At 70.3% G+C, this 45,016-nt stretch carries 47 protein-coding genes and 1 pseudogene; 23 read left to right on the top strand and 25 right to left on the bottom strand.

Annotated elements, in window-relative coordinates:
• Positions 1-1,049, bottom strand: a 1,049-nt coding sequence (locus U4E84_RS07755) for an adenylosuccinate synthetase (RefSeq protein WP_322531527.1), incomplete at its 3' end; no start/stop codon positions are given.
• Between the two features lie 340 nt (positions 1,050-1,389).
• On the opposite strand from U4E84_RS07755, the gene U4E84_RS07750 reads away from it, so the two are divergent.
• Entirely contained in the window at positions 1,390-1,695 is a 306-nt protein-coding gene (locus tag U4E84_RS07750) for a hypothetical protein (protein WP_322531526.1), read from the top strand.
• 171 nt (positions 1,696-1,866) lie between these two features.
• Here U4E84_RS07750 and U4E84_RS07745 read toward each other — a convergent pair whose 3' ends face one another.
• From U4E84_RS07745 to U4E84_RS07735, 3 genes are all read right to left on the bottom strand, one after another.
• On the bottom strand, positions 1,867-4,053 hold the full coding sequence (locus tag U4E84_RS07745; protein WP_322531525.1) for a hypothetical protein: 2,187 nt from the start codon (positions 4,051-4,053) through the stop codon (positions 1,867-1,869).
• 89 nt (positions 4,054-4,142) lie between these two features.
• Complete coding sequence (locus U4E84_RS07740) at positions 4,143-4,616, bottom strand: NUDIX domain-containing protein (RefSeq protein ID WP_322531524.1); 474 nt, start codon at positions 4,614-4,616, stop codon at positions 4,143-4,145.
• Positions 4,617-4,728: 112 nt separating this feature from the next.
• Entirely contained in the window at positions 4,729-5,700 is a 972-nt protein-coding gene (locus U4E84_RS07735; RefSeq protein WP_322531523.1) for a transcription initiation factor IIB, read from the bottom strand.
• Between the two features lie 307 nt (positions 5,701-6,007).
• Here U4E84_RS07735 and U4E84_RS07730 point away from each other — a divergent pair, with 307 nt between their 5' ends.
• Together U4E84_RS07730 and U4E84_RS07725 are read left to right on the top strand one after the other, a co-directional pair.
• A complete protein-coding gene (locus tag U4E84_RS07730) occupies positions 6,008-7,180 on the top strand; it encodes a Xaa-Pro peptidase family protein (protein WP_322531522.1) in 1,173 nt (390 codons plus the stop codon).
• Positions 7,181-7,288: 108 nt separating this feature from the next.
• The gene (locus U4E84_RS07725) at positions 7,289-8,473 is read left to right on the top strand and encodes an MFS transporter (protein ID WP_322531521.1); all 1,185 of its coding nucleotides are present in this window, start codon (positions 7,289-7,291) and stop codon (positions 8,471-8,473) included.
• A 32-nt stretch (positions 8,474-8,505) separates the two neighbouring features.
• Here U4E84_RS07725 and U4E84_RS07720 read toward each other — a convergent pair whose 3' ends face one another.
• From U4E84_RS07720 to U4E84_RS07700, 5 genes are all read right to left on the bottom strand, one after another.
• Positions 8,506-8,742 carry a hypothetical protein gene (locus U4E84_RS07720; protein WP_322531520.1) on the bottom strand — a complete coding sequence of 79 codons (237 nt, stop codon included), beginning with the start codon at positions 8,740-8,742 and terminating at the stop codon, positions 8,506-8,508.
• A gap of 69 nt (positions 8,743-8,811) precedes the next feature.
• Positions 8,812-9,414 carry a CDP-alcohol phosphatidyltransferase family protein gene (locus tag U4E84_RS07715; protein WP_322531519.1) on the bottom strand — a complete coding sequence of 201 codons (603 nt, stop codon included), beginning with the start codon at positions 9,412-9,414 and terminating at the stop codon, positions 8,812-8,814.
• Entirely contained in the window at positions 9,411-10,046 is a 636-nt protein-coding gene (locus tag U4E84_RS07710; protein WP_322531518.1) for an adenylate kinase family protein, read from the bottom strand. The genes U4E84_RS07715 and U4E84_RS07710 overlap by 4 nt, the downstream gene beginning before the upstream one ends.
• Positions 10,043-11,137: a histidinol-phosphate transaminase gene (gene hisC / locus U4E84_RS07705; RefSeq protein ID WP_322531517.1), complete on the bottom strand. Its 1,095-nt coding sequence runs from the start codon at positions 11,135-11,137 to the stop codon at positions 10,043-10,045. The genes U4E84_RS07710 and hisC overlap by 4 nt, the downstream gene beginning before the upstream one ends.
• 173 nt (positions 11,138-11,310) lie before the next feature.
• Positions 11,311-12,054, bottom strand: coding sequence for a fumarylacetoacetate hydrolase family protein (locus tag U4E84_RS07700; RefSeq protein ID WP_322531516.1), 744 nt, complete (start codon positions 12,052-12,054; stop codon positions 11,311-11,313).
• A 170-nt stretch (positions 12,055-12,224) separates the two neighbouring features.
• Here U4E84_RS07700 and U4E84_RS07695 point away from each other — a divergent pair, with 170 nt between their 5' ends.
• Entirely contained in the window at positions 12,225-12,950 is a 726-nt protein-coding gene (locus tag U4E84_RS07695) for a metal-dependent hydrolase (RefSeq protein ID WP_322531515.1), read from the top strand.
• A 100-nt stretch (positions 12,951-13,050) separates the two neighbouring features.
• Positions 13,051-13,449: an OsmC family protein gene (locus U4E84_RS07690; protein WP_322531514.1), complete on the top strand. Its 399-nt coding sequence runs from the start codon at positions 13,051-13,053 to the stop codon at positions 13,447-13,449.
• Positions 13,450-13,580: 131 nt separating this feature from the next.
• Here U4E84_RS07690 and U4E84_RS07685 read toward each other — a convergent pair whose 3' ends face one another.
• Positions 13,581-13,766: a hypothetical protein gene (locus U4E84_RS07685; RefSeq protein WP_322531513.1), complete on the bottom strand. Its 186-nt coding sequence runs from the start codon at positions 13,764-13,766 to the stop codon at positions 13,581-13,583.
• A gap of 391 nt (positions 13,767-14,157) precedes the next feature.
• Here U4E84_RS07685 and U4E84_RS07680 point away from each other — a divergent pair, with 391 nt between their 5' ends.
• The 5 genes from U4E84_RS07680 to U4E84_RS07660 all read left to right on the top strand — a co-directional run bounded on the left by U4E84_RS07680 (position 14,158) and on the right by U4E84_RS07660 (position 16,809).
• Entirely contained in the window at positions 14,158-14,466 is a 309-nt protein-coding gene (locus tag U4E84_RS07680; RefSeq protein WP_322531512.1) for a hypothetical protein, read from the top strand.
• Positions 14,467-14,567: 101 nt separating this feature from the next.
• Positions 14,568-15,128, top strand: a complete 561-nt coding sequence (locus tag U4E84_RS07675; RefSeq protein WP_322531511.1) for a thioredoxin family protein — start codon at positions 14,568-14,570, stop codon at positions 15,126-15,128.
• Positions 15,129-15,287: 159 nt separating this feature from the next.
• Positions 15,288-15,980: a hypothetical protein gene (locus tag U4E84_RS07670; protein ID WP_322531529.1), complete on the top strand. Its 693-nt coding sequence runs from the start codon at positions 15,288-15,290 to the stop codon at positions 15,978-15,980.
• Positions 15,981-15,983: 3 nt separating this feature from the next.
• Positions 15,984-16,400, top strand: a complete 417-nt coding sequence (locus U4E84_RS07665; protein WP_322531510.1) for a hypothetical protein — start codon at positions 15,984-15,986, stop codon at positions 16,398-16,400.
• A gap of 82 nt (positions 16,401-16,482) precedes the next feature.
• A complete protein-coding gene (locus U4E84_RS07660; protein ID WP_322531509.1) occupies positions 16,483-16,809 on the top strand; it encodes a hypothetical protein in 327 nt (108 codons plus the stop codon).
• 5 nt (positions 16,810-16,814) lie between these two features.
• Here the strand turns inward: U4E84_RS07660 and U4E84_RS07655 are convergent, their stop codons facing one another.
• The 3 genes from U4E84_RS07655 to U4E84_RS07645 form a co-directional block, all read right to left on the bottom strand.
• Positions 16,815-17,117 (bottom strand): PRC-barrel domain-containing protein, encoded by a 303-nt coding sequence (locus U4E84_RS07655; protein ID WP_322531508.1) that lies wholly within the window; start codon positions 17,115-17,117, stop codon positions 16,815-16,817.
• Positions 17,118-17,220: 103 nt separating this feature from the next.
• Positions 17,221-19,455, bottom strand: coding sequence for an LUD domain-containing protein (locus tag U4E84_RS07650; RefSeq protein WP_322531507.1), 2,235 nt, complete (start codon positions 19,453-19,455; stop codon positions 17,221-17,223).
• Positions 19,448-20,038 carry an LUD domain-containing protein gene (locus tag U4E84_RS07645; protein ID WP_322531506.1) on the bottom strand — a complete coding sequence of 197 codons (591 nt, stop codon included), beginning with the start codon at positions 20,036-20,038 and terminating at the stop codon, positions 19,448-19,450. Before U4E84_RS07645 ends, U4E84_RS07650 begins: the two co-directional genes overlap by 8 nt.
• Before the next feature lie 160 nt (positions 20,039-20,198).
• Between U4E84_RS07645 and U4E84_RS07640 the strand changes: the two genes are divergently transcribed.
• Complete coding sequence (locus U4E84_RS07640) at positions 20,199-23,270, top strand: FAD-linked oxidase C-terminal domain-containing protein (RefSeq protein ID WP_322531505.1); 3,072 nt, start codon at positions 20,199-20,201, stop codon at positions 23,268-23,270.
• A gap of 21 nt (positions 23,271-23,291) precedes the next feature.
• Here the strand turns inward: U4E84_RS07640 and U4E84_RS07635 are convergent, their stop codons facing one another.
• Entirely contained in the window at positions 23,292-24,308 is a 1,017-nt protein-coding gene (locus U4E84_RS07635; protein ID WP_322531504.1) for a DUF5787 family protein, read from the bottom strand.
• A gap of 124 nt (positions 24,309-24,432) precedes the next feature.
• Complete coding sequence (locus tag U4E84_RS07630) at positions 24,433-24,879, bottom strand: bis(5'-nucleosyl)-tetraphosphatase (protein WP_322531503.1); 447 nt, start codon at positions 24,877-24,879, stop codon at positions 24,433-24,435.
• Positions 24,880-25,041: 162 nt separating this feature from the next.
• Here U4E84_RS07630 and U4E84_RS07625 point away from each other — a divergent pair, with 162 nt between their 5' ends.
• From U4E84_RS07625 to U4E84_RS07610, 4 genes are all read left to right on the top strand, one after another.
• Positions 25,042-25,374, top strand: coding sequence for an uS10/mL48 family ribosomal protein (locus U4E84_RS07625; RefSeq protein ID WP_322531502.1), 333 nt, complete (start codon positions 25,042-25,044; stop codon positions 25,372-25,374).
• A 75-nt stretch (positions 25,375-25,449) separates the two neighbouring features.
• Entirely contained in the window at positions 25,450-26,727 is a 1,278-nt protein-coding gene (locus U4E84_RS07620; RefSeq protein WP_322531501.1) for an amidohydrolase, read from the top strand.
• A gap of 101 nt (positions 26,728-26,828) precedes the next feature.
• The gene (locus tag U4E84_RS07615) at positions 26,829-27,107 is read left to right on the top strand and encodes a winged helix-turn-helix domain-containing protein (RefSeq protein WP_322531500.1); all 279 of its coding nucleotides are present in this window, start codon (positions 26,829-26,831) and stop codon (positions 27,105-27,107) included.
• A 25-nt stretch (positions 27,108-27,132) separates the two neighbouring features.
• Entirely contained in the window at positions 27,133-27,438 is a 306-nt protein-coding gene (locus U4E84_RS07610; RefSeq protein WP_345785502.1) for a hypothetical protein, read from the top strand.
• A 38-nt stretch (positions 27,439-27,476) separates the two neighbouring features.
• Here the strand turns inward: U4E84_RS07610 and U4E84_RS07605 are convergent, their stop codons facing one another.
• The 6 genes from U4E84_RS07605 to U4E84_RS07580 all read right to left on the bottom strand — a co-directional run bounded on the left by U4E84_RS07605 (position 27,477) and on the right by U4E84_RS07580 (position 36,042).
• Positions 27,477-28,847, bottom strand: coding sequence for a geranylgeranyl reductase family protein (locus U4E84_RS07605; protein ID WP_322531498.1), 1,371 nt, complete (start codon positions 28,845-28,847; stop codon positions 27,477-27,479).
• Positions 28,848-28,999: 152 nt separating this feature from the next.
• A complete protein-coding gene (locus U4E84_RS07600) occupies positions 29,000-30,052 on the bottom strand; it encodes an ABC transporter permease (protein ID WP_322531497.1) in 1,053 nt (350 codons plus the stop codon).
• Positions 30,045-31,385, bottom strand: a complete 1,341-nt coding sequence (locus U4E84_RS07595; protein ID WP_322531496.1) for an ABC transporter permease — start codon at positions 31,383-31,385, stop codon at positions 30,045-30,047. The genes U4E84_RS07600 and U4E84_RS07595 overlap by 8 nt, the downstream gene beginning before the upstream one ends.
• The gene (locus U4E84_RS07590) at positions 31,382-32,986 is read right to left on the bottom strand and encodes an ABC transporter ATP-binding protein (protein ID WP_322531495.1); all 1,605 of its coding nucleotides are present in this window, start codon (positions 32,984-32,986) and stop codon (positions 31,382-31,384) included. Before U4E84_RS07590 ends, U4E84_RS07595 begins: the two co-directional genes overlap by 4 nt.
• Positions 32,987-33,157: 171 nt before the next feature.
• Entirely contained in the window at positions 33,158-34,330 is a 1,173-nt protein-coding gene (locus tag U4E84_RS07585; RefSeq protein ID WP_322531494.1) for a BMP family protein, read from the bottom strand.
• Positions 34,331-34,536: 206 nt separating this feature from the next.
• Complete coding sequence (locus U4E84_RS07580; RefSeq protein ID WP_322531493.1) at positions 34,537-36,042, bottom strand: phosphomannomutase; 1,506 nt, start codon at positions 36,040-36,042, stop codon at positions 34,537-34,539.
• A 112-nt stretch (positions 36,043-36,154) separates the two neighbouring features.
• Here U4E84_RS07580 and U4E84_RS07575 point away from each other — a divergent pair, with 112 nt between their 5' ends.
• Positions 36,155-36,433 (top strand): acylphosphatase, encoded by a 279-nt coding sequence (locus U4E84_RS07575; RefSeq protein WP_322531492.1) that lies wholly within the window; start codon positions 36,155-36,157, stop codon positions 36,431-36,433.
• Here the strand turns inward: U4E84_RS07575 and U4E84_RS07570 are convergent.
• Complete coding sequence (locus U4E84_RS07570; protein ID WP_322531528.1) at positions 36,423-36,884, bottom strand: hypothetical protein; 462 nt, start codon at positions 36,882-36,884, stop codon at positions 36,423-36,425. The two genes, U4E84_RS07575 and U4E84_RS07570, sit on opposite strands and share 11 nt — an antisense overlap.
• A gap of 355 nt (positions 36,885-37,239) precedes the next feature.
• Complete coding sequence (locus U4E84_RS07565; protein ID WP_322531491.1) at positions 37,240-38,409, bottom strand: hypothetical protein; 1,170 nt, start codon at positions 38,407-38,409, stop codon at positions 37,240-37,242.
• 66 nt (positions 38,410-38,475) lie between these two features.
• Between U4E84_RS07565 and U4E84_RS07560 the strand changes: the two genes are divergently transcribed.
• Complete coding sequence (locus U4E84_RS07560; RefSeq protein WP_322531490.1) at positions 38,476-38,712, top strand: hypothetical protein; 237 nt, start codon at positions 38,476-38,478, stop codon at positions 38,710-38,712.
• Between the two features lie 37 nt (positions 38,713-38,749).
• Here the strand turns inward: U4E84_RS07560 and U4E84_RS07555 are convergent, their stop codons facing one another.
• A complete protein-coding gene (locus U4E84_RS07555; protein ID WP_322531489.1) occupies positions 38,750-39,157 on the bottom strand; it encodes a helix-turn-helix domain-containing protein in 408 nt (135 codons plus the stop codon).
• Positions 39,158-39,226: 69 nt separating this feature from the next.
• On the opposite strand from U4E84_RS07555, the gene U4E84_RS07550 reads away from it, so the two are divergent.
• Positions 39,227-39,676 carry a DoxX family protein gene (locus U4E84_RS07550; RefSeq protein ID WP_322531488.1) on the top strand — a complete coding sequence of 150 codons (450 nt, stop codon included), beginning with the start codon at positions 39,227-39,229 and terminating at the stop codon, positions 39,674-39,676.
• A gap of 113 nt (positions 39,677-39,789) precedes the next feature.
• On the top strand, positions 39,790-40,272 hold the full coding sequence (locus U4E84_RS07545; RefSeq protein WP_322531487.1) for a VOC family protein: 483 nt from the start codon (positions 39,790-39,792) through the stop codon (positions 40,270-40,272).
• Positions 40,273-40,299: 27 nt separating this feature from the next.
• Here the strand turns inward: U4E84_RS07545 and U4E84_RS07540 are convergent, their stop codons facing one another.
• Positions 40,300-40,803, bottom strand: a complete 504-nt coding sequence (locus tag U4E84_RS07540) for a hypothetical protein (protein ID WP_322531486.1) — start codon at positions 40,801-40,803, stop codon at positions 40,300-40,302.
• Between the two features lie 379 nt (positions 40,804-41,182).
• On the opposite strand from U4E84_RS07540, the gene U4E84_RS07535 reads away from it, so the two are divergent.
• The 4 genes and pseudogenes from U4E84_RS07535 to U4E84_RS07520 all read left to right on the top strand — a co-directional run.
• Positions 41,183-41,698, top strand: a complete 516-nt coding sequence (locus tag U4E84_RS07535; protein ID WP_322531485.1) for a DUF21 domain-containing protein — start codon at positions 41,183-41,185, stop codon at positions 41,696-41,698.
• A 103-nt stretch (positions 41,699-41,801) separates the two neighbouring features.
• Positions 41,802-42,902 carry a succinylglutamate desuccinylase/aspartoacylase family protein gene (locus U4E84_RS07530; protein ID WP_322531484.1) on the top strand — a complete coding sequence of 367 codons (1,101 nt, stop codon included), beginning with the start codon at positions 41,802-41,804 and terminating at the stop codon, positions 42,900-42,902.
• A 114-nt stretch (positions 42,903-43,016) separates the two neighbouring features.
• Positions 43,017-44,048, top strand: a complete 1,032-nt coding sequence (locus U4E84_RS07525) for an ABC transporter ATP-binding protein (protein ID WP_322531483.1) — start codon at positions 43,017-43,019, stop codon at positions 44,046-44,048.
• A pseudogene (locus tag U4E84_RS07520) lies at positions 44,045-45,016 on the top strand (PrsW family intramembrane metalloprotease); the annotation flags it as partial. The gene U4E84_RS07525 and the pseudogene U4E84_RS07520, both read left to right, overlap by 4 nt.

The following is a 45,016-nucleotide window of genomic DNA, read 5'->3' as shown; positions in this document are numbered from 1 at the left end:
ACGTGGTTGACCGCGACGCCCGTGAAGCCGGAGACGCGCGCGGCGTGCCGGAGCATCGGGAGGTCGAGCCAGCCGATCCGGCGCGGGCGACCGGTGACCGTGCCGAACTCGCCGCCCTTCTCGCGGATCGCGTCGGCGAGCGCCTCCTCGTCGGCGTCGCCGTCGAGCTCGGTCGGGAGCGGGCCCTCCCCGACGCGCGAGAGGTACGCCTTCACGATGCCGACGACCTCGCCGTCACCGACGGTCGTGACGCCGAGCCCGGACCCGACGGCCGCGCCGCCCGCGGTCGGGTTCGAGGAGGTGACGAACGGGTAGTTCCCGTGGTCGACGTCGATGTGCGTCCCCTGCGCGCCCTCGAAGAGTATCTCGTCGCCCGCCTCGTGACGGCGGTGGAGGTAATCGGAGCAGTTGACGGTCATCCCCTCGTCGGCGAGGCGCTCGCCGATCGCGGCGAACTCCTCGTGGAGCGCGTCGACGTCGAACGCCGCGGCGCGCTCGTCGTCGCTATCGATATCGAGCCCGTACACGTCCTCGACGAGCGCGCGCTTCTGCGGGACGACGTACGCCAGCTTCTCGCGGAGCACCTCGGAGTCGAGCAGGTCGGCGACCCGGATCCCGCGGCGGCCCGCCTTGTCCTCGTACGTCGGGCCGATCCCGCGGCCGGTCGTGCCGACCTCGTCGCCGGCGTCGTCGTCTGCCTTGACCTCCTCTTCGATCCCGTCCAGCACGCGGTGGTACGGCATGATGACGTGCGCGCGACGGGCGACCCGCACGTCGGGGTCGAGCCCGCGCTCGCGCAGGTCGTCGATCTCGGTGAACAGCGTGCGCGGGTTGACGACGCAGCCGTTCCCGAGAATCCCGACCGTGCCCCGGACTGCGCCGCTCGGGACCAGCGACAGCTTGTACTCCGTGCCGCCCTCGACGACGGTGTGGCCGGCGTTGTCGCCGCCCTGATAACGGACTACGACGTCCGCGTCCCCTCCCCACCGGTCGACGAGCGCGCCCTTGCCCTCGTCACCCAGCTGGGAGCCGACGATGGTGAGTGTCATACGGCCCGGAGGTTCCCGCCCGGGGGTAAAACCGATTACGGTCCGCGGACGCGATACCCGCACGAACGTGTATCAGACGGAATCTCTGTTCGGTAAACTGTGCCCGTACGTGCTATTTCGTCGCCACGACCGACGGTTCTCGTCGGCCGTCCTCACCTGACTGCCCGAGACGGGCTACCCACCGCCGTGGATCGGTCGGTCCGGACGAGCCGTCACCCCCGGTCGGATCGCCGCGATCGAACACGTTAACTACTGGCACGTCAAAGCGCCGGATCGAGCGACGCGGGGGCGGCTCCGGACAGCAACTTTTAAACAGGGGCACGACGAGTTAACATGTGCCATGATAGATCGACTAGAGAAGGAGGTAGACATGCTGGAACGACACCTCCAGGTCCTGCGGATGGTCATCGAAAACGAGCCGATCGGCATCGTGAAGATGTCGAACGAGACCGGCTACCCCCACCACAAGGTCCGCTACTCGCTGCGCGTGCTCGAGGAGGAGAACCTCATCGAGCCGTCCAGCCAGGGCGCCATCACCACCGACCGGACCCACGAGTTCGTCGACGAACTGGACGAGAAGCTCGACGAGACGGTCCAGAAGCTCGGCTCCATGCGGATCGACGACGCCGCCGAACTCGAGAACTGACCGTCCACGTTCGTACGCACCACCGGCCGAGGGTCCGCGCTTTGATCTCGGGTCGCCGTAGCCGTTCGTGTTGCCCGTCACGAGCACAGCTTCCGCCGCCCACTCGTCTCTCTCACCGTCCGACTCGTCCCCGTGACCGCTCGCTCGACTCCGGTCAGCAACGGAGCCGCGCTACAGATCGGGGACCGTCATGTGGAAGCCGCCGTCGCGGGCCTCGACCAGACACAGGTGATACCCCCGCTTGCGCGAGAGCTTCACGAAGCTCGCGCGCTTCGACCGGCTGAACAGCCCGCCGCCGACGGCGTCGCTCGCGGTCTCCAACGCGCCGGGCTCGAAGAAGCTCTCCGTCACCGCGAACGCCGCCGCGAACGAGTCGTTGGACTCGGCGATGTCGCGGCCGTTTCCGACCAGCGACTCCAGCGTCCCCTCCTGCGTCGGGTCCCGGCTGTCGTTGAGGTCGGCGACGAAGAGCGGGTTCCCCATCCGATCGCGCAACACGAGGTCGAACGTGCGCTGCTCGCGGGTCTCCCCGCCGTTCTCGCGGATCGCGATCGACACCGACCCGCCGATCTCCGCGCGGTCGACCTCGGGGATCGCGTCGTACAGGTCACTGAGGACGCTCTCGTTTCCGGTCCCGCTCACCTCGAACGGGAGGTCCTCGACGAGCCATCGCGTGAACCCGTACTCGATCGTGTCCCTCAGAAACTCCTCGAAGGGCCGGCCGTCGACGGTGAGGCCGTCCGTCTCGAAGCTCGTGTGGTGTTCGATCCGGAGGTTCTCGCGAAGCTCGTCTCGGCCGACCGTCCCCTCGTGGGCGTCTTCCAGCGTCGCGCCGCCCTTGGAGTCGTACCTGACGAAGAGGTTCGTTCCGCTCCGGGCCTCTGCGGGCGAGATCGCTCGATCGCTCTCCGGGAGCCGCTCGCGGGCGGCGGAGAGCTCGTCGCGGAGCCGGTCGCGCTCCTCGCGGAGCGTCGCCGCCTCCGACTCGATCCGATCGATCTCGGCTTCCAACTGCTCGCGTTCCTCGGCGATCGCGTCTCGCTCCGCCGCCAGCGAGTCGCGCTCTTCCTCCGCCGTCTCCAACGCGCTCTCGAGCCGTCGGACCTGTTCTCCGCGCCCGCCGCCCTCGTGCGCGCTCGACGTCCGCTGTGAGCGCGATGACACCGCGGACCGGTTGGCCCCGGCGTCACCGGTCGATCGAGGGGCCGGCGATTCGTCGGTCGGCGTCGATGCCGACGACCGGTCGCGGGCCTCCGCGGCCCGCCCGGCGTCGTTCTCGCCCCGCGAGCGTCGGGCGCTCCGAGCGGAGTTCGAACCGGCACCGTCGTTCTCCGCGGGCGGGGCGCTCGCTTCGGAGGGGTCGAGCGCCGGGATCGACTTCTGCTCGCGCCACTGCTCCTCCTCGGAGAACACGTCGTCCGACGGCGCCTTTCCGGGCCCGTCGTCGCGGGGGGAAGTCGCCTCCGCCGAGGCGGCGGACCCGTCGCCCGTCGCGCGCTGTCCGCGCGGTTCCTCGGGGTCCGAACCCGGAGACGCGTCGTCCTCCGGAACGGCGGCTCCGATCGGTTCGGAGGCATCGCGCCCCGTGGTATCGGGTTCGGTCGTCGCCGCTCCGTCCCCGTCGCGGCCACCCGCGTCGTCCGTGACGTCGTCGCGGCCGATCTCGTCGCGGCCGGTCGCACCGTCCGTCGCGTCGTCGTCCGTTGCGTCGTCAGCCTCGACCCCGCTGCCGCCCGCCTCGGTACCGCCCGTCTCCTCGTCGTCAGTCGGGTCGTCCGTCGCGGCGGCCGCCGGCGAGCCGTCGGCACCGTCGCCGTCCCCCGACGGGATCTCGCGAACGGTCAGGTCGACCTCGTACACGGTGTAGATACCGACCTCGTCGTCGGCGAGCGCGAAGGCCTTCTCGCCGGTCTCCAACCTCCTGGAGTTACCGACCCACGCCGCCGACATCGACTCGCCGGCGGCGTACGCGACGTAGTAGTCGCCCGAGAGCACGTTCTCGGACAGCTCGACGTAGCCGGTGAATCCGCCCCGCGAGAGCTTGCGATCGGCCTCGGAGAGCGGCGTGTCGTTCGTGTAGTACTGCGCCCGCGGCTCTCCCCCCTGCTCCTGCATGGCGAACAAGAGCGGGAGGACGCCGCCGGGAGCCTCGTACGCCGTTCCCGACGCGTCCGCGAAGTCGTCGAGATCGGCGTCGGTCGCGCCCACCACGCGCCCCTCGAACACGAACAACCACCCGGCGCCGTCGGTCACCGCGCCGGAGTAGCCCCGATCGACGATCCGACCGAGTCCGGCGAACCCGTCCGAGAACTCCCGGGCGTCCCACCCGGTGATCTCCGATCGTCGCTGTGCGTCCATTCTTGGTCCATGTCGCCTGCAACGACCCAAATACCTTCCGGACCGTCAGACGCCGATCGACGGCCGGATTCTGGCCGTCGATCGGCTCCCTACGCTCCGTCGACGACCGCGATCGCCTCGCGGCCGAGGTCGATCACGTCCGGCCGGAGGTCGCTCTCGGCCAGGTCGGTCGGCGTGTACCAGCGCCAGCCGTCGGGGTCGACCTCGTCGTCGCCGCGCGGCGAGATCTCGCGGCAGTCGACGCGGGCGTAGTAGAGGTGGTCGACGTGTTGGTGGCCCACCGAGCCGTCCTCGTGGACGTTGATGTCGTGCAGCATGAGGTGCGCCGGCTCGGGGAGCCCGCGGGTGTCGGGACCGACGACCGACGACCGGGTCGCGACCAGCTCGGCGCTCAGGCCGGTCTCCTCGCGCACCTCGCGGAGGGCGGCCTCGTGGGGCAGTTCGTCGCGGTCGACGTGGCCCCCCGGCGGGAGGTGGATCCCGAGTCGGTCGTGGGCGTGAAGCGCGGTCGCGCCGTCGTTGACGACGTACGTCGTCGCGGTGAAGTGACGGGTGGTCTCCATACGGCCGACTCGGCGCCCGGGGGCTTGGACGTTCGGAAAGGCGCGTTCGGAAACGGACGTTCGGAACCGAGCGGTGGAATTGAGCGGCGAAGAGGCGACGGCGCGGCGGCGGTTAGCGCAGTGCGACGCCGTCTTCGGCCTCTAACAGCTCGTGGTAGCGGTTCCGGATCGTGACCTCGCTGATGTTCGCCACCTCGCTGACCTCGCTCTGGGTCACCTTCTCGTTGACCAGCAGGGCGGCGGCGTAGACGGCCGCGGCGGCGAGTCCGACCGGCGACTTCCCCGAGTGGAGCCCCTGCGACTTCGCGGTGTCGAGCAGCGCCCGGGCGCGGCGCTCGGCCTCGTCCGAGAGCCCGAGGTCCGAGGCGAATCGCGGGACGTAGCTCTCGGGGTCCGCCGGCTGGATCTCCAGCTTCAGTTCGCGCGCGACGTACCGGTACGTCCGGGCGATCTCGTCCTTCTCCACGCGGGAGACGGCGGCGATCTCGTCTAAGCTCCGGGGGTTCCCCGCCTGCCGAGCGGCCGCGTACAGCGACGCGGTCGAGACGCCCTCGATGGAGCGGCCGGGGAGGAGGTCCTCGTCGAGCGCGCGGCGGTAGATGACGGAGGCGGTCTCGCGGACGTTGTCCGGGAGCCCGAGCGCCGAGGCCATGCGGTCGATCTCGCCGAGCGCCTGCTTGAGGTTGCGCTCTTTGGAGTCGCGCGTGCGGAACCGCTCGTTCCAGGTGCGGAGCCGCTGCATCTTCTCGCGCTGCCGACTGGAGAGGGACTTGCCGTAGGCGTCTTTGTCCTGCCAGCCGATGTTCGTCGAGAGCCCCTTGTCGTGCATCATGTTCGTCGTCGGGGCGCCGACGCGCGACTTGCTGTCCTTCTCTGCGGAGTCGAACGCGCGCCACTCCGGTCCGCGGTCGATCTCGTCCTCCTCGACGACGAGCCCGCAGTCGACGCAGACCGTCTCGCCGTGTTCCGTGTCCGTCGCGAGCTGGCCGCTGCACTCGGGACACCGCAGTTCCTCGTCGGCCGACGCGGTCTCCTCCTCGTCGGCGACGTGCTCCGCCGTGTACGTTCGAACGTTTTCGGTCATTGGTGGTTCAAATGGAGGGAACGAAGGGACCGAGAGACGCGTCTCGGTTGGTTGCCTCACGAACGGGTAAGGTCCGAACACAAATAAATCCTTGTTTTGATATCGGTGTTGAAAACATCCGTGAGAGACCATGTTAGACCTCGTGACGGCGATGATTGCCGCGAATCGATCGCGGTTCGTCGGCGGGTGAGAACGCGCTCTCCCCCGATCGCTACTATATAGATATTTCGTGACAGATAGGGCGTCCGCCGCAGCCGTGCGGTTCCGCGAGGGCAACCGATTTGGGCCCGGCCCGAGCAACTCGTGTATGAATCGGACACGTCTCGACGAGACGCTCGCCGACCTCGACGCCGACGGCTACCTCCTCGACGCCTCGCAGGACGACGCGAACCAGCTGTATCTCTCCGGATTCACGGGACCTGACCCCTTCCTGACGCTGTACGCCGACGGCGATATCCACGTGCTCGTCTCCGGGCTGGAGTACGGCCGCGCGAAAAGCGAGGCGGCGGCCGACACCGTCGAGCGCCACGCCGACTACGACTACGAGTACGGCGGCCGCGAGGAGCGGTACGACATGTACGCCGAGTTCGTCCGCGAGAAGGGTGTGGAGTCGGTGTCGATGCCCCCGCGCGGCCCGGTCGGGACCGCCGACGCCATGCGAGAGCGCGGGATCGACGTCGGCGTCGACGGCGACGACCTGCTCCGGGAGGTCCGCGCCGTGAAGACCGACGAGGAGATCGACGCGATCCGCGAGGCCCAGCGGGCGAACGAGGCCGCGATGCGGGCCGCCGAGGAGCTGCTCGCGAGCGCGGACGTCGCCGGCGAGAGCGACGACGTCGAGACGGGGACCCTGCTGGCGGACGGCGAGCCGCTCACCAGCGAGCGCGTCGCGGAGGAGATCGAGGTGACGCTGCTGCGACACGGCTGCGCGCTCGACGAGACGATCGTCGCCGGCGGCGCGCAGGCCGCGGACCCCCACGACCGGGGCTCCGGGCCGCTCAGGGCGAACGAGGCGGTCATCGTCGACATCTTCCCGCGGTCGAAGGCGACGAAGTACAACGCCGACATGACCCGGACGTTCTGCGTCGGCGAACCCCCCGCGGCGCTCCGCGAGTGGTACGAGCTCACCGAGCGCGCGCTCGCCGCCGCGCTCGACGCGGTCGAGCCGGGCGCGACGGGAGGCGACGTCCACGCCGCGGCCTGCGAGGTGTACGAGGACGCGGGCGAACCGACGTTCCGCACCGATCCCGAGACGGAGACGGGGTTCATCCACTCCACGGGCCACGGGATCGGCCTCGACGTCCACGAGTCCCCCCGGCTCGCGAGCGGCGGGGGCGAGCTGGAGCCCGGCCACGTGATCACCGTCGAGCCGGGGCTGTACGACCCCGCGGTCGGCGGGGTCCGGATCGAAGACCTCGTGGTCGTCACCGATGACGGCTACGAGAACCTCACGGAGTACCCGGTGGCGTTCGAGGTCTGAGCGGCACAGCGGTCGATTCCACCGCCGCTCGGTGGCCGATCCCACACCACACCCGGCTCGGCTGGCCGCGACCGGAACCCGCTTTGACCCGCGTCGAGAACGGCGCCCGTGAACTGGCGGTATCGGCACACGGCGTTGACCCTCTGTACGCTCGCGTTCACCGCGACGATGGTCGCGCGGCTGGTCATCAGCCCGCTGGTCCCGCAGATCACGGCGCGGTTCGGCGTCACGAACGCGACTGTCGGGCTGGCGCTCTCGGGGATGTGGCTGGCGTACGCGCTGGCGCAGTTCCCCTCCGGCGTGCTCGGCGACCGGTACGGGGAGCGCGCCGTCATCCTGACCGCGGTCGGCGCCACCGCGGTCGCCTCCCTGTTGATCGCCGGCTCCCCGTCGATCGCCGTCTTCATGGTGTTCACGGTGGCGCTCGGCGCGGGCGCCGGCCTCCACTACTCGGTGGCGACGACGTTCCTCGCGAAGCAGTTCGACGACATCGGCCGGGCCATCGGCGTCCACGTCGCGGGCGGGCCGATCGCCGGGCTCGCCGCGCCGCCCCTCGCCGCGCTCGTCGGCTCGCGGTACGGCTGGCGGACGGGGATCCTGCTCGGCGTCGCGGTCGCGGTGCCCGTCTTCGTCCTGTTCGCGTGGCGGGTGCGGCCCACCGAGCCGGTCCGTCCCGACCAAGCGGTTCGCGAGCGGTTCGCGCTCGCGCCGCTCCTCGAGGTGCTCTCGCGGCCGCCGATCCTCTACACGACCGCGCTGGCGACGATGGGGGCGTTCACCTGGCAGGCGACCGCCTCCTTTCTCCCGGCGTTTCTGGAGGTCGGCTCCGGGCTCTCGACGGCGCTGGCGGCGCTGCTGTTCTCGCTGTACTTCCTCGTCCACGGCGGGGCTCAGCCCGTCACCGGCGGCCTCTCCGACCGGTTCGGCCGCGACGCGACCGCCATGGGCACGATGAGCGCCGGCGTGCTCGGCTACGGGCTCCTCGTCGCGACGGCCCAGTTCGACCTCGGGCTCGGCGCGACCCTCCCCGCCGTCTGTCTCGTCGGCGTCGCGATGTCGTGGGGCGCGCCGGTACAGTCGCGGTTCATGGACCTGCTCTCGGACGCGGAGCGGGGCGCCGGGTTCGGGCTCGTCCGAACCGCCTACATGGTGCTTGGCGCGTCCGGCAGCGTCGTCATCGGGACCGTCTCCGACGTCGCGGGGTGGACGTCCGCGTTCGGCCTACTCGCGGGCGTGATGGCGCTGGGACTGGCGACGCTGCTGGCGAACAGACTGCTGCGGCTGGGGTACTGACGGGACGGCTCGGAAAATGAACGGGAGGCCGGCTACAGCCGGTCGTCTTCGAGGCTGCCGGGGTCCTGTGCGGTGTCGAACATGTTGTTCTCCGCGCCGTCGAGCATCTCGTCTCGGGGCTCGTCGTCGACGACGGAGACGTTGTACGCCTCGATGCCGGAGGCGATGAGGTCCTCCGCGGCCTGTTCCTCGGAGACGAACTCCTGTTCGGCGAGCTGCTGAAACTCCGCGTAGACGTCGTCCGAGAGGTTCAGTTCGAAGGTGGGCATACCCCCCCGTTCCGGCCGGACACTTTTAAGCGTTCCCTCGCCGGCGACCGTGACTCCCGAGACGGCCGCTCACAGGTCCGACCACGCGCCGAGGAACCGCTGGACTGCGGTCAGGTGACCGACGGCGGCGAACAGCGCGAGGAGGAGACCGACGACGTTCAGCCCGGCGACGACCGGCGCCGAGTAGACGGCGGCGACGAGTCCGACGATCCCCATCAGCGCGAGCCGGTCCGCGCGACCGAGCAGCCCGCCGTACTCGCGGCCGATGCCGACCGCCTGGATCTGGGTGCCCATGTACGACGTCATCAGGACGCCCGTCACCGCGAGGAAGCCGAGCGCGTACGCCTCGATGCCGACCGTGAAGCCAGCGATGACCGCGATGTCGGCGTAGCGGTCGAGCACGTGATCGAGCAGGTCGCCGCCGTCGGAGGCGACCCCCAGGTGGCGCGCGAGTGCGCCGTCGACGATGTCGAGCCAGCCGTTGAGCAGGACGAGCGCCGCTCCTGCGGCGTAAAAGAGGGGATCGCCGACCGCGAACGCGCCGGCGGCGGCGACCGCGGCGCCGAACGCGAGGACGCTCACCTGGTCCGGCGAGAGGCCGAGCCGAGCCGCGGCGCGCACCCACGGGCCGAGGAGGCGATCCGCCACCGACCGGTACTGATCGAGCGTCATCTCTCGCCTCCTTCGTCGCGGCCGTCCGATATATACTCCATGAAGTCGACGGAGCCGGCGCTCGGCTCGCGCTCGCCCTCGATCGCGGCGCGGATCGCGTCGGCCACGGCGGCGGGGTCGCGGTCCGTGGTGTCGACCTCGTAGACGTTCTCGACGCCGTGTTCCGCGACCGCCTCCGAGAGGATCACGTCGAGCGCCTCGCTCTCCGCATTCTCGCGAGCCTTGCGAGCGAGAGCTCGAGACGGTTCACCCGGCTCGGCGTTTTCCTCGGCCGTCGCGTCCGACTCCCCGCGCTCGCGGAGCCGCGTCTCGATCGTCTCGGGGCGACAGCGCAGGACCACGACGCGGTCGACGTCGAACCGGTGGGCGAGGTGGGAGTCGAGCACGCCCGACCAGTCGCCGAGGTGGTCGCGCACCGCGTCGAGGTCGGCGACGAGGGTGTCGCGGTCGGCGTCGCGCTCGGACCAGAGGGCGTCGTTCCCCTTGATCCGGTCGTTGAGGTGGATCACGTCGTACTCCCCCTCGAGCAGCGCCGTCGCGGTCGACTTCCCGGTCCCGGGGGTGCCGGTGACGGCGACGCGGGCGGGGATGGGAGCGTCACCGTCGGTGTCCTCCGTCGGGCCCCCGCTCACGCTCGAACACCGAGCCCGAGGTCGGCGAGCGTCTCGTTGAGCCGTTCGACCGCCTCGCGCGTCTCCTCGCGGGTGCCCGTAGAGATCCGGACGTGGCTCGGGAGGCCGAAGGAGGTGCAGTCGCGGACGATGACTCCGCGCTCCTGGGCCGCCTCGGCGACCCGCTCCGCGTCACCCACCTCGGCGAGCACGAAGTTGCCGGCCGACTCGACCGCGGGCGCGTCGAGCTCGTCCGCGATGTACTCGCGCGCCCACCGCGCCGTCTCGACCGACTCCGAGACGTGGTCCTCGTCGTCGAGGGCCGCGAGCGCGGCTCGGCACGCCAGTTCGTTCGCCGCGAACGGGGTGTTCACCCGGGCGTACGCCGCGCCCCACGCCTCCGGGACGACGCTGTACCCGATCCGGAGCCCCGCGAGCCCGTACGCCTTCGAGAACGTGCGGAGCACCGCCACGTCGTCGCGCTCGTCGACGAGGGGGATCGCGCTGTCGACCGCGGCGAACTCGCCGTACGCCTCGTCGACGACGACGAGCGTCTCCTCGGCGGTCGCGTCCGCGATCGCCTCGATCTCGCCGAGCGGCATCGTCGACCCCGAAGGGTTGTGCGGGGAGGTGACGTAGACGATCCGCTCGCCGCCGTAGGCGCCCAGGACCGTCTCGGCGTCCTGCGCGAAGCCGTTCGCCGCTTCGAGCTCGTACTCGGCCACCTCGCCGTGGTGGTACCGGGCGGACATCCCGTAGTAGGCGAAGCCGGGGCTCGGCACCAGGACCTCGTCGCCCGGCTCCAGCGCGGCCCGCGAGAGGTAGTCGATCGAGCCGTCGGCGCCGGGCGAGACCCACACCTGCTCCGTGGACACGTCCCACTTCTCCGCGAGCTTCGCGGTGAGGTCGGTGTGCGAGGACTTCGGGTACTGGTGGACCCGGTCGGCGTGCTCCCGGATCGCCTCGACGGCCGCCGGGCTCGGGCCGTGCGGGTTCTCGTTCGAGGAGAGCTTGATGAGGCCGTCGGGGTCGATCCCGCGCTCGCGGGCGACCTCCTCGACGCCCCGGCCCGGCACGTACGGCGAGTGGTCCGAGAGATCGCGTGGTTCCATGCCGGACCGTCGGGGGCGGCCGGTCTTAAGAGTGGCCGAACGGCGGCGAACGCGGCCAGCGGTCGGCGATGAACCCGGACGACGGGCGGTCGGGGCGACGACGCCGGGGCAGTCGCCGCCGGGCGCACGCCCGTCACCCGGGTTCACCGGAAACGCGGTGTCGATCGGGCGGGTCAGGGCACCCGAACGTCGTGTTCGAGCGTGCCGACGCCCTCCACCTCCACCTCGACCGTGTCGCCGTCCGAGAGCGGGCCCACGCCCTCGGGCGTGCCGGTCGGGATCACGTCGCCCGCCTCCAGCGTGAGGTACGTCGTGATCTCCTCGATCAGCGTCGGCACGTCGAAGATGAGGTGCTCGCGGTCGCTCGACTGCTTCGTCTCGCCGTTCACGCGGAGCTCGACGCTCGCGTCCGCGGGGACTTCGTCCGGCGTCGCGAGGACGGGACCGAGCGGCGCGGCGTTGTCGAACGCCTTCCCGCGCACCCAGTTCTGCTCGCGGTTCTGGTCGTCGCGGTTCGAGACGTCGTTCATGCAGGTGAAGCCGGCGACGACGTCCGTCGCGTCGGCGGCGTCGACGTGCTTACACTGCTCGCCTATCACGACCGCCAGCTCGGCCTCCCAGTCGATCCGGTCTTTCCCCGCGGGGACCGTCACGGTGTCGCCGTGGCTCGCCAGCGCGTTTGGCGGCTTCAAGAAGAGGAGCGGCCGGTCCGGTACGTCGTTGCCGAGCTCGGCGGCGTGCTCGGCGTAGTTGCGTCCGATACAGACGATCTTCGAGGGGTCGGTCGGCGGGAGCACGTCGATGTCGGTGTCGTCGAGCGCGTACTCGTCGCCGCCGAAGGCGACGGTGTCGCTCTCGGGATCGTACGTTCCCTCGCGGATCGAGCCGGCCGGGTCGCGGAATCGTGCGCGGTGCATGTCTCGACGATCGAGGGGGCGACCGAAAAGCGTTCCCGGAGAGGCAAACGGGGCGCAGGCCGGTTGCCTCGATCGCGCCGCCTCCGCGTCCGCGCTCGCTTCGCGGACGACGGATCACCCTCTTCGGCGTCGAGTTTTATTACGGTTCGCCGAGACGTACGAACCAGACCATGGAACTCACCTGGCACGGCCACTCCACGTGGCACGTCGTCGTCGACGACACGGAGCTGCTGATCGATCCGTACTTCGACAACCCGAAGACCGACGTCGACCCGGAGGAGCTCGACCCCGACTACCTCCTCCTCACGCACGGCCACACCGATCACATCGCCGACGCGGACCGCTACGAGGGCGCCACCGTGGTCGCCACTCCCGAGCTCACGAGCTACGTCCAGGACACCTTCGGCCACGAGGACGCCGTCGGCGGGATGGGAATGAACATCGGCGGCACGGTCGAGTGCGGCGACGCGTGGGTGACGATGGTCCGCGCGGACCACTCGAACGGGATCGACACCGGCTACGGCACGTCCGCCGGGATGCCCGCCGGCTTCGTGATCGGCGACAAGAAGCCGACCCAGGAGTCCGACCCGGACTGCACCAGCTTCTACCACGCCGGCGACACGGGTCTGATGTCGGAGATGGTCGACGTGATCGCGCCGTACCTCGAGCCCGACGCCGCCGCGCTCCCGGTTGGCGATCACTTCACGATGGGGCCCGCTGGCGCGGGGATCGCCGCCGACTGGGTGGGCGCCGACGTCGTGTTCCCGATGCACTACGACTCGTTCCCTCCGATCGAGATCGACACGCGCGAGTTCGTCAACGAGGTGAAGGCGGCCGGCGCCGCGGCCGAGCCGATCGTCCTCGAGGGCGACGAGACGTACACGCTGGAGCCGTAGCAGGCGAGCAGCCGGTCGCCGCTCCCGGACCCCTCGACGCGTCGCTCCGGGGATCCGTGATGGCAACCTTTAGGCCGCGGCGAGCCGTTTGTCAACGCGTATGTCTGACATCGAGACGTCCACCGTGTCCGAGGAGGGATACGCCTGCACGAGCCAGGTCGGCGACTTCGACCTGCAGATCGACGCGACCGACGAGACGGGACCGAACCCGAACGCCGCGCTCGTCGCGACGTACGCCTCCTGTTACCTCCCCGCGTTCCGAGTCGGCGGGAGCCAGCGCGGCGAGGAGGACCTCGGGAAGGTCCAGATCGACGCGAGCGCCGACCTCGACGACGACGACGACCTCGAGTCGATCGCCTTCGACGTCCACGTCGAGGCCGACCTCGACGACGAGACCGCCTCCGACATCGCCGAGCGCGCCGAGGGGATCTGCCACGTCCACAGCGCGCTCCGCGAGGGGCTCCACGCCGACGTGAGCGTCCACCCCGGCGCGTTCTGAGGCGCTCTCCGACTTCCCGAACGCTTCGTTTTCCCGCGCCCGACGGCGACTTCGGCACCCTCGGGTCCGCGGACTCCGGCCAGTCGCTCGGGATCGCGGTCGACCCCCGACGCGTCGACCGCTCCGGTTCTTCACCCGCCCGCGTACTCGACGACGACGCTCGAGGCGACGTATCCGATCGCCCCCACGACGACGCCGGCGACGAGCGCGACCGCGAACTCCCGTCCAACCGCGTACGCGAGCAGGAACCCGACCATCCCCGCCCCGTTCGCGCACAACAGTCGCAGCGTCCGGTAGGACGGCTCGCGGGGCGTCATACCACCGCCGACGCGAGGGTCCCACAAAAAGCCACGAGTCGGCGGCGCGCGGATCGGCCGCGGGTTTAGGGCGGATGACGCGGCCACCCACGCCATGCGACCGATCGAGGAACGCCCCCGCGGTCCCGCCGACCCCGGTGGACCGCCGGTTGGAGGACACCGACCGGGGTCACGGGCGCGCGGACAGCGGGATAACCGGGCGGAGCCGACCGGACGACCTCGGAGCGATCCGACCGGACGACCTCGGAGCGATCCGACCGGACGACCCCGGGACGATCGGAGTCGCCGACCGACGGAGCCGACGACGAGCGGAGCGTCGACGGCGAGGGGTCCGCCGCCGCCCACCCGACGGTCCCGCCCCCGGCGCGGCGTTCGCGACCGGTGGAGGGGGGTGATCGCCGTCGCTGGACCGGTCCTGACCGTCACGGCCCTGGCGGCCCTCGGGGGCTGGATCGTCGGGAGGCTCCGCCGGGTGGCGGCCCGGTCGATCGCGTCGTTGTCGGCGTCCGATCCGGTCGCGTCGGGAGGCGGGACGACTGGCGCAGCCGCGTTTCGGACCCTCGCGGCCGCGCTCGGCGATTGGTCGTCGGTCGACGGGGCGCTCGGCCCGCTCGTCGGAGCGCTCCTCGCGCTCGCCGGGTGTTGGGCAGTCGCGCTCGGGGCGGCCCACGTCACGGCGCGTCTCCTCGCGCGGCGGTGACTCGGACGGGGTCGCGGCCGACGAAATCGCGACGGGACGCGGGCGACGTCACCGACCGTGCTCGCGGAACGATTTTACTCCCGCCGACGGTAGCGTGAGACATGGTGATGAAGGAGTCCGACTCGGCGCTCGACCGCGGCGACGCGGCCCCCGACTTCGACCTCCCCGGCGTCGACGGCGAGACGCGCAGGCTCGACTCGTTCGACGCCGACGCGCTGCTCGTCGTCTTCACGTGTAACCACTGTCCGTACGCCCAGGCGAAGTTCGACCTGCTGAACGGGCTCGCGGCCGAGTACGACGACCTGGCCGTCGTGGGCATCAACGCCAACGACGCCGACGAGTACCCCGAGGACTCCTTCGAGGCGATGCGCGAGCGCGTCGCGGACGGGACGGTCGCCTACGACGCGTACCTCCGCGACGAGACGGCCGCGGTCGCCGAGGCGTACGGCGCCGTCTGCACGCCCGACCCCTTCCTGTTCGCCCGCGACGGGGACGAGTGGCGGCTCGCGTACCACGGCCGGCTCGACGACGCGCTCAACCCCGACGACGAGCCGACCGAGTGCTACGTTCGCGAGGCCGTGGAGGCCGTGCTCGCGGGGGAGTCCGTCGAGGTCCCCGACCGGCCCTCCCGCGGCTGTTCGATCAAGTGGCCGGACGACTGACCCGCAGCGGTCCGCACCGCGGTCGTCGCGTCGACGAGACGGCGCGCCGGTGGTCCCCGGAACGCCGCGCCGCCGCCCCGCGGAGCCCGCCGCCGGCCCGCGGAGCCCGCCGCCGGAGACGGGTTGAAAGGGGTGCGTACCGAACGAGCGCACATGCCGATGAAAGCAGACGGCGAGGCAGACCTCCACGAGATAGACCGGTTCGACGGCGGCGTCGGCTGGATCGCCTACCCCGAGGAGACGATGGAGCGCGCGAGCCACGCGGTCGCGGTGCCGAACGAGGAGACCGAGACGGCGGACGTCTGGGTGTTCGACCCCGTCGACGCTCCCGGGCTCGACGACCTGCTGGCGGACCTCGGCACGGTGGCGGGCGTCGTCGTCGGGCTCGACCGTCACGTGCGCGACAGCGCCGCGGTCGCGACCCGGCACGACGTCTCGGTGTGGGTCCCGGACTGGATGACCGGGGTCGCGGAGGACGTCGACGCGCCGGTCGAGCGGTTCGGCGACCGGCTGGCCGACACGGGGTTCGAGGTGTTCCGGATCCGCGACTCCTCGCTGCCGCCGTGGCAGGAAGTCGGCTTCTTCGACGGCGAGACCCTGATCGTGCCCGAGTCGCTCGGCACCTCGTCGTACTTCCGGGGGCGCCGAGAGCGGCTCGGCGTTCACCCGATGCTCCGGCTGTTCCCGCCGACGGCGGCGCTCTCCGGACGGGACCCGGACCGCGTGCTGGTCGGGCACGGCGTCGGCGTGCTCGAGGACGCCGCGATCGCGGTCGAGGACGCGCTCTCGAACTCGCGGGGGAAGGCGCCGGCGCTCTACGCGAAGACGCTCCGTGACGCGATCGGGATCTGAGCCGTGATCCACGTGACGCGGGACCTGTTGACCGTGCTGCTCGAACGCGCCGCCGAGCGGGACCCCGAGGAGACGAACCTCCGCCTCTCGGCGACGCCGGCCGGGGACTTCGAGACCGACACGGGGCTCGACCCGGCGACGCCCGTGCTGACCCACTTCACGCCCACCGGGGTCGGCGGGTCGGTGAACGCCGTGTTCGGCGTCGACCTCGGCACGCCGGCCGGCCACGGCGGGGCGCGGTTCCTCTCGCACCCCGACGGGTTCCTCGGCGTGTCGAAGACGGACGACCTCGCCGCGGTCGTGATCGTCGCCGTCCCGCCGTACGACGACGAGAGCGTCGCCGCGTTCGACCGCGGCGGCGACGGCGTCGAGCTCGGCGTCGTCGACGCGGCTCCCCCGGAGGAGTCGCTCCCGGAGTGATCCGGGCGGGCGGGTCCCGGCAGCAGAACCGGTTCTCCGGCGGGCACGAGGTTAAAAACCCCGGAGCGTGTACGTGGGGGCGATGGCAGCACGCCCACCCGGCGGCGGCGGTTCCGCTGAGCCCGACGCGATCGAGTTCGGCATCGCCGTGCTCGACGAGCGGATCGAGGAGGCCGGCGTCTCGTTTCCCGCGACGGGCGAGGAGATCGTCGACGCGCTCGACGACGGTGCGATCCCCTACGACGCGAGGGGGCGGACGGTCCGCCTCTCCGAGGCGCTAACCGAGGTTCCACAGACCGAGTTCGAGAACGAGACCGAGTTCCTCGACGCGCTGTACCCCGTGTTCGACCGCAAGCGACAGGAGGGCGGCGGCTTCCTGTCCAGCCTCCGCGACGCGCTTCCCTTCTGAGAGGACTACGCGGACTGGCCGACTTCCGCCTCGTTCTCCTCGCTCCCCGTGTCGAGCCGCTCGATCACGTCGTTGATGAGCACGACGTCGCCGACGGCGCGGACCCAGCGGTACGGGACGATGACGCCGGTGTTCCCCTCGACGCGCCCGGCGAACAGCTCGTGGTTGAGCTCCGCGAGCGCGAGCCCGGTCACGGCCTGCGCGTCCAGATCGAGGCGGACGTCTTCGATCTCTCCGACGAAGACGCCGTTGTTCGAGTACACCTCACGACCGACGAGCGACGTGATCTCCTGTGGAGCCGCGTTCATAGGGAGACGGTCACGAGCGCGCCTATTAAGCGTTCGTTGTCGAACGACGCTCGTCAGACGTATCGCGGCGTCGGCGCGGAGCGCCTCGCTCGTTCCGGACCGGTCACTCGCGTGGCGCCACCAGCTCCACGGGATGCATCGGCGCGTCTCCGAGGAGCGCGCCGATCTGTTCGGTACAGGAGGTGCCGGCGGCGACGACGGTGCGGTCGGTGTCGCCGAACTGCTCCCGTATCGGCTCGCCGACGTCCATGCTCAGCTCGTAGTAGTCGCGCTTGTAGCCGAACGAGCCGGCCATCCCGCAGCACTCCGTGTCGGAGACACGCACGTCGTAGCCGAGCGCCTCCATCACGGCGGTCGCGTGTTCTCCGACGCCGATCGTCCGCGCCTGGCAGTGCGGGTGGTAGGCGACGCGCGTCCCGGACGCCACCGGACCGGTCCCCGCCGCCGGCGCGCGCAGCGCGGCCGGGTCCCCGCCGTTCTCCAGCAGGCCGAAGAGGTACTCCATCACGTCGTAGCTGGCCTCGGCGAGCCGCTCGTGGGAGGTATCGGGGAGGAACTTCTCGTACTCGCTCCGGAACATCGCGAGGTCGCTCGGCTCGATCACGACCACGTCGCGGCCGGCGTCGACGTGGGTCGCGAGCGCGGCGTAGACGTCCTCGGCGGCCGACTCCGCCGTCGCGATCATCCCCTGCGAGAGCGGGGGTCGACCGCTCCCCGGAAGGTCCGGGACCCGGACGCGGACGTCGAGCGCCTCCAGCGCTCGCACGGCGGCCTTCCCGCGGTCGACGTCGACATAGTTCGTCGCGGTGTCGGGGTAGAGCACGGCCTCGCGGGCGGCCTCGTCCGCGGACACCCGGGCGCCGCCGCGGGCCTCGAACCAGTCGACGAGGGACTGGCTCGCGAACTCGGGCAGGTCGCGCCGGCGGTCGATCCCGGCGACCCGCTCTGCGAGCGCGCGGAGCGGTCCCGCGTCCGCCAGGCGGTTCGCGATCGGCGCGGTCCGGCTCCCCCACTTCGCCATCGTCTCGTAGTTGCCGACGACTCGCCTGCCGAGGTCGAGTCCGGCGGGCTCCTCGTCCGGGACCAGCTCCTCGAAGATCCAGTCCGTCTGGCCGGCGTCGACGTCGCCGCGGTTGATCCGGTCGCGGACGACCGTGTTGATCCACGGGATGTCGATCTCCACCGGACACGCCGGGACGCACCGCGAGCAGCCGGTACAGAGGTCGTTGAACTCGGCGGCGACGTCGAGCCCCTCGATGCCCGCCTCCCAACCGGTGGCGATGCCGCCGGAGTACGTCTCGCCGCCGAAGGCGTGGCCGCCGACGCTCTGGAAGTTGCCGCAGGCGTTCGAGCAGGCGGAACACCTGATGCAGTACAGCGTCTCTCTCAGCTGTTCGTCCTCCCGCATCGCCAGCCGGCCGTTGTCGATGAGGACCAGGTGGAAGTCGCGGTCGTCGCCCGAGCCGTCGGCGAGCGGCTCCCCGTCGTCCCGGAAGTCCGGCACCGGCGAGTCGACGGGCGGCGTCAAGGTGGAGATATACGAGGTCACGTCCTGTCCCGTCCCGGAGCGGCCGATCAGCTCGACGAACGGCGCGAACTCCTCGACGCTCGGGACGATCTTCTCGACGCCCGCGACCGCGACGTGGGTGTCCGTCGCGGTCACCGTCTTCCGGGCGTTGCCCTCGCTGGTGACCAACAGCATGGTGCCGGAGTCCGCGGCGATGAAGTTCGCCCCCGTCATCCCCACGTCGGCGTCCTCGATGAGCTCGCCGAGCCGCTCGCGGGCGAACATGGTGAGCTCCTCGGCCGTCTCCGGCGGGTCGTCGAGGTCGAACCGCTCCGCGAACAGCTTCGAGATGCCCTCCCGGGACTTGTGGATCGCCGGCGCGACGATGTGCGAGGGCGCCTCGTCGGCGAGCTGGAGCACCCACTCGCCCAGGTCGGTCTCTATCACCTCGACGCCCGCCTCCTCCAGCGCCTCGTTCACCTCGAGCTCCTCGGAGGTCATCGACTTCGACTTGATCAGCCGGTCGGCGTCGCGCTCGCCCGCGGTCAGGTCGGTGACGTATTCGTTCGCGTCCGCGGCGTCGTCGGCGACGTAGACGGTGCCGCCGTTCGCCTCCACCGCCTCGGTCACCTCCTCGATCAGCTCCGGGAGTCTGGCGATCGCGTCCTCTTTGATCTCGCGGGCCTTGGCCTTCAGCTCCTCGTAGTCGTCGAGCCGCCCGGTCGACTCGATTCGGCCGCGGTTGAACCCGCGGGTGTTCTCGGCGACCGCGTCCCCCTCGGTCGCCATCAGCTCGCGGATGCGGTCGGCCTTCGGGGCGTCGCTACTCATCGGCGTCACCTCGGGTTCCCTCGGCGTCGTCCGCCGTCGCCTCGCTCGGGTCGGCCTCGTCCCCCCGCAACAGCACCACGTGGACCTCCTTCGGTCCGTGGGCGCCGTGGACGAGTCCGCCCATGTCGGCGGTCGCGCTCGGCCCGGTCGCGAACACCACGTCGACCGACTCCTCGCGCGCCCTCGGGCCGAGCCACTCGAACGCGTCCGGCATGTCCGGGACGAGGTCCGCCTCGTGGAGGACGACGACGTGACGGTCGACGAAGAGGCTGATCGGCTCCGTGCCGGCGGAGTCGGCCTCGATCGCGACGCTCCCGTACTCGGCGACGCCGAGCGACGCGCGCGTCACGCCGGTGTGCGCCGCGCGGAGGTCGGCGGTAGTCGGATCGGTCTCGACGCGATCCGGGAGCGAGACGGTCGAATCGTCGGCCTCGTCGCCCTCGCCGGCGAGGGCGACGCCGACCGCCGGATCGCCGGCGGCCTCGTCGATCAGGGCAACACACGCGCGCTCGGGACCCTCGGAGACGGTCACCCCCAGGGCGTCGAGCCGGCGCTTGAACGTCGAGCGGTCGGCGACTGACATACGTCACCATTCAATGGAACACATATGGGTGTTGTGCCGGTTCCCGCCGACCGGTCTCGCCTCCAGCGATCCGACGCCACGTCCGCGCGTGGTCACGCCGCATTCTCACCCGCTCGTCGACGTCAGGGGGTTTTTGACGGTTCGACCGTGAAGGATCCTCATGGCAACTGACGCGACGGGGGCGGATCCGCGGGACGGGGGGGACTTCGACTACACCGGAGGCGGGGTCGAGCGGCCGGACCTCGTGGACGCGCTCGACGCCCGAGTGGAGGGAGACGTGCGGTTCGACGAGTACTCGAAGCGGCTGTACGCGACCGACGCCTCGGCGTACGAGGCCACGCCCATCGGCGTGGTGATCCCCGAGTCGACCGCGGACGTCGCGGCGGTACAGGAGTACTGCTTCGCGGAGGGGATCCCCGTACTCCCGCGGGGCGGCGGGACGTCGCTCGCCGGCCAGACGGTGAACGAGGCGGTCGTCCTCGATCTCACGGGGTCGATGAACGACGTGCTCTCGACGGACCCGGACGCGGCGACAGCGCGGGTCCAGGCGGGCGCGTACGTCGGCGACCTCAACGCGGCGGTCGAGGACCACGGGCTGAAGTTCGCGCCCGACCCGGCGTGGCGCGACAAGTCCGCGGTCGGCGGCGCGATCGGCAACAACTCCACCGGCGCGCACTCCCTGAAGTACGGCAAGACGGACCACTACGTGGAGGAGGCGGAGGTCGTGCTCGCGGACGGGACGGTGACCACGTTCGGCGAGGTCGACGTCGACGACCTGCGCGAGTCGGCGGACCCCGACGCCGACGGGCTCCTTCCGCGAATTCACGCCGAGGTCGTCCGGATCCTCGACGAGGAGGCCGACGAGATCGACGCGCGGTTCCCGGCGATGAAACGGAACGTCTCGGGCTACAACTTCGACCGGCTGCTCGCCGAGTACCGCGGCGAGTACGGCGAGGAAGGGGTCGTCAACCTCGCCCGGCTCATGGCCGGCAGCGAGGGGACGCTCGCGACGGTCACGGAGGCGACCGTCTCGCTCGTGGATATCCCCGACACGAAGGCGGTCGCGCTGCTCACCTACGACGACCTCCTCGACGCGATGGAGGACGTGGCACCGATCCTCGAGCACGACCCCGCCGCCGTCGAGGTGATGGACGACGTCCTCCTCGGCCTCGCGGCCGAGACGCCCGAGTTCGAGGACGTGGTCGGCATGCTCCCCGACGGAACCGACTCCGTCCTCCTCGTGGAGTTCTACGCCGAGAGCGACGCGGAAGGGAAGCAGAAGGTGGCAGACCTCGTCGCGGACCGGGTGGGTGCGACCGACGAGCACCACCGTCCGGAGACCGAGACGGACCCGAGCGAGGGCGCCGCCGACGTGACGAGTCAGCCGCGCCGCGCGGTGCACGCGATGGAGGCGCACGACCCCGCGGAGCGCGACCGGTTCTGGAAGATGCGGAAGTCCGGCCTCCCGATCCTCCTGTCGCGGACCACGGACGAGAAGCACATCTCCTTCATCGAGGACTGTGCCATCCCCCCGGAGCACCTCCCCGAGTACACTCGCGAGTTCCAAGACATCTTAGCGGACAACGACACGTTCGCGACGTTCTACGCGCACGCCGGTCCCGGGGTGCTCCACATCCGACCGCTGATCAACACGAAGGAGGTCGACGACGTCGAGGCGATGCTCGACATCGCGGACCGGGTGACGGACGCTGTGGTCCGGCTCGGCGGGTCGGTCTCCGGCGAGCACGGCGACGGCCGCGCCCGGACCCAGTGGAACCGGAAGCTGTACGGCGACGAGCTCTGGGAGTCGTTCCGCGAGCTCAAGACCGCCTTCGACCCCGACTGGCTGCTCAACCCCGGGAACGTCTGCGGCGACTTCGACATGAGCGAGCACCTCCGGTTCGACTCGGAGTACGAGTACGACGCCGGCTTCGACCCCGCGCTCGAGTGGGCGATCGACAACGGGATGCAGGGGATGGTCGAGCTCTGTCACGGCTGCGGCGGCTGTCGGGGGCCGCAGGAGACGACCGGCGGCGTGATGTGCCCGACCTACCGCGCCGCCGAAGAGGAGATCCAGGCGACCCGCGGCCGCGCGAACTTGCTCCGCGGGGCCATCTCGGGCGAGCTGCCGGACGACCCCACTGACGACGAGTTCGTCACCGAGGTGATGGACCTGTGCGTCGGCTGTAAGGGGTGTAAGGTGGACTGCCCCAGCGGCGTCGACATGGCGAAGCTCAAAGCCGAGGTGGAGCACGCCCACCACGAGGAACACGGGATCGACCTGCGCACGCGGCTGCTCGGGAACTTCGAGCGGCTCGCGCCGCTCGGCTCGAAGCTGGCTCCGCTCTCGAATCTCCCCGGGAAGCTCCCCGGCGCCGGCCTCGTCATGGAGAAGACCCTCGGGATCGCCAGCGAACGCGATCTCCCGGAGTTTCGCTCTGAGACCCTCGTCGACTGGTTCGAGGCCCGCGGCGGCGCCGGCGTCCCCCGCGACGATGCCGACCGCGACGTCCTCCTCTTCCCCGACGTGTACACCACCTACACGAACCCCGGCCCGGGGAAGGCCGCGGTCCGGGTGCTGGAGGCCGCGAACTGTCACGTCCGGATTCCGGACGTCTCGGGGAGCGGGCGCCCGCCCCACTCGAAGGGGATGATCGACGCGTCGCGCGCGGCGGCGAGAGACGCCGTGGAGACGCTCGCCCCGGACGTCGCCGACGGCTGGGACGTGGTCGTCGTCGAGCCCACGGACGCGGTCATGCTCCAGAGCGACTACCACGACCTGCTCGACGGCGACGCCAGCGACGTGCCGGACGCCGACGTGGCGGCCGTCTCCGAGAACACCTACGGCGTCATGGAGTACGTCGACGTCGGTCGGCTCGACGAGGCGATCGCGTTCGACGCGCCGACGGAGTCGCTCACGTATCACGGCCACTGCCACCAGAAGGCGACGAAGAAGGACCACCACGCGGTCGGCGTGCTCCGCCGCGCCGGCTACGGCGTCGACCCGCTCGACTCCTCCTGTTGCGGGATGGCCGGCTCGTTCGGCTACGAGGCCGAGCACTACTCGATGAGCCAGGCCATCGGGGAGACCCTCTTCGACCAGGTCGACGGGAGCGACGGCGACGAGGTCGTCGCCCCCGGCGCCTCCTGCCGCACCCAGCTGAAGGAGCGCGACGACGGCGCGCCGGAGCCGCCGCACCCGGTGGAGAAGCTCGCGGCCGCGCTGGCGTAGGCGGTCAGTTCTTCGAGAGGGTCAGTCGTCGCGGTCGGAGCCGACGCGGTCGCCCTCGATCCGCCCGCGCTCCCGCTCTCTCCGCCGCCGCAACACGCGCTCGAGCCCCTTTCCGGGACCGCCCTCGATCGGCCACCCCATCGTGCGCCAGCCCGGGGGCTCGGGAGAGAACGACGGACACGAGCCGGAACACTCCCGCGAGGTGGGGACCGTCTCCTTCGTCGCGCAGTGCGGGACGAGGGCTCGCCCCTCGCGCCGGAGCTCGAAGTGGCGACAGTCGGGGCGCATCGTGTCGTGGAAGGAGCGCCACCCCCTCCCGTAGGCGCGCTCGGCGATCTCCAGCCGTCGGGTCTCCGTCTCGGGGTCGCGGCGCTCGTGTTCCGGCGGCGAGAGGTCGCTCGGGTGCCACGCCACGTCGGCGGCGTCGGCGTGGACTCCCTCGGAGAAGTCGGTCGCGAGGATCCCGGCCTCGACGGGCAGCTTCCGGAGGAGCGCCGGCTCGACGCGCTCGCCCGTGGTCTCGGTCGCGAGCCACGCCTCGTCGGCGAGGGCGGTCTCGACGTCGTGTTCCAGCTGGTCGGCGAGCCGGTCGGCGGCGGAGCGGTCGAGGTCCGGCTTGTTCTCGACCGCGACGATCCGCGAGACCCAGTCCGGGTACGGTCGCCGCCGGCGGAGCTGGATCCGGTTGTTCCGGCGGCGCGTCTCGATCAGGTCCCGGCCCGCGGCGCGGTGGACCGCCTTCCGGACGTGCCGCCAGGGGTAGCCGGGATGCGGGAGCGCGTCGCGGTACCACGCCCACTCGGCGGGCGCGTGGCGGACGACGTGGAGGAGGTCGGAGTCGAGCGCTCGGTCGCCGAAGGCGCGCCGGGCGGTGAACGCCGCCGGGTCGACCTCGATCACGACCGTGTCCCAGCGGCGCTGCCTCGTCCCGAGCTGGCGGGCGACGATCGCCGGCCGGGCGCCGTCGCTCGGGGACCACGCCAGCTCCGCGTAGCGGCAGACGAGGAGTTCGTAGCCGAACTCGGCGTCCGGAGTCACGGCTGCGATAGCGCGCGGGCGGATAAAAACGACCCGCCCGACCGTCGAGACGGTCCGGACGGTCAGAATACCCCGGATACCCCGGATACTCCGGATACCCCGGACACCCCGGACGCGGTCGAGCCTAGACGTACTCGCCCGTCTCCTCGTCTTTCCGCTCGTCGAGGTACTCGTGGGCCTCTTCGAGGATGTCGCGGGGCCCGTCCTGGGTTATCGTGTTGAGCGCCTGGTCGTAGTCGCGCCACTGCAGGTCGCGGTGCTCGTTCGATATCTCGGCGCTCGCCTCGAACGAACGCGCGATGAACAAGTGGACCGTCTTGTGGATGGTGTTGCCGTTCGCCTCGAACACGTAGTCGTACTCCTCGCGGAAGCCGTCGATCAGCCGGAAATCCTCGATTCCGGCCTCCTCCGACACCTCCCGTATCGCCGTCTGCTGGAGCTCCTCGTCCCCCTCGATCCCGCCCTTGGGGAACTCCCAGTCCCCCGGTCGGCTCTTCAGGAGCAAGTACTCCCGTTCGCCGCGGGTGTCGCGGAAGAGGATGGCTCCGGCGCTGATCGCTTCGACCGTCATTAGCGTCAGGTAAGCAACCACCCTTAAAGAGCGTGTCGGACTTCCGAACGCCACGGCGGTCGGCAGAACCGCCGTTCGGGTCGAGCGGCCGCCGATCGCGGGGACTCCCGGGTAGATGCGTTTTTAGCCCTCGGGCGACCATGCACGGACGACCCCCCAGCCATGACCTTCGTCACCAAGCTCTCTTTCGCCTCCGGCGACCACGACGTGCTCGCCGGGACGGTCCAGGAGCTCAAGTCGACGCTCGAACGCAAGGGCGCGGAGTGTAAGGGCCCGCACGCCACGCCGGCCGAGACGGTCCGCGTGCCCCTCTACAAGCGGCTCCGCGCCGGCGACGAGTTCTCCCCGTGGAGCTACTCCGTGTACAGGCGCTCGATGGAGATACACGGCTCCGACGACATCGCCCGCGGGGTCGTCGCCCGCGACTTCCCAGACTCGATCCACGTCGAGGTCGAGGTCGACCAGAAGAAGCCGCTCGGGCAGCGACGGGACTGACCGGCACGGAGCGCCGGAGGGGGCGAGCGCGACCGCCACGCGACCATTTAAGCCCGCCCGAAGCCACCGACGCCCATGAGTCTCGACAACGACGCGTACCGCCGGTTCCGACGCGACCTCCACCGCCACCCCGAGCCCGCGTGGTGCGAGTTCTACACCACGGCCCGGATCGTCGAGGAGCTCCGCGAGCGCGACCTCACCGCCCTGTACGTCGGCCGCGACGCGCTCGCGACCGACGACCGGATGAACGTTCCCGAAGACGACGAACTCGCCGAGTGGGAACAACGGGCCCGGGAGGCGGGCGCGGACCCCGACGTCGTCGACGACCTCTCCGGGGGGTACACCGGCTGCGTCGCGGTCGCGGAGCGCGGCGACGGCCTCGTGATCGGGCTCCGCGTCGACATCGACGCGCTGCCGATCCGCGAGTCCGACGACGCCGATCACGTCCCGGCCGCCGAGGGGTTCCGGTCGGAGCACGAGGGGTACATGCACGCCTGCGGCCACGACGCCCACGCGACGATGGGGCTCGGGACGCTCGACGCGGTGCTCGACTCCGACTTCGCCGGCACGCTGAAGGTGTTCTTCCAGCCGGGCGAAGAGCAGGTCGCGGGCGGCAAGCCGATGGCCGAGTCGGGGCACCTCGACGACGTCGACTACCTGTACGCGGTCCACGTCGGCTTGGACCACCCCTCCGGCGAGGTCGTCTGCGGCGTCGAGGGGTTCCTCGCGGTGCGGCACTTCCTCGCGGAGTTCGCGGGCGAACCGTCCCACGCCGGCGCGCGTCCAGAGGCGGGGCGAAACGCGGTGCAGGCGATGGCGGCGGCGGTCCAGAACCTCTACGCGATCCCGCGGCACGCCGACGGACCGACCCGGGTGAACGCCGGGCTCGTCGGCGGCGGCACGGCGACGAACATCATTCCGGAAGCGTCGTTCATCGAGGGCGAGGTCCGGGGCGGGACGACGGAGCTGGCCGCGTACATGTCCGATCACGCCGACCGGATCCTCTCGTCGGCCGCCGAGATGCACGACTGCGAGGTCGACGTGGCGACGAAGGGGGAGGCGCCGAGCGCGACGAGCGATGACGCCCTCGCCGCGATCGTCGGCGGGGTCGCGAGCGAGACCGCGGGCGTCACGAACATCGTCGACAGCGACGACCTGGGCGGCTCCGAGGACGCCACCTTCCTGATGCAGGCCGTCCAAGACAACGGCGGGCTCGCCTGCTACGTCGGCGTCGGCACCGACCACCCGGGCGGCCACCACACGAGCACCTTCGACGTGGTCGAAGCGGACGTCGCGGTGGGGATAGACGTGCTCTCCCGGGCAATCCTCCGGGTCGCCGAGACGCGACCGTGAGGGCGAGCCGTCGACCGTGACCGCCGCCGAACGGACGGCGAGCCGTGCGCGTGCGCTGCCCCCGACGGTAGGTTTAGGCGCCGCGAGGCCCTCGTTCGGGTATGGAGGCCGTCCTCTGGTACGTGCTCACCGGCACTCGCGGCGGCCCGAACAGGGTGCGGATCCTCACGGCGATCGACGACCGGCCGCGGAACGCGAACCAGCTGGCCGAGCACCTCGGCCTGGACTACACGACGGTGCGGCACCACCTCGACGTGCTCCGCGAGCACGACGTCGTCGAGCGCACCGGGGACGGATACGGAACGGTGTACTATCCGACGGAGGGAACCCGGCGGCACTGGGACCTCGTCGAGGAGATCGCCGAGGGGCTCCCGCTATGACCGCGACGGCGCTCGCGGGGAGCGACTGATGCCGTGGATAGACGTCGCGCGCGTCAGCGTCGCGCTGAACGTCGCGATGCTGTTCGCGCTCACGTGGGTGTGGGCGCGGAACTACGTCGCGTTCCGCTCGAAGCACGCGGTGGGGCTGGCGGTCTTCGGCGTCGTCCTGCTCGCGCAGAACGCCATCTCGCTGTACGTCTACCTGTATCACCCCGTGCTCGCCGGGTGGTTCGCGACCGACATGCCGCCGCTGGCGTGGCAGGCGAACGTCGTCGTCCACGCGTTCCAGACGGTCGCGCTGGCGTTCCTGCTGTGGGTTACGTGGGACTGAGCGCACCGCGACGCCGACGGGCCGACTGACCGGGCGACTCAGTACTTCGGGTCGGCGCCCGTCGTCTCGTAGATCCGGTCCATGATCGCGTCGCGCTCGCCGGTCCAGTTGGCCATCGCGGCCGGGCTGGTCGGGTACGACTCGTAGTGAGCGAGCAGTTCGTCGGCGAGCGACTTCGTCTGGTAGAAGTTCCGGATCGTCCCCCAGTAGCCGAAGCTCTTCACCGCCGCCTTCAGCTTCAGCCCGAAGGACATCGATGTCGACCCCTCGTACAGCGCCTCCGCGAGCTTCTCGCCCGGGAGCGCGGCGAGCAGCCCCATCAGGTCGTCGACGTCGACCGCGGTCGAGAGCACATTGTACACGTCGAGCCCGGCGTAGCGCCCGCCGAAGTGGTCCATCACGCGGGCGTTGTACCGCCAGAGGTTCTCCTCGGTCACGTCGCCGTCGGAGACGGCCTTCACGGCCTGCTCGCCGGCGTACTTGGCCGCGTACGCCGCGCCGGCGATGCCGCCGCCGGTCGTGGGGTTGACGTGGCCCGCGGCGTCGCCGACGGCCATGTACCCCGGCGCGACCGCCGAGTCGTACGGGCGGCGCGTGGGGAGGGCGGCGCCGAGCTTGTCCGTGACCGTCGCGCCCCGGAACTCCTCGCGGTTCCGGAGGTCGCGTTTCAGCGCCTCGACGAGCTGCATCGGCTCCTCGTTCATCTGGAACCCGAGCCCGGCGTTGATCACCGTGCTCGTCCGCGGGAAGTACCAGAGGTAGCCGGCAGCGCGGTCGGTGGCCTTGAACACGAGCGCGTCGTCCCACTCGACCGGCTCGGGCACCTCGACGATCTCGCGGTACGCCGAGCAGAACTGCGAGTAGCGCACGTTGGTGTCGAACGTCGTCCCCTCGAAGTCCGCCTTGTCTTGGAGCAGCGACAGCGAGCCGGCGGCGTCGATCACGACGTCCGCCTCGTAGGTCCGCGGCTCGCCCTTCCGCTTCGCGCGGAGTCCCGTGACCCGCCCGTCGTCGGTCTGGATCACGTCGTTGATCACGGTGTCGTAGTGGATCTCCACGCCCGCGTCCTCGGCGCCCGCGATGATCCGGCGGCCGTACTCCCAGCGGTCGATGACGGCGAGCTCGCCGGGGACTGGGATCTCCAGCACCGTGTCCTCCTGTGGGATCTCGAACCGGCCGTGGTCGACGCCGGTGTTGGTGAACGCCGGCTCGAGCCGCGATTTCGGAATGGCCTCCGGGAAGGCGTCGGCGCCCTTCAGCGCGTCTCCGCAGGCGATGTGGCCCGCCTCCTCCGCGTCCTTTCGCTCGACGATGACGACGTCGAGCCCCTCGTTCGCTATCGTCGCGGCGGCGTAACAGCCGGCGGTCCCGGCGCCGGCCACGACGACGTCATACTCGTCGATGCTCATGTCACGTGGCTCGTCCCCCCGGTGGCAAAACTCTTTGTTCCCGATTGGGTCCCTTCCGGACCGACAGGAGCGGGGGGAATCGACCCACAGGGGCGAGAAGAGTCGACCATAGCGACGGGGAGGAGAGCGGATCCTTCGGGGTCTCGCTCGCCTCAGTCCTCGGTCTCGTAGTGCTCGCCGGCCGCCGCGGGGAGCCGAGTCCGACCGACCAACGCGAGGACGACGATCACGACGACGTACGGGATCGTCTGGACCAGCGTGTCGGGGACCGCGTAGCCGAGCTGCTGGAGCCGGATCTGCATCGCGTCGAGCCCGGCGAACAGCACGCCCGCGCCCAGCGTCCCGACCGGGTTGTAGTTGCCGAACAGGTACGCGACGATGGCGATGAACCCCTTCCCCTGTACCATCGTGTCGCCCGAGCCGATGAACTGGCCGATAGACAGCGCGAGCGCGGAGCCGCCGATGCCGGAGAGGACGCCCGACAGCAACACCCCCGCGTGACGAACCTTCGAGACGGAGACGCCGACGGTGTCGAGCGCCTTCGGGTTCTCGCCGGCGGCCCGGAGGTGTTTCCCGAACGAGGTGTGGTTCAGTGCCCACCACGAGGCGACCGTGGCGACGACGACCATGACCGCGGAGTACTCCCAGCCGACGCGCGCGCCGAGGTTCGGCGTGTTCTTGCCGCCGAAGAACACCGTCGACATGAACGGCGCCAGCCCCAGGGCGATGAGCCACACCGCCAGCCCGGCGATGATCTGGTCCGCCTTGAACTCGATACAGACGATCCCGAAGACGGCCGAGAGGGCGGTCGACGCGGCGATGCCCGCCAGGAATCCGACCCAGATGGCCGGCACGCCGAGCACGGCGTTACCGATGCCGACGACCGAGGCGATGTAGACGGACGCGAACGCCGAGATGATCAGGAGCCCCTCCAGCCCGATGTTGATGACGCCGGACTTCTCGGCGAAGATGCCGCCGAGTCCGGCGAGCACGATCGGCGCCGCCAGCCGCGCCGTCGACGCGGCGGTGCTCGTCGAGAAGACGATGGCCGCGAGGTCGCCAACCACCGTGTCGGGAAACAGCAGCCCGAGCACGCCGAGCAGCCCGAGCACCGCGGTGGTGCCGACGATCAGCGACCGCACGTACTCGGAGTCGATCATGTCGTCGAGGACCGGAATCCGGACGTCGGCGAGCGGGTCACGCATCGGTCTCACCCCCCTCGACGCCGACGTCGTCACCGGTCCCCGAACCCTCGGTCGCCGAGGCTCCGGACGCCGAGCCCCTCCCGCCGGAGCCGTCGGGGCCGCTCGACCCCACGCCCGCGTACCGGCCGATCAGCCGGAAGAACTCCGGCATGGCCACGAACAGGATGATCAGCCCCCGCAACACGCCGACGAGCTCGTTCGGCACGTCTGTCCGGAAGCCGATCTCCAGCGCGCCGCCCTTCAGGAGCCCGAACAGGAACGCCGCCGGCAACACGCCGATCGGGTTGTTCCCGGCGAGGATCGAGACGGTGATCCCGTCGAAGCCGAGGCTCGGGACCGACGCGATCCACCGCCCCTCGGACATCAGCACCCACACCGCGCCGCCGACGCCGCCGATGGCCCCCGACAGCGTCATCGCGCGGACGGTCGTCAGCTTCGCGTTGACGCCGCCGTACTCGGCGGCGGCCGCCTGCACCCCGCTGGTGCGCAAGTCGTAGCCGAACGACGTGTGTTCGACGACGTAGAACAGCCCGCCGATGAAGGCGATTCCGACGAACAGCGCCACGAGCGAAAAGTCGCTGGAGGAGGGGAACAGCCCGGGGAGTATCTGTGCGTGTTCAGGGAGGTACTCCGTGGAGACCACCGACGAATCCTCGGCGCGGAACACCTCCAGGACGAGCACGTACGCGAGGTTCGCGGCGATGAAGTTGAGCATGATCGTCGTGATCACCTCGTTGGCGTCGGCGTACGCCTTCAGCGCGCCCGGAATCGCGCCCCAGAGGCCGCCGCCGACGGCGCCCGCGAGGACGCCGAGGACGATGAGGACGACGCCGGCAATCGGTCCCACCGGCAGCAGCGGCGCCGCCGCCAGCACCGTCAGCGCGGTCGCCAGCGCACCGACCACCAGCTGCCCCTGCGTTCCGATGTTGAACAGCCCGGCGCGGAACGCGACCGCGACGGAGAGCCCGGTGAAGATCAGGAGCGTCGTCTCCGACAGCGTCAGCCCGAGCGAGCGGTTGAACGGGGTCCACTCGGGGTTGAACAGCCCCGGCTCGCCGACCGCGAACGGGTACCCGAGCGCGCCGTTGAACAGCACGAGGTACACCTCGATCGGGTCGTAACAGAAGCCGAGCCCCGTGAAGGGCATGGTCCAGGCCGCGGTGCTACACTGGGCGACGCGCCCGGAGACGAGGACGATACCGAAGCCGACGACGATGGACAACAGGATGGCCGCGAGGCTGATCACGAGCCGCTCGGCGACGGTCCGGTCGACGAACGGCGCGACGAGGCGACGCGCGAACGAGGGGAGTCGGTCCCCGCCGGACTGGCTCACGCGTCCACCTCCTCGTCGCCACCGTTGTCATCGACGGCGAGACCGGCGGCGTCGTCGTGGACGGCGGCCGTCTCGACGTCCTCGTCGTCGAGCGGTTCGCCGGCCATCAACAGCCCGATCTCCTTGTCGGTCACCGTCTGTGGGTCGACGATCCCGCTGAACGTTCCCTCCTGGATCACCGCCAGCCGGTCGGAGAGCCCCTGGACCTCGTCCAGCTTCGAGGAGACGAGGAGCACGGCTTTCCCCTCCGCGCGGAGCTCTAACAGCCGGTCGTGGAGGAACTCGGTGGAGCCGATGTCGACCCCGCGGGTGGGATGGGTCGCGACGACGAGGTCGGGGTCCCGCTCGAACTCGCGGCCGACGATGAACTTCTGCTGGTTGCCCCCGGAGAGGGCCTCGGCGGTCGCGTCCGCGTCCGGCGGCCGCACGTCGTACCGCTCGATTACGTCCTCCGCGTGCCCACGAGAGGTGCGCCAGTCGATCCGACCGTCTCTCGCGAACGGCGGGGCGTGCTGGCTGCCCAGAATGCCGTTCTCGGTGAGGTCGTACGACATCACCAGTCCCCGCTCCTGTCGGTCCTCGGGGATGAACGCCATCCCTCGGTCGATGTGCTCGCGTCGGGTGGCGCCCGCCATCGGTTCGCCGAGGTACCGGACCGACCCCGCGGTCGCGTCTCGCATCCCGGTGATCGCCTCAACGAGCTGCGACTGGCCGTTGCCGTCGACGCCCGCGATCCCGAACACCTCGCCGGCGCGGACCTCGAAGGAGATCCCGGAGACGACCTCGACGCCGCGGTCGTCCTCGGCGTGGAGGTCGGTGACCTCGAGCACGCGATCGCCCGGCTCCTGGGGAGTCGTGGCGGGGTCCATCAGCACCTCGCGGCCGACCATCATCTCGGCGAGGTCCTCGCGGCTCACGTCCGCGGACGAGACGGTACCGACGTTGACGCCGTCGCGGAGGACCGTGATCTCGTCGGCCGCCGACAGCGCCTCCCCGAGCTTGTGCGAGATGAAGATGATCGTCTTCCCCTGGTCCGTGAGCTCTTCGAAGACGCCGTACAGCTCCTCGACCTCCTGGGGCGTGAGCACCGCGGTCGGCTCGTCCATGATGAGCACGTCCGCGCCGCGGTACAGCGCCTTGAGGATCTCGACGCGCTGCTGGACGCCGACGGAGACGTCCTCGATCCGGGCGTCCGGGTCGACGTCGAAGCCGTAGCGCTCGCTCAGGTCGACGACCGCCTGCCGGGCGGCGGCCTCGTCGACGCGCAGTCCACCCCACGTCTTCGGCTCGTTGCCGAGCACGACGTTCTCCCAGACCGTCATCGGGTCGACGAGCATGAAGTGCTGGTGGATCATGCCGACGCCCGCGTCGATGGCGTCGCGGGGCGAGTCGAACGAGCGGGTCTCTCCGTCGAGGACGACGGTCCCCTCGGTCGGCTCGTAGAGCCCGTACAGCACGTTCATCAGCGTTGTCTTTCCGGCGCCGTTCTCGCCGAGCAGGGCGTGGACGCTGCCCCGCTCGACCACGAGATCGACGTCGTCGTTCGCGACGACCCCGGGGAATCGTTTCGTGATGCCGTCCATGTGGACCGCCGGGTTCATTCACCCGTATCTCTGAGTCGGCGCCTAAAAACGCGCGGATTCGGGCGCGAGCGGAGGATCAGGACGGTGCAGCGGCTCGGGTCAGACGCGAACCGCGGGACGTGCGGGCAACGCGTTCGAATCGCGGAGGGCGACGCGTTCGATCGACAGATTCCGACGCCGGCAGCCGACTCAGTCGTCGTCCATCTCGCTCGGGACGTCGATCTCGCCCTCGATGATCTCGTCGCGCGCGTCCGAGACCGCGGTCACGACTTCGTCGGGGATGTCGTCGCCGATTTCGTCGCCGTACACGCACTCGACGCCGTTGGACTCCAGGCCGAGCGCGGTCGTCTCGCCGCCCTGGAAGCTGTCGTCGATGACGTTCGAGATCGACTCGTAGACGGCCGTGTCGACGCGTTTGACCATCGACGCCAGGATCACGTCGGCGAACTCCTCCTCGGTGATCGACTGGTCGAGGTCGACGCCGAGGGCGAACCGCTCCTCCTCTTCGGCCGCCTGGAAGACGCCGACGCCGGTCGCGCCGGAGGCGTGGTAGACGACGTCGGTTCCGCCCTGGTACATCGACAGCGCGGCCTCCTGGCCGCCCGAGGGGTCGGAGTAGCTGCCGACGTAGCTCGAGGTGACGTTGATGTCCTCGGCGACGTACTCGACGCCGGCCTCGTAGCCGGCCTGGAACCGGCGGATGACGGGGCTGTCGACGCCGCCGACGAAGCCGACCTCCGTCTCGTCGGTGTCGGTCGAGCCCGCGCCCGCGGAGAAGTCCATCTGCGTCAGCTCGCCGGCGAGCACGCCCATCAGGAACGAGCCCTCCTCCTCGCGGAACAGGTAGCTCGAGACGTTCGACTCCTCGACGACCGAGTCGACGAGCATGAAGTCCTGGTCGGGGAAGTCCGGCGCGGTCTCGGCGAGCGCGTCGGTCTGGTTGAACCCGATACACGAGACGAGGTCGTAGTCGGGGTCGGTCGAGCTGGCGTAGCGCTGCTGGAAGTCGCCGAACTCGCCCGTCCCCTCCGGCTGCGACTCGTCGTACTCGATGCCGAACTCCTCTTCGGCCTGCAGGATCCCCTGCTGGGCCGCGTCGTTGAACGAGTTGTCGCCGAGCCCGCCGTCGGAGTAGACGATGCCGACCGTCGCGGGAGCGTCGTCTCCCCCGTCGGAGCCGTCGGAACCGTCGTCGCCGTCACTGCCATCGTCGCCGTCGCTACCGTCGTCGCTGTCATTCCCGTCGTCGCCGTCGTCGCCGTCACCGCCGTCGCTCGGCCCACCGCTGCAGCCGGCGAGGCCGACGAGGCCCGCTGCGCTTGCCGCCTTGACGAACCGTCGCCGATCGAGGTCGGATACCATGTCACCTACAAGGCTGTGGGAGCGCGCCATAAATTCGTCGCTCTTCGCGCTCCAGATCGCACGTTCGGGAAAAACGGCGGAACGAACCTCACCGATCCGGGCCGATCCCGGACGATACGGTCCACGTTCGTGGGTGTGTCACGAACGATCGAACGAGACGGCGGAGCGGCCGACGGCGAGCCGACCTCCCCGCCCGATCGGACGGGTCACGCGTCGCCAGCGGCGGCGACCGCGGCGGTGACGACCCGCTCCACTTCCGCGACCAGCTCGTCGACGTCGCCGCTCTCGGCGTACACCCTGACGTACGGCTCCGTGCCGGAGGGGCGGACGAGCGTCCACGACGCGTCCGGGAACTCCAGGCGGACGCCGTGCTCGGTGTTCACGGTCGCGTCGGGGAACGCGTCGGGAAGGGTGACCTCCAGCCGCTCCATCGCGCCGGCCTTGGCCTCGTCGGGACATCCGACGCTGACCTTGCGGTAGGGGCGCTCCGTGACCGGCTCGCGGAGGGCACCGAGTCCCTCGTCGGCGACGAGGCGAGCGATCACGGCCGCAGACGCGACGCCGTCGATCCACTCGCCGAAGGCGACGTGGACGTGCTTCCACGGCTCCGCGGCGAAGACGACGCGGGTGTCCGCAGACGCCCCCGCCGCCTCGCGAACCGCGGCGATCCCCTCGTGGAGCGCGCCGAGTCGCACGCGTTCGACGCGGCCGCCGGCCTCGCGGACGCGCTCGTCGATCCGCCCGGAGGCGTTCGGCGTCGTCACGACGACCGGGTCGGCGGCGTCGCTCTCGCGGGTGTACCGCTCCGCGAGCACCGCGAGGACGGTGTCCTCGTGAACGACCTCGCCGTCGGCGTCGACGATCACGATCCGATCCGCGTCGCCGTCGTGACCGATCCCGAAGGCGAACCCCCCGGCGTCGCCGTCGCTCTCGGCTCCGTCGTCCCCGTCGCCGCCCGCGCTCGGGCGTCCGGGGTCGGTCACGCCCTCGTTGGCGTCCGCGACGAACGCCCGGAGGTCCCGGAGCGTCTCGGGGGTGGGCTTGCTCCCGCGGCCGGGGAAGTGGCCGTCGACGTTCCCGTTGAGCGTCACGACCTCGGCGCCCAACCGACGGAGGACGGTCGGCGTCGCCGGCCCGCCCATCCCGTTCCCGCAGTCGACCGCGATCCGGAGCCCGTCCAGCGGGGCGCCGAACCGCTCGGCGTACGCGCGGACGTCCGCGAGGTACCCGTCGAGCGGGTCGACGCGCTCCGCCCCGGTCCACTCGTCCCAGGCGGCGGGCGACTCCTCGCCCGCGACGCGCTCCTCGACCGCGCGTTCGGCCTCGCGGTCGAACTCGCTGCCGTCGCGGAACAGCTTGATCCCGTTGTCGGTCGGCGGGTTGTGCGAGGCCGTGAGCATCACGCCGTACCGCCCCTGCGAGGCGTGCGCGAGCGCCGGCGTCGGGAGCTGTCCCGCCCGGAGCACGCGCACGCCGCCGGAGGCGAGCCCCGACTCCATCGCGGCCGCGAGCGCCGGCCCGGTCACGCGGCCGTCGCGGGCGAGAACGACCTCGACCGGACGCGGGCGCGGCTCGTCGCCCGTTCGGTTCACGCCAGCCTCCGCGTCGTTCCGTACCTCGGCCGCGACGGCGCGCCCGACGGCGAGCGCGAGCTCGGGCGTCACTCGCTCCGTGGCGCTCCCGCGGATCCCCGCGGTTCCGAACAAGTCCATACCTGCGGTGTCGACGGCCGTTCGTTAGAAGCCGTCGGTTGCCGGGCGTCGGAATCGGTTTCTCGATTGCCGGGCGTCGCGCTTAAGCCCGCGGCGGTCGCACGCTCCCTCCATGACCGACCGCACGCGAGCGCACGTGTACGTCTCGGGTCGCGTACAGGGGGTCTACTACCGTGCGAAGACCCGTGACACGGCCCGGGAGAAGGGGGTCGACGGCTGGGTGCGGAACCTCGACGACGGGCGCGTCGAAGCCGTCTTCGAAGGGCCGGAAGCGGCGGTCCGGGAGCTGGTCGCGTGGTGCGAGACGGGGAGCCGCGCCGCCGACGTCGACGCGGTCGACGCCGAGTACGAGGAGCCGGAGGGACTCGACGGGTTCGAGGTCAGGTGGTGAGGGGATCGCTCGGGTCGGTGCGCACGTCGAGCTCCTCCAGCGCGCGCAACGCCACGATCGCCTCCACCACGTCGCGCTCCTCGGTGTAGGGGTCGTCGACGGCGTCGAGCGTCGCCTCGGCGTCGCGTTCGATCCGGGCCTCCAGCTCCGTCTGGTCCGTCTCGTCCTTTGTTGCCGACAGCAGCGCCTCGTGGTCCTCGCGCAGGTCGAGGGAGACGTGCGCCGCGTTACACCGCGAGAGCGGATGCGTGTCCATCTCGATCGCCAGATCGCTGACGAGGTCCCAGTCGTCGGCACAGAAGCGGAGCGTGACGGTGCCGACCACGTCGCGCCACGAGATCGGCTCGCCGTTCTCCATGAGCCGGATCGCCCGGGGCGGCACGGCGATCCGGGTGTGGGTCTCGTCGCGGCCGCACAGACAACAGGGAGTGTCCTTGAGTCCGGCGTACACGGCGAACGGTACGGGCTCCACGGTGGTGTGCGTTTCGCCGCGGGACGTACCCGCTGGACGGCCGAACGCGCCGGACGAGAACGGCGGCGTCTCCCGCTCACGAACGGACGAGGCGGTGGCGCGTGCCTCCGAGACCGCATCGCGGCCGAGTGGCCGACGAGGCCGGGGAGGCGTGAGGTGCTGTGCGGTGCGGATCGAGTTGGACTCGACGGGGCAGTCGCGGGTTCCTCAACTGCCGACTGCGAGCGGCGGGAAACGCGCGTAGTTCGTCGACCGAATCTCGATAGTCTCGACGGGCCGACATCGCGTGTGGCTCGCGGCGAGCGACTGGAAGGAATCCGCTGCGTCACCAAACTCAGACCTCCCCGTACTCACCCCACCAGCCGCCGACATCCGTACAGACACCGACCGGTCCGTCTCCGGCTCGTTCGATTTCGAACTCGGAACGCATCACTACGGCGCTCGATTCTTCTCCTTCATCTCGAAACGACACGAATCGAGTCTGCTGGTCCGGATCGATCCGAAACGACTCGGTGAACTCCTCGCCGCCGGCGGTCTCGATTGAGAGATCGTATTCGTCGAACGCCGTCGGTAGTTCGACCGACGGAAGTTCAGTTGCCTCGGCGGGGAAACTACCGTCTCCGGGAAAGAGATGTTCGATGTCGTGGCTCTCGGCGGTCAGACGTTCGTCCACGTGGCGGTCGCCGTGCTCGTCCGCGACGACCACGGACATGTCGAGAGGCTCATCGCGGCCGTTGTGGACGGAGAGGGTCACCGGCGAATCGGCGGACTCCCCGTCCGTCGGATCGAACGTGAGGACGGTGGTCCCGCCTCGGTCGTCGATCTGGTGGGTGAAATACTCGTTCTCCTTCCAGAGGGTCGAATCCGCTGCCACCGCCGCGGGATAGAAGAGTTCGGTGTCGGTCTCGTACCGGCCGTCGGACAGCGCGATGTCGACCTCGCGTCTCACGACGGGCGGAAGTCGGTGGTAGGGTGCGTAAGTGTCTTCACACCGGCCAGACGCCTCGAACCACTCGGCGCGTGCGGACTCCGGCGGGTCTCGGTCACCCGACACTACGATCAGGACGTATCCGACGTTGCCTTCGAGGGCATCCGCTTCGTCTTCCGTGTGCACGCGAACGTACGCGTGCGCCTCGTCCTCGGTTCGATCGAACGCGTCGACGCTCACCTCTCTCGCATCCCGCCACGTGCCCACGGACCTCGGGGCGATCACCAGATACGAGTCGTCGTAGTCGACGGACACGGCGAACTCCGTGACCTCCTCCGGAAGAGTCAGGTAGGCGTTGGCCATCGACGCATCGGTAATCACCTCGGCGTCGAACGTCGGATCGTCCCCCGACGAGTCGCTGAAGTACCGATAGACCGCATCGACGCCGTCCGGGGTGGACTCCACGTCCGACGACTCGGGGTACTTTCGAGCGAGCGAGCCTCGCGCGAGGACGTCGCTGTCGAGACAACCGACCGTCGTCGGTGCGAGTACCGCGAGGAGGGCACGCCGCTTCATAGCCGGACCTCGAATTACGTCGATAAGTGTTTTCTGTCGAGCGCTCGTTCGAGAGAGCTTTTCAACGTGGCCGTCGACTCCGAGTTCGACGATCGATCCGTCCCCACCGCCGTCCCCGAGCGATTTCGGTCCCTGGAGGTCCTCGTCGTCGCGTACACGGTCGCCGTCCTCGAGATCACGGCCCTTCTCGTCGGATTCCTCCTCCCGGCGGAGTGGGCGGTCCCGACGCTTCTGGTCGTCGCGCTCGCGTGCCTCCCGCCCTTCTGGACCGTCGTCAGAGACGCCTATCCGGACTCGGCGTGAGAACGGCGACGACCGCTCGCGGTCGCCGATACCCTGGCTACTCGCTGCACTCGGCGAGCCACTCGTGGGCCCAGTCGTCGATCTCCTCGAAGACGGGCGCGAGCGACTCGCCCTTGTCGGTGAGGCTGTAGTACGTCGCCACGGGCGACTCCTCCTCGAGGCGGCGGTGGACGAAGCCGGTCTCCTGGAGGTCGTCGAGCACGCGCGAGAGGGTCCGGGCGTTGGCGTCGGTCTCCCGCTTCAGCTCGTTGAAGCGCGACTCGCCGTTCAACAGCTCGTGGAGGACGACGAGCCGCCAGCGCGAGCCGATCTGTTCGAGCGAGTCGACGACGGGGCACGCCGACTCCGGGGTCGAGGACGCGGCGACGGACGAAGACGTGCCCGTTTCGGGCTCCGCATCGCTCGTGTCCGCCGGGTCCGTCTCTGCGAGTTCCTGCGATGACATCGGTGTTACCTGCTTACCCTCTTGTCCGGGAAGCGATATATAGGTTACGTCCGTATACGTAGTTACACAATGTTAGCTGAAATCACGACGCTACCGCTGCAGCTCGACGCCCCCCTCGCGGGCGAACTGTTCCTGATCGGTCGGATCCTGTTCGGCGCCACGCTCGCGTTCATGGGCCTGAACCACTTCATGGACGTCGATACCATGGCCGGCTACGCCGAGTTCAAGGGCCTCCCGGCGCCGCGCTTCTCCGTCGTCGCCTCCGGCGCCGTACTCGTCCTCGGCGGGCTCGGAGTCGTCCTCGGCGCGTTCCCGGTGATCGCGGCCGGTGGTCTCGCCGTCTTCCTGCTCGTCTCCGCCGTGGCGATGCACGACTTCTGGTCGGTCGACGACCCGGAGGAGAAGCAGAGCGAGATGACGAGTTTCCTCAAGAACGTCTACGGCGCCGGCGCCGCGATCGCGCTGCTCGCCGTCGGCGGCACCGCGTGGCCCTACGCGCTGGGCCTCGGGCTGCTCTGAGCCGGACGCGACCGCCTCGCGCGACCGTCGAACCGTTCTGACCGGTCCCGGTTTCGACCGTCCTTCCGGTCCCAGTACCACTAACTGACTCCGCGACCACCCACCACACGACCATGACCGACTCCCCGCCCACCACCGGACTGCACCACGTGACGAACATCTGCACGGACATGGAGGAGACGGTCGCGTTCTACGAGGACGCGCTCGGCTGGTACACGGTCAAGCGAACGCAGAACTACGACGACCCGGGGACGCCCCACTACTACTTCTCGTCCACGCCGGAGGGCGAGCCGGGAACCAACGTCACCTACTTCGAGTACCCGAACTCCCAGGGGGCGCCGGGGCCGGGCGCGAGCCACCACTTCGCGTTCGGCGTCCCGGACGAGGAGACGCTCCGCGAGTGGCAGGCGCACCTCCGCGAGCAGGGGGTGCGGGTCTCCGAGGTGAAAGACCGCACCTACTTCAAGAGCATCTACTTCAGCGACCCCGACGGGCTCGTCTTCGAGCTGGCGACGGAGGGGCCGGGGTTCACCCGGGACGAGGAGGAGCCCGGCAGCGAGGAGATCGACCCGTTCGCGGAGGGGTACGAGAACTGAGCGCCCGCGAGCGACGACCCGGGATCGTCAGGCGTCGGCGTCGGCCGGACGCTCCGCCGACCGCGTCTCGACCAACGCCGCGAACCGATCGAGCGCGCGCCGACAGACCGGGACGTACCAGACTGCGACGACCGGCACCTCGACGACGACGCGACAGCGACCGGACTCTCCGGCGTAGCTGTCGACGCGGTGGCCGGTGGCCGGAATCCCGGCGACCCGCCAGTCCCAGCGTCGCCCGTGGCACGAGGTCACGCGGAACGGGAGCCACGCACCGCCGACGCTGACTCGTCCCGTCGTCCCGGCCCGCACGAAGCGGTCGTCGCTCTCGACGGCGTCGATCGCCGGTCCCCAGCCAGGCCAGGTGTGGGTGTCGCGGAGCGCCCGAGCGGCGACCGCCGGCGCGACCGCGACGTCGCGCCCCACGGCGAGCGTCGCTCCCTCGCGAACGACGGTCGCCGCTGACTCGCCGCCGCACCGAGCGGGATCGAAACGCGCGTCCGATTTGTCGCCCGAACGAGACCGATAATACACGGTCCGTCCAACGGTCTCGTCGGAGTTAAGCCGACGTATATTAATTCCTTAAATGATATCATGACTCATTATCTCTTTCCACGAAGGGTTAATACGCGGATCCCCACAAGCCGCCTCCAAGATGGCCGACGACCGCGACACCATGAAAGACGTCTCGCACACAGCACCGCACGACACCTCGGCGAAGGAAGTCTGGAAACGAGGGCGACGACCCGTCGAAGAAGAGGAAGAAGAGGAATAGCGCGTTACGTCGACTGCTGAGTACCGACACGGGCGCTGACTGAAGCCACGTACACACCGACGCTGGAGCGGAGCGTCTCTGCTTCGATCGCCGGCTACCGGCCGACACCCTCTTTGATTTCGTCTTTACATACGCGGTATGGTCGGTGTCACACTCGGGTTGGTCGGGATCGCAACGGTGACGGTGTTACTGGCGCTCAGCGCGTTCTTCTCGAGCTCGGAGACCGCGATTTTCTCGCTGCCGGCGGAGTGGTTCGAGCGGCAGGCGGACACAGACGACCCGCGAGGAGACGTCCTGAAGGAGCTCTACGACGATCCCCACCGGCTGCTGGTGACGCTGCTCGTCGGAAACAACGTCGTCAACATCGCGATCTCGAGCATCGTGACCGTCCTTGTCGCCAGCTACCTCCCCTCCGGCGCCGCGGTCGTGGTGACGACCGTGTGTACGAGCTTCCTCGTCCTCGTGTTCGGAGAGATCGTCCCCAAGGCGTTCGGCCTCGGAAACGCCGAGATGTGGTCGCTGCGGATCGCGTCGCCGATCCGACTGGTCGAGCGGATCCTCTCGCCGCTCATCACGTTGTTCGACGGAATCACTCGCCGGATGAACGCGTACATCAGCGGCGACGCCCACATCGAGAAGCCGTACACCGACTGACGCGCACGGGGCCGTCGGGATCACTCGACCGTCGAGGTGTCGAGGCCGGCGCGCGGTCGCCGGCGGTCCGAGAGGTTTTGTCCCCGTGTCGTGACCCCCGGACATGAGCGAGCCACCGTTCGAGCCGAATTCGGAGCCGCAGTTTGAGACGAGCCGCGAGCCGGAGCCGTTCCGGTACGACGCCGAGGTCGACCCCGGAGAGAAGCGACACACCCGCTACGAAGTCGGCGAGACGTACCTCGGCGACCCGATCGAGATGCCGGTGACTGTGATCAACGGCGAGGCCGGCGGGCCGACCCTCTTCCTGAGCGCGGGGATCCACGGGGACGAGCTCAACGGGGTCAAGGTGGTCCAGGAGGTCGCCGACCGCTACACGCCGGCCGACCTCCACGGGACGCTCGTCTGTCTCCACGTGTGCAACGTCCCCGCGTACGAGGCGCAGCGGCGCGACACCCCCATCTACGACCAGGACATGAACCGGTCGTTTCCGGGGAAAGAGCGCGCGAACACCACGGAGCGCATGGCGAACCGGATCTATCGTCGGTTCGTCTCGCAGTGCGACCTCGGGCTCGACTTCCACACGTCCACGCGCAACCGGACGACGATCTACCACGCTCGGGCCGACCTCGACGACCCCGAAGTCGGGCGACTCGCGCGGGCGTTCGCGACGAACGTCGTGCTGTACGGGAGCGGCGACGCGGGGTCGCTCCGATCGACGGCGACCGCCGACGGGATCCCGACGGTGACCGTCGAGATGGGGCGGGCCCACCGCTTCCAGCCCGTGCTCGTCGAGAAGGCGCTCGAGGGAGTCGAGAGCGTCCTCGCCGAGTACGAGCTCCTTCCGTCCGAGCCGGTCCACTGGCCCGGCTGGTTCCAGTCCACCTCGGCCGACAGCACGAAGCGCTGGCTTCGCGCCGACACCGGCGGCCTCGTGGAGATGGAGTGGGGACCGTACCCGCTCGTGTACGAGGGCGAGACGATCTGCACGATCACGAACCACTTCAAGACGGAAGAGCGCGCGGTCGAGGCCCCCTTCGACGGGCTCATCGTCGGCTCGCTTGAGAACCCGGTCGCCGCGCCGGGCCACCCCCTCTGTCACCTCGTCCGGCTCGACGGCGAGACGCGTCGAGAGATCGAACGCGAGATCGAGCGCGGCGAGTTCGACGGCTACCGCGCCCACGGCGACGCCTGGGCGGACGACTGAGCCGTCGTCGCTGTCGGCGTCGCCGACGCCGTCGTCCGCGATACCGCGCTCCGCGTTCTCGCGGGTGATAGCCGCGGAGGTGGGTTTAACCCGACCCGGCGGCGACCCGGACCCATGATCGAGGTGGAGGGGTTGCGGAAGGCGTACGGCGACTTCGCGGCCGTCGTCGACAGCACCTTCGCCGTCGAGGAGGGCGAGGTGTTCGGGATCGTCGGTCCAAACGGCGCCGGGAAGACGACGACGCTGAAGGTGCTCGCCGGGCTCGTCGACCCCACCGAGGGCGAGGTCGAGGTCGCCGGCCTCCCCTCGGACGACCCGGAGATGCGGCGGCGGCTCGGCTTCCTCCCGGAGGAGTCGCCGCTGTACGAGGAGATGACCCCGCTGTCGTACCTGACGTTCTTCGCCGACCTGTACGACGTGCCGGGCGACGTCGCCGACGAGCGAATCGAGGCCGCGCTCGACCGGCTCGAACTCGACCACCGCGAGCGACGGCTCGGCGACATGTCGAAGGGGATGAAGCGCAAGGTCGCGATCGCCCGGTCCCTCGTCAACGACCCGGACGTGCTCGTGTACGACGAGCCCGCCTCGGGGCTCGACCCGGTGACGACGAACGCCGTGCTGGAGTTCGTCCGCGAGCTTCGCGCGACCGGCAAGACGGTCGTCTTCTCGGCGCACAACCTCTACCACGTCGAGTCCGTCTGTGACCGCGTCGCGGTGATGAACGAGGGCCGGATCGTCGCTCGGGGGAGCGTCGACGGCATCCGCGAGCGACACGGGCGGACGACGTACCACGTGTTCTCCGACGTGGCGCCGGCGGGCACCGACGTGACGCCGGCGAAGACCGGCGCCGCGACCGGGGAGACCGGCGCCCTCGGCGACGTCGACGCCGCGACCGAGGCCGTCGGCGACCGGTTCCGCACCATCGTCACGGACATGGACGCCGTCGACGCGGTCCGCGAGGCGGTCGCCGACGCGGGCGGCGAGGTCGTCGACATCCGGACCCGCGAGCCGAGCCTGGAGGACGTGTTCCTCGACATCGTCGGTCGTCCGATGCCCGGGCGGTACGCCGGGGGTGGAAGCGAGAGGCGCGCCGAGTCGGAGGGAGTCGACGAACGGCCCGCGGGCCAGCGGGAGGGAGCCGAGTGATCGACCGGCTCCGGCGGGTCCTCCGGGTCGCCCGCTGGGAAGTCGCGCGGGCGAGCGGCGGGATCGACCGCCGGACGCTGCTGGCGGCGCTCGCGCTCCTGCTCGTCGCGGGCGGCGTCCTCGGCGGGGGGCTGGCGGCCAGCGCGGTCGGCCTCGACGTCGACCGCGACGTGTACCGGGTGGCGGTCGACGGCGACTCCCCGTACGCGGACGCGGTCGAGGCGGCGCCGGCGCTCACGCCGGTCTCGCCGGAAGGCGCGGCGCTCGGCGAGAGCGCCGATCTCGTCGTGTTCGACGGCGAGGGGAGCGAGGCCGGCGGGGTCCAGACCGTCGCCGTCCGCGCCAGCGACACGCGGAAGGGCGAGGCCGCGGCGGCCGAGTTCCGCGAGGCGGTCGAGGCGCACAACGAGCGACTGATGGCCGCGGAGGAGAACGAGACCGCCGCGTTCCCGGTCGCCGTCACGCTTCGGTACGTCGACCGGACGAGCGCGCTCGACGACGGCTCGACGCTCGGTGAGGAGGGCGGAGGTGGCGACGGATCCGGGGGCGATGGCTCCGCCGCCGGGGGCGAGAGCGACGGCGGCGGAAGCGGGAGCGGCGCGGAGGGCGGCGACGGAGGCGGTACGGGAGCGGATCCGACGGACGGCGACGCCACGGACGACGGCGGCTCCGGTGGCGACGGGTTCGCCGTGCCCTCGGTCGGCGGCGCGGCGTTCGGCGCCGACACGGTCGGCTCGCCAGGATCGATCGCGCCGCCGTTCCCCTTCGTCTCGCTGCTCCTGGCGTTCGTCTTCCTCGTGCCGATGAACTTCCTCATCCAGGCGTACGGCTCGTCCGTGCTCGACGAGCGCACCAACCGGCGGGGAGAGCCCCTGCTCGTCACGCCGCTGTCCCCCGTCGACATCGTCGCCGGAAAGACGCTCCCGTACGTCGCGGCCGCGGTCCTCGTCACGACCGCGATCGCGGCG

The organism is Halorubrum sp. AD140, from assembly GCF_034497445.1.
GTDB lineage: Archaea > Halobacteriota > Halobacteria > Halobacteriales > Haloferacaceae > Halorubrum.
Note: the sequence above shows the minus strand (reverse complement) of the source record. Positions and strands in the feature narration are given on the sequence as shown.

Coding starts and splice junctions, on each gene's coding strand:
- U4E84_RS07685 (WP_322531513.1), bottom strand. CDS start 13,766: ATGACGCCCCGCGAGCCGTCCTACCGGACGCTGCGACTGTTGTGCGCG.
- U4E84_RS07580 (WP_322531493.1), bottom strand. CDS start 36,042: ATGGACTTGTTCGGAACCGCGGGGATCCGCGGGAGCGCCACGGAGCGA.
- U4E84_RS07730 (WP_322531522.1), top strand. CDS start 6,008: ATGAATCGGACACGTCTCGACGAGACGCTCGCCGACCTCGACGCCGAC.
- U4E84_RS07545 (WP_322531487.1), top strand. CDS start 39,790: ATGACCGACTCCCCGCCCACCACCGGACTGCACCACGTGACGAACATC.
- U4E84_RS07690 (WP_322531514.1), top strand. CDS start 13,051: ATGTCTGACATCGAGACGTCCACCGTGTCCGAGGAGGGATACGCCTGC.
- U4E84_RS07565 (WP_322531491.1), bottom strand. CDS start 38,409: ATGAAGCGGCGTGCCCTCCTCGCGGTACTCGCACCGACGACGGTCGGT.
- U4E84_RS07575 (WP_322531492.1), top strand. CDS start 36,155: ATGACCGACCGCACGCGAGCGCACGTGTACGTCTCGGGTCGCGTACAG.
- U4E84_RS07555 (WP_322531489.1), bottom strand. CDS start 39,157: ATGTCATCGCAGGAACTCGCAGAGACGGACCCGGCGGACACGAGCGAT.
- U4E84_RS07535 (WP_322531485.1), top strand. CDS start 41,183: ATGGTCGGTGTCACACTCGGGTTGGTCGGGATCGCAACGGTGACGGTG.
- U4E84_RS07670 (WP_322531529.1), top strand. CDS start 15,288: ATGAAAGCAGACGGCGAGGCAGACCTCCACGAGATAGACCGGTTCGAC.
- U4E84_RS07700 (WP_322531516.1), bottom strand. CDS start 12,054: ATGCACCGCGCACGATTCCGCGACCCGGCCGGCTCGATCCGCGAGGGA.
- hisC (WP_322531517.1), bottom strand. CDS start 11,137: ATGGAACCACGCGATCTCTCGGACCACTCGCCGTACGTGCCGGGCCGG.
- U4E84_RS07750 (WP_322531526.1), top strand. CDS start 1,390: ATGATAGATCGACTAGAGAAGGAGGTAGACATGCTGGAACGACACCTC.
- U4E84_RS07630 (WP_322531503.1), bottom strand. CDS start 24,879: ATGACGGTCGAAGCGATCAGCGCCGGAGCCATCCTCTTCCGCGACACC.
- U4E84_RS07745 (WP_322531525.1), bottom strand. CDS start 4,053: ATGGACGCACAGCGACGATCGGAGATCACCGGGTGGGACGCCCGGGAG.
- U4E84_RS07645 (WP_322531506.1), bottom strand. CDS start 20,038: ATGTCAGTCGCCGACCGCTCGACGTTCAAGCGCCGGCTCGACGCCCTG.
- U4E84_RS07655 (WP_322531508.1), bottom strand. CDS start 17,117: ATGAACGCGGCTCCACAGGAGATCACGTCGCTCGTCGGTCGTGAGGTG.
- U4E84_RS07525 (WP_322531483.1), top strand. CDS start 43,017: ATGATCGAGGTGGAGGGGTTGCGGAAGGCGTACGGCGACTTCGCGGCC.
- U4E84_RS07600 (WP_322531497.1), bottom strand. CDS start 30,052: ATGCGTGACCCGCTCGCCGACGTCCGGATTCCGGTCCTCGACGACATG.
- U4E84_RS07640 (WP_322531505.1), top strand. CDS start 20,199: ATGGCAACTGACGCGACGGGGGCGGATCCGCGGGACGGGGGGGACTTC.
- U4E84_RS07660 (WP_322531509.1), top strand. CDS start 16,483: ATGGCAGCACGCCCACCCGGCGGCGGCGGTTCCGCTGAGCCCGACGCG.
- U4E84_RS07735 (WP_322531523.1), bottom strand. CDS start 5,700: ATGACCGAAAACGTTCGAACGTACACGGCGGAGCACGTCGCCGACGAG.
- U4E84_RS07620 (WP_322531501.1), top strand. CDS start 25,450: ATGAGTCTCGACAACGACGCGTACCGCCGGTTCCGACGCGACCTCCAC.
- U4E84_RS07590 (WP_322531495.1), bottom strand. CDS start 32,986: ATGAACCCGGCGGTCCACATGGACGGCATCACGAAACGATTCCCCGGG.
- U4E84_RS07625 (WP_322531502.1), top strand. CDS start 25,042: ATGACCTTCGTCACCAAGCTCTCTTTCGCCTCCGGCGACCACGACGTG.
- U4E84_RS07740 (WP_322531524.1), bottom strand. CDS start 4,616: ATGGAGACCACCCGTCACTTCACCGCGACGACGTACGTCGTCAACGAC.
- U4E84_RS07650 (WP_322531507.1), bottom strand. CDS start 19,455: ATGAGTAGCGACGCCCCGAAGGCCGACCGCATCCGCGAGCTGATGGCG.
- U4E84_RS07615 (WP_322531500.1), top strand. CDS start 26,829: ATGGAGGCCGTCCTCTGGTACGTGCTCACCGGCACTCGCGGCGGCCCG.
- U4E84_RS07715 (WP_322531519.1), bottom strand. CDS start 9,414: ATGACGCTCGATCAGTACCGGTCGGTGGCGGATCGCCTCCTCGGCCCG.
- U4E84_RS07550 (WP_322531488.1), top strand. CDS start 39,227: ATGTTAGCTGAAATCACGACGCTACCGCTGCAGCTCGACGCCCCCCTC.
- U4E84_RS07695 (WP_322531515.1), top strand. CDS start 12,225: ATGGAACTCACCTGGCACGGCCACTCCACGTGGCACGTCGTCGTCGAC.
- U4E84_RS07675 (WP_322531511.1), top strand. CDS start 14,568: ATGGTGATGAAGGAGTCCGACTCGGCGCTCGACCGCGGCGACGCGGCC.
- U4E84_RS07720 (WP_322531520.1), bottom strand. CDS start 8,742: ATGCCCACCTTCGAACTGAACCTCTCGGACGACGTCTACGCGGAGTTT.
- U4E84_RS07530 (WP_322531484.1), top strand. CDS start 41,802: ATGAGCGAGCCACCGTTCGAGCCGAATTCGGAGCCGCAGTTTGAGACG.
- U4E84_RS07605 (WP_322531498.1), bottom strand. CDS start 28,847: ATGAGCATCGACGAGTATGACGTCGTCGTGGCCGGCGCCGGGACCGCC.
- U4E84_RS07585 (WP_322531494.1), bottom strand. CDS start 34,330: ATGGTATCCGACCTCGATCGGCGACGGTTCGTCAAGGCGGCAAGCGCA.